48 protein-coding genes and 2 tRNA genes (1 of these 50 running past the window's edge) are annotated in these 57,671 nt (G+C 63.4%); 40 read left to right on the forward strand and 10 right to left on the reverse strand.

All coding sequences use genetic code 11. The annotated features are described in order from the left end of the window. The first annotated feature begins 163 nt into the window (after positions 1-163). Positions 164-1,267 (forward strand): 4-hydroxyphenylpyruvate dioxygenase, encoded by a 1,104-nt coding sequence (gene hppD / locus KGR00_RS14440; protein ID WP_129140492.1) that lies wholly within the window; start codon positions 164-166, stop codon positions 1,265-1,267. Positions 1,268-1,334: 67 nt separating this feature from the next. Here hppD and KGR00_RS14445 read toward each other — a convergent pair whose 3' ends face one another. Together KGR00_RS14445 and KGR00_RS14450 are read right to left on the reverse strand one after the other, a co-directional pair. Beyond that, complete coding sequence (locus KGR00_RS14445; RefSeq protein ID WP_129140493.1) at positions 1,335-1,538, reverse strand: hypothetical protein; 204 nt, start codon at positions 1,536-1,538, stop codon at positions 1,335-1,337. A gap of 64 nt (positions 1,539-1,602) precedes the next feature. Then, on the reverse strand, positions 1,603-2,202 hold the full coding sequence (locus tag KGR00_RS14450) for a helix-turn-helix domain-containing protein (protein ID WP_224419425.1): 600 nt from the start codon (positions 2,200-2,202) through the stop codon (positions 1,603-1,605). A gap of 592 nt (positions 2,203-2,794) precedes the next feature. Here KGR00_RS14450 and KGR00_RS14455 point away from each other — a divergent pair. Further along, the gene (locus KGR00_RS14455) at positions 2,795-3,691 is read left to right on the forward strand and encodes a LysR family transcriptional regulator (RefSeq protein ID WP_129140494.1); all 897 of its coding nucleotides are present in this window, start codon (positions 2,795-2,797) and stop codon (positions 3,689-3,691) included. 28 nt (positions 3,692-3,719) lie between these two features. Here the strand turns inward: KGR00_RS14455 and KGR00_RS14460 are convergent, their stop codons facing one another. Next, complete coding sequence (locus KGR00_RS14460) at positions 3,720-4,460, reverse strand: SDR family NAD(P)-dependent oxidoreductase (protein WP_224419426.1); 741 nt, start codon at positions 4,458-4,460, stop codon at positions 3,720-3,722. A 95-nt stretch (positions 4,461-4,555) separates the two neighbouring features. Between KGR00_RS14460 and gltX the strand changes: the two genes are divergently transcribed. From gltX to KGR00_RS14475, 3 genes are all read left to right on the forward strand, one after another. After that, positions 4,556-6,037: a glutamate--tRNA ligase gene (gene gltX / locus KGR00_RS14465; RefSeq protein ID WP_224419427.1), complete on the forward strand. Its 1,482-nt coding sequence runs from the start codon at positions 4,556-4,558 to the stop codon at positions 6,035-6,037. A 182-nt stretch (positions 6,038-6,219) separates the two neighbouring features. Further along, positions 6,220-6,295 (forward strand) — tRNA-Ala (locus tag KGR00_RS14470). Positions 6,296-6,321: 26 nt separating this feature from the next. Further along, a tRNA-Glu gene (locus KGR00_RS14475) sits at positions 6,322-6,397 on the forward strand. Positions 6,398-6,791: 394 nt separating this feature from the next. Here KGR00_RS14475 and KGR00_RS14480 read toward each other — a convergent pair. Both KGR00_RS14480 and gltA read right to left on the reverse strand, forming a co-directional pair. Further along, entirely contained in the window at positions 6,792-7,673 is an 882-nt protein-coding gene (locus KGR00_RS14480) for an NAD(P)-dependent oxidoreductase (RefSeq protein ID WP_203234859.1), read from the reverse strand. A 120-nt stretch (positions 7,674-7,793) separates the two neighbouring features. After that, positions 7,794-9,083 (reverse strand): citrate synthase, encoded by a 1,290-nt coding sequence (gltA, locus tag KGR00_RS14485; protein ID WP_129140497.1) that lies wholly within the window; start codon positions 9,081-9,083, stop codon positions 7,794-7,796. Positions 9,084-9,493: 410 nt separating this feature from the next. Here gltA and sdhC point away from each other — a divergent pair, with 410 nt between their 5' ends. From sdhC to KGR00_RS14585, 20 genes are all read left to right on the forward strand, one after another. Then, a complete protein-coding gene (sdhC, locus tag KGR00_RS14490; RefSeq protein ID WP_129140498.1) occupies positions 9,494-9,871 on the forward strand; it encodes a succinate dehydrogenase, cytochrome b556 subunit in 378 nt (125 codons plus the stop codon). Continuing rightward, positions 9,865-10,212 (forward strand): succinate dehydrogenase, hydrophobic membrane anchor protein, encoded by a 348-nt coding sequence (gene sdhD / locus KGR00_RS14495; RefSeq protein WP_129140499.1) that lies wholly within the window; start codon positions 9,865-9,867, stop codon positions 10,210-10,212. The genes sdhC and sdhD overlap by 7 nt, the downstream gene beginning before the upstream one ends. 3 nt (positions 10,213-10,215) lie before the next feature. Further along, on the forward strand, positions 10,216-11,988 hold the full coding sequence (gene sdhA / locus KGR00_RS14500; protein ID WP_129140500.1) for a succinate dehydrogenase flavoprotein subunit: 1,773 nt from the start codon (positions 10,216-10,218) through the stop codon (positions 11,986-11,988). Positions 11,989-12,005: 17 nt separating this feature from the next. Continuing rightward, a complete protein-coding gene (locus tag KGR00_RS14505) occupies positions 12,006-12,710 on the forward strand; it encodes a succinate dehydrogenase iron-sulfur subunit (RefSeq protein ID WP_203234860.1) in 705 nt (234 codons plus the stop codon). 256 nt (positions 12,711-12,966) lie between these two features. Beyond that, positions 12,967-15,801: a 2-oxoglutarate dehydrogenase E1 component gene (locus KGR00_RS14510; protein ID WP_129140502.1), complete on the forward strand. Its 2,835-nt coding sequence runs from the start codon at positions 12,967-12,969 to the stop codon at positions 15,799-15,801. A gap of 42 nt (positions 15,802-15,843) precedes the next feature. Beyond that, complete coding sequence (gene odhB, locus KGR00_RS14515) at positions 15,844-17,451, forward strand: 2-oxoglutarate dehydrogenase complex dihydrolipoyllysine-residue succinyltransferase (RefSeq protein ID WP_224419428.1); 1,608 nt, start codon at positions 15,844-15,846, stop codon at positions 17,449-17,451. A gap of 38 nt (positions 17,452-17,489) precedes the next feature. Next, positions 17,490-18,929, forward strand: coding sequence for a dihydrolipoyl dehydrogenase (gene lpdA / locus KGR00_RS14520; protein ID WP_224419429.1), 1,440 nt, complete (start codon positions 17,490-17,492; stop codon positions 18,927-18,929). A 138-nt stretch (positions 18,930-19,067) separates the two neighbouring features. Beyond that, on the forward strand, positions 19,068-20,234 hold the full coding sequence (gene sucC / locus KGR00_RS14525) for an ADP-forming succinate--CoA ligase subunit beta (protein ID WP_224419430.1): 1,167 nt from the start codon (positions 19,068-19,070) through the stop codon (positions 20,232-20,234). After that, positions 20,234-21,106 (forward strand): succinate--CoA ligase subunit alpha, encoded by an 873-nt coding sequence (gene sucD / locus KGR00_RS14530; protein WP_129140506.1) that lies wholly within the window; start codon positions 20,234-20,236, stop codon positions 21,104-21,106. Before sucC ends, sucD begins: the two co-directional genes overlap by 1 nt. A gap of 774 nt (positions 21,107-21,880) precedes the next feature. Beyond that, positions 21,881-22,969 (forward strand): polysaccharide export protein, encoded by a 1,089-nt coding sequence (locus tag KGR00_RS14535; RefSeq protein WP_224419431.1) that lies wholly within the window; start codon positions 21,881-21,883, stop codon positions 22,967-22,969. Beyond that, positions 22,969-23,418 (forward strand): low molecular weight protein-tyrosine-phosphatase, encoded by a 450-nt coding sequence (locus tag KGR00_RS14540; protein WP_129140553.1) that lies wholly within the window; start codon positions 22,969-22,971, stop codon positions 23,416-23,418. The genes KGR00_RS14535 and KGR00_RS14540 overlap by 1 nt, the downstream gene beginning before the upstream one ends. A gap of 42 nt (positions 23,419-23,460) precedes the next feature. Beyond that, positions 23,461-25,722: a polysaccharide biosynthesis tyrosine autokinase gene (locus KGR00_RS14545; protein ID WP_129140508.1), complete on the forward strand. Its 2,262-nt coding sequence runs from the start codon at positions 23,461-23,463 to the stop codon at positions 25,720-25,722. A gap of 44 nt (positions 25,723-25,766) precedes the next feature. Beyond that, positions 25,767-26,684, forward strand: a complete 918-nt coding sequence (locus KGR00_RS14550) for a hypothetical protein (RefSeq protein ID WP_224419432.1) — start codon at positions 25,767-25,769, stop codon at positions 26,682-26,684. A gap of 313 nt (positions 26,685-26,997) precedes the next feature. Continuing rightward, on the forward strand, positions 26,998-28,284 hold the full coding sequence (locus KGR00_RS14555; protein WP_224424446.1) for a glycosyltransferase: 1,287 nt from the start codon (positions 26,998-27,000) through the stop codon (positions 28,282-28,284). A gap of 29 nt (positions 28,285-28,313) precedes the next feature. Continuing rightward, positions 28,314-29,435 carry a GDP-mannose 4,6-dehydratase gene (gene gmd, locus KGR00_RS14560; RefSeq protein ID WP_224419885.1) on the forward strand — a complete coding sequence of 374 codons (1,122 nt, stop codon included), beginning with the start codon at positions 28,314-28,316 and terminating at the stop codon, positions 29,433-29,435. Between the two features lie 2 nt (positions 29,436-29,437). Next, positions 29,438-30,403, forward strand: coding sequence for a GDP-L-fucose synthase (locus KGR00_RS14565; protein ID WP_129140511.1), 966 nt, complete (start codon positions 29,438-29,440; stop codon positions 30,401-30,403). A 28-nt stretch (positions 30,404-30,431) separates the two neighbouring features. After that, the gene (locus KGR00_RS14570) at positions 30,432-31,841 is read left to right on the forward strand and encodes a mannose-1-phosphate guanylyltransferase/mannose-6-phosphate isomerase (protein WP_224419434.1); all 1,410 of its coding nucleotides are present in this window, start codon (positions 30,432-30,434) and stop codon (positions 31,839-31,841) included. Next, positions 31,838-32,587, forward strand: coding sequence for a glycosyltransferase family 2 protein (locus KGR00_RS14575; protein WP_224419435.1), 750 nt, complete (start codon positions 31,838-31,840; stop codon positions 32,585-32,587). Before KGR00_RS14570 ends, KGR00_RS14575 begins: the two co-directional genes overlap by 4 nt. Positions 32,588-32,712: 125 nt before the next feature. Next, complete coding sequence (locus tag KGR00_RS14580; protein WP_224419436.1) at positions 32,713-33,888, forward strand: DegT/DnrJ/EryC1/StrS aminotransferase family protein; 1,176 nt, start codon at positions 32,713-32,715, stop codon at positions 33,886-33,888. Further along, a complete protein-coding gene (locus KGR00_RS14585) occupies positions 33,846-35,282 on the forward strand; it encodes a hypothetical protein (RefSeq protein WP_224419437.1) in 1,437 nt (478 codons plus the stop codon). Before KGR00_RS14580 ends, KGR00_RS14585 begins: the two co-directional genes overlap by 43 nt. Before the next feature lie 273 nt (positions 35,283-35,555). Here the strand turns inward: KGR00_RS14585 and KGR00_RS14590 are convergent, their stop codons facing one another. Beyond that, positions 35,556-37,694, reverse strand: coding sequence for a hypothetical protein (locus tag KGR00_RS14590; protein ID WP_224419438.1), 2,139 nt, complete (start codon positions 37,692-37,694; stop codon positions 35,556-35,558). A 659-nt stretch (positions 37,695-38,353) separates the two neighbouring features. Here KGR00_RS14590 and KGR00_RS14595 point away from each other — a divergent pair. From KGR00_RS14595 to KGR00_RS14665, 15 genes are all read left to right on the forward strand, one after another. Next, a complete protein-coding gene (locus tag KGR00_RS14595; protein WP_224419439.1) occupies positions 38,354-39,364 on the forward strand; it encodes an NAD-dependent 4,6-dehydratase LegB in 1,011 nt (336 codons plus the stop codon). 30 nt (positions 39,365-39,394) lie between these two features. After that, complete coding sequence (locus KGR00_RS14600) at positions 39,395-40,024, forward strand: NeuD/PglB/VioB family sugar acetyltransferase (protein ID WP_224419440.1); 630 nt, start codon at positions 39,395-39,397, stop codon at positions 40,022-40,024. Next, positions 40,021-41,037 (forward strand): N-acetylneuraminate synthase, encoded by a 1,017-nt coding sequence (neuB, locus tag KGR00_RS14605; RefSeq protein ID WP_224419441.1) that lies wholly within the window; start codon positions 40,021-40,023, stop codon positions 41,035-41,037. The genes KGR00_RS14600 and neuB overlap by 4 nt, the downstream gene beginning before the upstream one ends. After that, a complete protein-coding gene (neuC, locus tag KGR00_RS14610; RefSeq protein WP_224419442.1) occupies positions 41,034-42,254 on the forward strand; it encodes a UDP-N-acetylglucosamine 2-epimerase in 1,221 nt (406 codons plus the stop codon). The genes neuB and neuC overlap by 4 nt, the downstream gene beginning before the upstream one ends. Continuing rightward, positions 42,236-43,297, forward strand: coding sequence for a nucleotidyltransferase family protein (locus KGR00_RS14615; RefSeq protein ID WP_224419443.1), 1,062 nt, complete (start codon positions 42,236-42,238; stop codon positions 43,295-43,297). The genes neuC and KGR00_RS14615 overlap by 19 nt, the downstream gene beginning before the upstream one ends. Positions 43,298-43,346: 49 nt before the next feature. Next, positions 43,347-44,060, forward strand: coding sequence for an acylneuraminate cytidylyltransferase family protein (locus KGR00_RS14620; RefSeq protein ID WP_224419444.1), 714 nt, complete (start codon positions 43,347-43,349; stop codon positions 44,058-44,060). Further along, a complete protein-coding gene (locus KGR00_RS14625; protein WP_224419445.1) occupies positions 44,041-44,838 on the forward strand; it encodes an SDR family oxidoreductase in 798 nt (265 codons plus the stop codon). Before KGR00_RS14620 ends, KGR00_RS14625 begins: the two co-directional genes overlap by 20 nt. A 58-nt stretch (positions 44,839-44,896) precedes the next feature. Continuing rightward, a complete protein-coding gene (locus KGR00_RS14630) occupies positions 44,897-45,832 on the forward strand; it encodes a Gfo/Idh/MocA family oxidoreductase (RefSeq protein WP_224419446.1) in 936 nt (311 codons plus the stop codon). Continuing rightward, the gene (locus tag KGR00_RS14635; RefSeq protein WP_224419447.1) at positions 45,804-46,628 is read left to right on the forward strand and encodes an SDR family oxidoreductase; all 825 of its coding nucleotides are present in this window, start codon (positions 45,804-45,806) and stop codon (positions 46,626-46,628) included. The genes KGR00_RS14630 and KGR00_RS14635 overlap by 29 nt, the downstream gene beginning before the upstream one ends. A gap of 49 nt (positions 46,629-46,677) precedes the next feature. Then, positions 46,678-47,670: a polysaccharide deacetylase family protein gene (locus KGR00_RS14640; protein WP_224419448.1), complete on the forward strand. Its 993-nt coding sequence runs from the start codon at positions 46,678-46,680 to the stop codon at positions 47,668-47,670. 26 nt (positions 47,671-47,696) lie between these two features. Then, entirely contained in the window at positions 47,697-48,980 is a 1,284-nt protein-coding gene (locus KGR00_RS14645; RefSeq protein ID WP_224419449.1) for a DUF4910 domain-containing protein, read from the forward strand. A gap of 180 nt (positions 48,981-49,160) precedes the next feature. Beyond that, positions 49,161-50,540: an exopolysaccharide biosynthesis polyprenyl glycosylphosphotransferase gene (locus KGR00_RS14650; RefSeq protein WP_224419450.1), complete on the forward strand. Its 1,380-nt coding sequence runs from the start codon at positions 49,161-49,163 to the stop codon at positions 50,538-50,540. Positions 50,541-50,575: 35 nt separating this feature from the next. Then, a complete protein-coding gene (locus tag KGR00_RS14655) occupies positions 50,576-52,378 on the forward strand; it encodes an ABC transporter ATP-binding protein (protein WP_224419451.1) in 1,803 nt (600 codons plus the stop codon). Between the two features lie 21 nt (positions 52,379-52,399). Further along, the gene (locus KGR00_RS22515) at positions 52,400-53,737 is read left to right on the forward strand and encodes an O-antigen ligase family protein (RefSeq protein ID WP_224419452.1); all 1,338 of its coding nucleotides are present in this window, start codon (positions 52,400-52,402) and stop codon (positions 53,735-53,737) included. 75 nt (positions 53,738-53,812) lie between these two features. Then, positions 53,813-54,010: a hypothetical protein gene (locus tag KGR00_RS14665; protein ID WP_224419453.1), complete on the forward strand. Its 198-nt coding sequence runs from the start codon at positions 53,813-53,815 to the stop codon at positions 54,008-54,010. 72 nt (positions 54,011-54,082) lie between these two features. On the opposite strand, the gene siaD is transcribed toward KGR00_RS14665, so the two are convergent. The 4 genes in view from siaD to siaA are tightly spaced (at most 10 nt apart) and all read right to left on the reverse strand, a layout consistent with a single transcriptional unit that may run on beyond the window. Beyond that, the gene (gene siaD, locus KGR00_RS14670; protein ID WP_224419454.1) at positions 54,083-54,868 is read right to left on the reverse strand and encodes a biofilm regulation diguanylate cyclase SiaD; all 786 of its coding nucleotides are present in this window, start codon (positions 54,866-54,868) and stop codon (positions 54,083-54,085) included. Beyond that, positions 54,868-55,257, reverse strand: a complete 390-nt coding sequence (gene siaC / locus KGR00_RS14675) for a biofilm regulation phosphoprotein SiaC (protein ID WP_129140531.1) — start codon at positions 55,255-55,257, stop codon at positions 54,868-54,870. The genes siaD and siaC overlap by 1 nt, the downstream gene beginning before the upstream one ends. 8 nt (positions 55,258-55,265) lie before the next feature. Further along, positions 55,266-55,799, reverse strand: a complete 534-nt coding sequence (siaB, locus tag KGR00_RS14680) for a biofilm regulation protein kinase SiaB (RefSeq protein WP_129140532.1) — start codon at positions 55,797-55,799, stop codon at positions 55,266-55,268. A 10-nt stretch (positions 55,800-55,809) separates the two neighbouring features. Continuing rightward, positions 55,810-57,671 carry the 3' portion of a biofilm regulation protein phosphatase SiaA gene (siaA, locus tag KGR00_RS14685; RefSeq protein WP_224419455.1) on the reverse strand. The gene runs 193 nt beyond the window's last position, so only the last 1,862 of its 2,055 coding nucleotides appear in the window; its start codon lies off the right edge, out of view — the gene reads right to left on this strand; it ends in the stop codon at positions 55,810-55,812.

The raw sequence follows: 57,671 nt of genomic DNA on the forward strand, positions 1-57,671 counted from the left end.
CTTTGCGTTACGAGCGGTCCGCGAGAGTCATCGCGCCGGGGGCTCGCGCGGGTCGGTGGCGGGATTCCCGGCGGCGATGGGCGCGCCTAGGCTGAACGCATGCGTCGTCCGACGACGATCGAGACGCCATGGCTCGTCTGCCAACGTTACAAGGAGAATACGCATGACTGCACCGGCCGCCATTTCCGCCAACGACAATCAGACCAATCCGATCGGTACCGACGGCTTCGCGTTCGTCGAATTCACCGCGCCTTCCGCCGAGGAGCGCGACGCGTTGCGTCGGCTCTTTGCCCGGATGGGCTTCACCGAAACCCGCAAGCATCGTTCCAAGGCGGTATCGCTGTTCCAGCAGGAGGGCATCAACTTCGTGCTCAACGGCGAGCCGAACAGTCATGCGGCGGCCTTCGCCGCAAAGCATGGCCCCAGCGCCTGTGCCATGGCCTGGAAGGTGGCCGATGCCCGCCAGGCCTTCGAGCACGCCGTGGCTCGCGGCGCCGAGCCCGTCGACAATCCGGTGGGGCCCGGCGAGGCGGGGATCCCGGCGGTCAAGGGGATCGGCGGCTCGCTGCTCTACTTCGTCGACGACAAGCGCGACGCCGACGGACGCAGTATCTACGAGATCGATTTCGAGCCCATCGCGGGTGCCGAACGCAACGCGCGCAGCGTGGGCCTGAAGGTCCTCGACCACCTGACCCACAACGTCGACCGCGGCCAGATGGATGTCTGGGCCAACTTCTACACCGACATCGCCAATTTTCGCGAGATCCGCTACTTCGACATCGAAGGCAAGATGACCGGGCTGCACTCCCGGGCGATGACGGCGCCCTGCGGCAAGATGCACATCCCCATCAACGAGTCGGCGGACGACCAGTCGCAGATCGCCGAATTCCTGCGCGAGTACAACGGCGAGGGGATCCAGCACCTGGCCCTGGCCACGGACGATATCTACGCCACGGTCAAGGCGCTCAAGGCCAACGGCGTCTCGTTCATGACCACGCCGGCGACCTACTACGAGAAGGTCGATGAACGCGTGCCCAACCACCAGGAGAATCTGGAGGATCTCAAGGCGCTCAACCTGCTGGTCGATGGGGCGCCGCAGGAAGGGGTCCTGTTGCAGATCTTCACCGACACCGTGATCGGGCCGATCTTCTTCGAGATCATTCAGCGCAAGGGCAACAAGGGCTTCGGCGAGGGCAACTTCAAGGCGCTCTTCGAGTCCATCGAGGAGGACCAGATCCGGCGTGGGGTTCTCAAGGGCGACGAATGATCCCCGGTCGCGTGATTGAATCGCATCGCCCCGTCCTGTCGGCGGGGCGATGCTACTTCGGCAGACCCTAAAGGCCGTATTCGTCCGGGTCCTCGCCCTGCTCGCGCAGGAAGGCGGCGACCAGATCCTCGTCGCCGTCGTGGTCGGACCCGTGGCGGTAGGCGAACTCGATCAACTGCTCCTCCTCGAAGCCGTCGTACCAGCTCATGTCCTTGTAATCACTGGTGGCGTACCAGTCACTCGCCGCTTCGTAACTATCGAACAATGGCATCACATCTCTCCTTGCGAACCTGACCTGCAACGTAGATCGGCCCGCGAGACGACGCAATGCAGGATCACTGCTGGATCAGATGCCAGCGGGCCCGGATCTGAGCCAGCAGGCGGAAGGGGAGGGCGCTCAGGGGCACGGTCTCGATCTCGTGATACTCGTCACTGATGCGTACCTGGCCGTCGCTGCGCTTCTCGAGACGCCGGACGACCAGCTGGTCGAAGTGCTCGAGGATGTAAAGACCATCGTCGAGGAATGTCGTCAGCGGGTACACCGCGGCCAGGTCGCCGTTGGCGAGAAAGTCGAAGCTTTCACCGTAGGCGGGCGTCACCAGGTGGCAGTCTGCGGTGACCTGACGCAGGGGCAGGCCGTCGAGCAGCGGCATGAGCCCGGCACCCTGACGAATCCAGGGAGCCGGTTGCCGGGACCGGAGATGCAGGATCCCCGACGAACTCGGGGGCGCTGGCGTGCCTTCCAGAAGGTCGCTGAGCGAACAGTCCAGGGCCTCGGTCAGCGCCACCAGGCGCTCGTGCCCGATCTGCTTGATGGTGCCCGATTCCCAGTAGGAGATCGTGACATCCGAAACGCCCACTCGTCGGGCGAGGGCAGCCTTGCTCAGGTTGGCCTTCAGTCTTAGCGCTTTTATGCGGGAACCCAATGCATCCATCGATTGCATCTCGCCGTAACGTGAACGCCTAGCATAGCCACTCGTCACCGAAGTATGTTTCGGGTTGGATGGCACTCACTTTACTGAGAAAAACAAAGGCTTGTGCTGCCATGACGGGGGACCTCCGGGGCACTTTCACGGGCTGTCATTTCGTGCGCTAACCCTGGCCATACGGGCCGACGATCCATTGGATTGGTTTTTTTCCGACAGGTTTCACGACGGCGAGTCCTTATTGATCCTACATGACGAATCATGGCGGAAGCGAAGCGCGTTGCCCGGTGAGGTCCGGACCTCGGACGACAACCTTGGCGCGCAACGGCGGCAGGCACCGCGCTTGGCGGTAACCCGAGGGAATCATGGGAAAAAAGCGCCGGTTGCTCGAGCGAGCAACCGTCGGCGCACAAGGATGATGCACTGAAGGCTCCATCGGCAAGATAGCGCCGCCGATGGTGCTTCAGGGGGTCCTGTGACCGCCCGAAGTGAGCGCAGTATAGGCAGTCGTACTTTGCGGAATAAGTGGGTACAATCGAAAACTAGTGTTTCTGTATTGGAAACATGGCGCGTTGCAGCGTTTCGGAGGCAGTGACGACTCTTGGCGACCCTGGATGCCCTGAAGGTTTTCGTCGAAGTGGTGCGTGCGGGCAGCTTCACGGCCGCGGCACGGCGGCTGGGCATCTCCAAGTCGCTGGCGTCCAAGCGCCTCGCCGCACTGGAGGAAGAGCTGGGGGTCAGCCTGCTCAACCGCTCGACCCGCTCGCTGCATCTCACCGAGGCGGGCCGGATCTACTACGAACATGGCCTGCGTATTCGCGAGGAACTGGCCGCGGCGGAGGCCCAGGTCCAGTCGGTCACTGCGCGTCCGCGCGGCCAGCTCAAGGTCAGTGCCCAGGTGAGCTTCGGCTTCATGTATCTGGCGCCGCCCACCACGGCCTTCATGCGTCGCTATCCGGATGTGGCGGTCGAGATCCTGCTCGAGGATCAGCGCTTCGAGCCGATCGACGATTCCGTCGACCTGGCGATCCGCATGGGGCCGCTGCCCGCGTCGAGCCTGGTGTCGCGCCCGCTGTGCAAGGTGGTCTACGGCCTCTACGCTGCCCCTGACTATCTGGCCCGCGCCGAGCGGCCCCAGCACCCCCGCGACATCGAGGCGCATGACAGCGTCTTCTACGGCAACTATGACCTCGGCGCGCACTGGCGTTTCTCGCTCAATGGCCAGCCATTGGACATCGAACCCAACTCGCGCCTGGTGATCAACAATCTGCTGGGTGTGGTGGAGGCGGCCAAGGCGGGATTCGGGTTGGCCTACCTGCCCACCTTCGCCGCGCAGTCGGCGGTGGCCGAGGGGGAGCTGGTGCCCTTGCTGCAGCCCTACTGGAACGAGCACGGCAGCATGCTGGTCCTGTTTCGCTCGCGCAAGTATCTGCCGGACAAGACCCGGGCCTACCTGGACTTCATTACCGACTGGTTTCGCGAACGCCTGGTGCTGTAGGGCGGCCGCGACGATCCGGCACGCTCGTCTACCAGGCGATGGGCTCGCCCGCCCAGTCCCAGAAACTGCCGGTCTCCTCGGGCCTGCGCTCGCCCATCACCGCGATCAGCCGCTCGGCGACGAAATCGGTGCTGAACAGCTTGCCTGCGGGCACCCGGGACTGGAAGGGAGCGGAAAGTGCCGTATCGGTGGTTCCCGGATGCAGGCACAGCACGATCGCCCGGCGGTTGTAGCGGGCCAGTTCGATGGCGGCGGTGCGCAGCAGCATGTTGTGGGCCGCCTTGCTCGCCCGATAGGCATACCAGCCGCCCATTCGGTTGTCGCCGATCGACCCTACCCGGGCCGAGAGACTGGCGACGATCGCCGAATGCTGACCCTTGAGACAGGGGGCCAGGGTCTGGACGAGCAGCACCGGCGTGGTGGCGTTGACATGGAAGAGTCTCGCGAGCGTGTCGGCATCGAGATCTTCGAGCCGTTTCTCGGGATGAATCCCTCCCGGCTCGTCGTGCAGCATCCCGATGGCGTTGAACAGCAGATGCACCGTCTCGCCCGCGAGTCGCTCGGCCAGGGCTTGGCGCCCCGAGGGTGTGGTGACATCGGCGACCAGGCTTTCCAGGCGGGCGTCGTCGAGGTCGGGGGGCGTGCGCGATACGGCCAGCACACGGCCGGGCCTGGGGCTGGCCAGCAAATGGCGCACCACGGCGCGGCCGATACCGCCGCCGGCACCGGTCACCACGGCGGTGAAATCGTCGGGAAGCGGCTCGAGCATGGGGTCTCCTCGTGGGTGGCGGTCGACCGACGGCTGATGGGCCGAGGCGAGGTGCGTATAATGCCGGCATTCATTGAACCAACGGAATGCCTGTCATGACCACCGTACGAACACGCATCGCGCCGTCGCCGACCGGCGATCCGCACGTGGGTACCGCGTATATCGCCCTGTTCAACCTGTGTTTTGCCCGCCAGCACGGCGGCCAGTTCATCCTGCGTATCGAGGATACCGATCGTCAGCGTTCCACCGACGAGTCCGAGCGCATGATCCTCGATTCGCTGCGCTGGCTGGGGCTCGAATGGGACGAAGGTCCGGATGTCGGTGGTCCGCACGGCCCCTATCGCCAGAGTGAGCGCGGCGACATCTACGCCGAATACGCCCGCCAGCTGCTCGAGGCCGGCCACGCCTTCAAGTGCTATCGCACCAGCGAGGAACTCGACGAGCTGCGCGAGCGACGCAAGGCCGAGGGGCTCCATCTGGCGCTCAAGCCGGCCGATCTGGCGCTGCCGGCCGACGAGCAGCGCCGCCGCGAGGCCGAGGGCTGGCCCTACGTGGTGCGCATGAACGTACCGGGCGAGGGCACCTGCGTGGTGGAGGACATGCTGCGTGGCGAGATCGAAGTGGAGTGGGCCCAGGTCGATGCCCAGATCCTGCTCAAGTCCGACGGCATGCCGACCTATCATCTGGCCAACGTGGTCGACGATCACCTGATGGGGATCACCCATGTGCTGCGCGGCGAGGAGTGGATCAACTCGGCGCCCAAGCACAAGCTGCTCTATGAGTACTTCGGCTGGGAGATGCCTGCGCTCTGCCACATGCCGCTGCTGCGCAATCCCGACAAGTCGAAGCTCTCCAAGCGCAAGAACCCGACCTCGATCAACTACTATCGGCGCATGGGCTTTCTGCCGCAGGCCGTGACCAACTACCTCGGCCGCATGGGCTGGTCGATGCCCGACGATCGCGAGAAGTTCACGCTCGACGAGATGATGGCCCACTTCGACATCCAGCGGGTGTCGCTGGGCGGCCCGGTCTTCGATCTACAGAAGTTGACCTGGCTCAACGGCGTCTACATCCGCGAGGATCTCGACGATGCGGCGCTGCTGGCGGCGCTGCGCGACTGGGCCTTCAACGAGGCCTATGTCGGCCAGATCCTGCCCCAGGTGCGCCCGCGTATCGAAACCCTGGCCGACGTCACGCCGCTGGCGGGGCATTTCTTCTCGGGGCTGCCGCGTCTCGACGAGCAGAGCTTCGCCGACGTCAAGCTCGAACGCGAGAGTCTGGTCAAGCTGCTGCAGTTCCTGGTCTGGCGCTTCGAGGGTGTCACGCGCTGGGAGAAGGAAAGCCTGCTCGCCGAGGTCAAGCGACTCTGCGAGTACTTCGATCTCAAAATGAAGGCCCTGCTGGCGCCGGTGTTCATCGCCATCACCGGCTCGGCGAGCTCGACCTCGGTGATGGACGCCATGGCGATTCTCGGCTCCGACGTTACCCGGGCCCGGTTGCGTCACGCCATCGACGTGCTGGGCGGGGTTTCCAAGAAGCAGGCCAAGCGCTTCGAGAAGGAATACCGGGAGCTGTAAGACGCGGCTGCGCCGCTTGAAGAGGGAAGAACGGCGCTTCGCGCCTGGAAGAGGGCTGACAAGGGCAGGACAACGCCAATGCCTTCTTCCTTCTTCCTTCTTCCTTCTTCCTTGGGAAGGGTTGACGAATTCGGGGCTAATCAGTATCATACGCCCCGTTCTCGCGAAAGACGCCGACGTTCGGGGCCTTAGCTCAGCTGGGAGAGCGCGACACTGGCAGTGTCGAGGTCACCGGTTCGATCCCGGTAGGCTCCACCAACATCGGCTTCGCGACATCTTCTTGCGTCCCATTCGTCTAGTGGTCCAGGACACCGCCCTTTCACGGCGGTAACAGGGGTTCGAACCCCCTATGGGACGCCACTTCCTGCTGTTCTCTCAAGACCGCTGCGAGCGTCGCCGACCAGACGCTGTCAAGACGCGTTTTTTCAGTCCGGTGCCGGGTTTTTACCCGTCAGGCGCTTGACTTCTCACGTCAGTTTTCCCCACGTTACGCTTTTCTTTCCTCTCTTGTGCATAATCACTCCGCCAGGCCCGTGGTTGGGCATGCTTTCTTGAAATGTATTTAAAATCAGTATCTTACGGTTGATCAAAAAATAGCCGATTTGTAGGCAGGCCGCTTGTCATGGCGATCGTGCGACCTTTTCGAGAGCTTATGAACAAGGTTATCCACAGAATGTGTGGAAAAGCGCCGGGGTGCGGGAAATACGAAAAATCCGAGTCCTTTCGCCGCTCCCCGGTGTGGAAAATCGAACCGTCAATCGCGCTCCAGGCGCTTGAGCAGCGACGACGTATCCCAGCGGCCGCCGCCCATGGCCTGAACGTCGCCATAGAACTGGTCGATCAGGGCGGCGACCGGCAGGCGCGCGTCGATGCGTCGAGCCTCGGCCAGGCAGATGGCCAGATCCTTGCGCATCCAGTCGACGGCGAAGCCGTGGTCGTACTCGCCGTCGATCATGGTCTTGTGGCGGTTTTCCATCTGCCAGGAGCCGGCCGCCCCCTGGGCGATGACCTCGACGACCCGTTCACGGTCGAGCCCCGCCTTGCCCGCGAAGTGCAGGCCCTCGGCCAGGCCCTGGACCAGGCCGGCGATGCAGATCTGGTTGACCATCTTGGTCATCTGCCCGGCGCCGGCGTCGCCGAGGCGCGTCACGGCGCGGCCGTAGTGGGCGAGTAGCGGGCGAACCTCGTCGAAGGTGGCCTCGTCGCCGCCGCACATGACCGTCAGGGTGCCGTTCTCGGCACCCTGCTGGCCGCCTGACACGGGGGCGTCGATGAAGCGGGCGTCGCGCTCCCGACACGCCTGTTCGAGTTCCCGGGCGAGATCCGCCGAGGCGGTGGTGTGATCGACCAGCACCGCGCCGGGCCGCATGCCGGTCAGCGCGCCTTGGGGGCCGGTGGTGACGGCGCGAACGTCATCGTCGTTGCCGACGCAGACCAGGACCAGGTCTGCGCCCTGGGCGGCTTGCTCGGGGGTGTCGTGGCGGCTGCCGCCATGGGTGTCGACCCACTGCCTGGCCTTGTCCGGGCTGCGGTTGTAGACACGCATCTCGAGGCCGGCGCGGGCCAGGTGGCCGGCCATGGGGAAGCCCATCACGCCGAGGCCGATGAAGGCGGCCGTACGAATCGTCTGGCTCATGGAGAGATACCTCGCGGTAAGTGTGTGGCGCATGCCGACATCAGCGTAGGCGAGGGGAGGGCCGGTCGGCAGGGCCTGACGAAAAAGGCCGCCTTGCGGCGGCCTTGGAGAGAAACCCGGTTACTTCTGGGTCGGGTAATCGCGCTTGGCGTAGCCGGTGTAGAGCTGACGCGGGCGACCGATGCGGTAGCCGTTGCTGATCATCTCGTTCCAGTGCGAGATCCAGCCGATGGTCCGCGAGACGGCGAAGATCACCGTGAACATGTTGGTGGGGATGCCGATCGCCTTGAGGATGATCCCGGAGTAGAAGTCGACATTGGGATAGAGCTTGCGCTCGATGAAGTAGTCGTCTTCCAGGGCGATCTCCTCGAGCCGCTTGGCGATCTTGAGCTTGGGATCGTCGGCCATGCCCAGTTCGCTGAGTACCTCGTCGCAGGTCTCCTTCATGACCTTGGCGCGCGGGTCGAAATTGCGATAGACGCGGTGGCCGAAGCCCATCAGGCGGAAGGGGTCGTCCTTGTCCTTGGCGCGATCGATGTAGCGCTGGATGTTTTCTTCCGACTCGTCACCGATCTCGTCGAGCATGTTGAGCACGGCTTCGTTGGCCCCGCCGTGGGCCGGCCCCCACAGGGCGGCGATGCCGGCGCTGATGCAGGCGAACGGGTTGGCGCCGGTGGAACCCGCCAGGCGCACGGTGGACGTCGAGGCGTTCTGCTCGTGGTCGGCGTGGAGCATGAAGATGCGATCCATGGCCTTGGCGAACACCGGATTGATCTGGTACTCCTCGCAGGGATTGCCGAACATCATGTAGAGGAAGTTCTCGGCGTAGCTGAGGTCGTTGCGAGGATAGTTAAAGGGCTGGCCGATGTTGTACTTGTAGCACATGGCGGCCAGCGTGGGCATCTTGGCGATCAGGCGGACGGCGCTGACCCGACGCTCCTCTTCCTTGGTGATGTCCAGGTTGTCGTGGTAGAAGGCCGCCAGGCCGCCGACCACGCCGCAGAGGATGGCCATGGGGTGGGCGTCGCGACGGAAGCCCTTGAAGAAGTTGGCCAGCTGTTCATGGACCATCGTGTGGTTGCGGATGGTCTTCTCGAAATTGGTGTACTCGTCCTCGCTGGGCAGCTCGCCGAAGAGCAGCAGGTAGGAGAGTTCGACGAAGTTGGAGTTGTCGGCCAGCTGGTCGATCGGGTAGCCGCGGTGCAGCAACATGCCCTGGGCGCCGTCGATATAGGTGATGCCGGACTCGGTGGCGGCGGTGGCGACGAAGCCGGGGTCGTAGGTAAAGAGGCCTTCGGCGGTGAGGCCGCGTACGTCGACGACGTCGGGCCCGACAGTGCCTGAATAGACCGGCAACTCGAGGGTCTTGTCCAGCCCTTCCACTGTCAACTGCGCTTTCCTGTCAGCCATGATGGCCTCCTCTTGTCTCGATACTTGACGTAACTCGTTGTCCTGCCTGCTTACGGGCAAAAAAGGTTCGCCTACTATAGAAATGTCCCGAGTATTGTCAATTCACCCATAGTGGTTGGTGCGGCGGTGCAGCAAGCCATACGGGCGATGACGGACACTGCTGCAGGGGATCGGTTTGCTGCTTGGCAGCAAGAATACCTGTTACCAAGGGTAACACCAAGGTGGCGTTACCGCGGTAACGATTTGTCATGCCACGGCCCAGTCCCTATAATCGTAACCCGCGCGACTGGCGGGAAGGCGGTGATCGATGCCACCTGGACTGGCCAACCATCGCTCTTCCTCAAACCACCGCCCGCTCTAACCGTGCCCGACCGGAAGCATGAGCGGGCCAAGAGAGTGTGTAGAGAGCCGTGAATAGCAAAAGACCCGTAAACCTAGACCTTTCCACGATAAATTTCCCACTTCCTGCGTTAACCTCCATTGCTCACCGTATCACCGGCATCATCCTGTTCATTGGCCTGATCTTCGGCTTCTGGGCGCTGGATGCCTCGCTGTCCTCTCCGGAAGGCTTCGAAGCCGTCCGTGACGTGCTCGCCCACAACTTCCTGGCCAAGCTGGTCGCCTGGGGGCTGCTGTCGGCACTGGCCTTCCATTTCGTCGCCGGCATCAAGCATCTGCTGATGGACGCCGGCTATGGCGTCGACCTCGAAGGCGGCTACAAGAAGGCTCAAATCACCGTGGTGGCAAGCGCGGTTCTCGTGGTACTGGCAGGAGTCTGGGTATGGTAACCAACATCACGAATCTCGGTCGCAGCGGTCTTTCCGACTGGCTGATACAGCGGGTTTCGGCCGTCGTCCTGGCGCTTTACGCCGTCTTCATGGTCGGCTACCTGCTCTTCCATCCCGACCTCGACTACGCGACCTGGCACGGTCTCTTCTCGCAGACCTGGATGCGCATCTTCTCCCTGCTGGCCTTCGTGTCGCTGGCGGCCCACGCCTGGATCGGGCTGTGGACGGTGGTCACCGACTACATCAAGCCGACCGGCATCCGTTTCATCGTGCAAATCGCCATCATCATCGCCATCTTCATCTTCCTGGTGTGGGGCGTACAAGTTCTGTGGGGAGCCTGATCCATGTCTACCATGCGTAGCCTGACATTCGACGCAATCACCATCGGCGGGGGCGGCTCCGGCCTGCGTGCGGCGCTGGAGCTGGCCAAGTCCGGCAAGAAGACCGCGGTCATCTCGAAGGTCTTCCCGACCCGTTCGCACACGGTGTCGGCCCAGGGCGGCATCACCTGCGCCATTGCCTCCGCCGACCCCAACGACGACTGGCGCTGGCACATGTACGACACCGTCAAGGGCGGTGACTACATCACCGACCAGGACGCCGCCGAATACATGTGCTCCGAAGGCCCCAAGGCGGTCTTCGAGCTCGAACACATGGGGCTGCCGTTCTCGCGCTTCGACAACGGTCGCATCTATCAGCGTCCGTTCGGCGGCCAGTCCAAGGATTTCGGCAAGGGCGGCCAGGCGGCCCGTACCTGCGCCGCGGCCGACCGTACCGGCCATGCGCTGCTGCACACGCTGTATCAGAACAACCTGAAGAACAACACCGTGTTCCTCAACGAGTGGTACGCGGTGGATCTGGTCAAGAACGCCAACGGCGACGTGGTCGGCTGCATCGCGCTGTGCATCGAGACCGGTGAAGTGGTGCACATCAAGTCCAAGGCCACCGTGCTGGCGACCGGCGGCTCCGGGCGTATCTACTCCTCGACCACCAACGCCCTGATCAACACCGGTGACGGCATCGGCATGGCGCTGCGCGCCGGCCTGCCGGTCCAGGACATGGAGATGTGGCAGTTCCACCCCACCGGCATCCACGGTGCCGGGGTGCTGGTGACCGAGGGCTGCCGCGGCGAGGGCGGCTACCTGATCAACAAGGATGGCGAGCGCTTCATGGAGCGTTACGCGCCCAATGCCAAGGACCTGGCCGGTCGCGACGTGGTCGCCCGCTCCATGGTCATGGAGATCCTCGAGGGGCGTGGTTGCGGCGAGAACGGCGATCACGTGCTGCTCAAGCTCGACCACCTGGGCGAGGAAGTCCTCGGCAAGCGCCTGCCGGGCATCGTCGAGCTGGCCAAGACCTTCGCCCATGTCGATCCGGTCAAGGAACCGATTCCCGTGGTGCCGACCTGTCACTACATGATGGGCGGGCTGGCGACCAACGTGCACGGTCAGGTGATCTCCCGCGATGGCGACGGCAACGATCAGATCGTCAACGGTCTGTTCGCCTGCGGCGAGGCGGCCTGCGTCTCGGTCCACGGCGCCAACCGTCTGGGCGGCAACTCGCTGCTCGACCTGGTGGTCTTCGGTCGCGCCGCCGGCATGTTCATCGAGAGCGCGCTCAACGAAGGCGTCGACTACCTCGACGCGGCCCAGTCCGACGTCGACCAGGCGCTGTCGCGCATGAACCGCTGGAACGAGTCGAGCGGCGGCGAGTCGGTGCCTGCGCTGCGTACCGAGCTGCAGGAAACCATGCAGAAATCCTTCGGCGTGTTCCGCCAGGAAGACCACATGGAAGAGGGCGTCAAGAAGGTGGCCGAGCTGCGCGAGCGCATCGCCAACGCCCACCTGGGCGACAAGTCCCACGCCTTCAACACCGCGCGCGTCGAGGCGCTGGAACTCGACAATCTGCTGGAGGTCGCCGAGGCGACTGCCATCTCTGCCCTGGAGCGTAAGGAAAGCCGCGGGGCGCATTCCCGTTACGACTATCCGGACCGTGACGACGTCAACTGGCTGAAGCACTCCATCTATACCCCGGCGGACAAGAAGCTGGGCAAGCGTGACGTGAACTTCCAGCCGAAGACCGTCGACACCTTCGAGCCGAAAGTCCGGACTTATTAAGGGGGCAACCGATGTCCATGCTTCAGGTATCCGTCTATCGCTACAACCCGGAGACCGACTCCGCGCCGTACATGCAGGAGTTCCAGGTGGACACCCAGGGCCGTGACCTGATGGTCCTGAACGTCCTCGAGATCATCAAGCAGCAGGACAGCTCGATGGCCTACCGCCGCAGCTGCCGCGAGGGCGTGTGCGGCTCCGACGGGATGAACATGAACGGCACCAATGGTCTGGCCTGCGTCACCGCCCTGTCGGACGTGGTCAAGAACGACAAGCTGGTGCTGCGCCCGCTGCCGGGCCTGCCGGTGATTCGCGACCTGGTGGTCGACATGGGGATCTTCTACAAGCAGTACGAGCGCATCCAGCCGTACCTGCAGAACGATGAGAACCCGCCGGCGATCGAGCGCCTGCAGTCGCCGGAGGAGCGCGACAAGCTCGACGGCCTCTACGAGTGCATCCTGTGCGCCTGCTGTTCGACCTCCTGCCCGTCGTTCTGGTGGAACCCGGACAAGTTCGTCGGTCCGGCCGGCCTGCTTCAAGCCTATCGCTTCCTGGCCGATAGTCGTGATACGGCGACGCGCGAGCGGCTCTCCGAGCTCGAGGATCCGTTCAGCGTGTTCCGCTGCCGCGGCATCATGAACTGCGTGGCGGTCTGCCCCAAGGGGCTCAACCCGACCCGCGCGATCGGCAAGATCCGCGAGCTGCTGCTGGCGAATGCCACTTAAACCGTGGCTCGCGGCTTGTTATCATTGGTCCCCGTTCCTGGCTGCGGTCGAGTGTCGCAGCCGGGGGCGGTCCAAGCGTGGAGAGCCGGTGCCCTGGTGCACCGGCTCTTGACGATCATTGCCGCCGAAACTCGTCGACGACGCCCGTTCGCACAGAGCCGGTCGAGTCGGTGCAAGTGCCAGTAAAGAGTGACGTCGGAGTCTCAAGCGCAACTCCGGCGCCGACACCACCCCATCAGTGCAGGGTGACCGAAACATGCAAGAAGGCATAATGGAGTTGATGTGGCGCACCTCCCATATGAGCGGCGGCAACGCTCACTATGTGGAAGCGCTGTATGAGCAGTATCTCGTCGATCCCAACGCCGTGCCGGACGAATGGCGTAACTACTTCGACAAGTTACCCCGCCCGGAAGGCGCCCCCTCTCACGACGTACCTCTCAGCCCGATTCGCGAGCAGTTCTACCAACTGGCCCAGCAGCGCCGCAACGGTGCTGTCGCTCCTGCGACCGACAGCGGCGAGAGCAAGAAACAGGTCAAGGTCCTGCAGCTGATCAACGCCTACCGCTTCCGGGGCCATCAGAAGGCCGACATCGATCCGCTCGACCTGCGCAACCCGGTGCCGGTACCCGACCTCGACCTGTCCTTCCACCAGCTGTCCAAGTCCGACCTGGACACCGAGTTCCAGACCGGCTCGCTGTTTCTGGGCAAGGACAAGGCGCCGCTCAAGGAGATCGTCGACGCGCTGGAGAAGACCTACTGTCGCTCGATCGGCTGCGAGTTCATGCACATCGTCGACACCGAGGAGAAACGCTGGCTGCAGCAGCGCTTCGAGTCGGTGCGCAGCGCGCCCAAGTACAGCGATGACGTGCGCATGCACGTCCTGGAGCGTCTGACCGCGGCGGAAGGCCTGGAGAGCTACCTGGCCTCCAAGTATCCGGGCACCAAGCGCTTCGGCCTGGAAGGCGGCGAGACTTTCATTCCGATGATGGACGAGATCATCCAGCGTGCCGGCGGCTACGGGACCAAGGAAGTGGTCATCGGCATGGCCCACCGTGGCCGTCTCAACCTGCTGGTCAACATCCTCGGCAAGAGTCCCTCCGAGCTGATCGACGAGTTCGACGGCAAGAAGGTGATCGAGAAGGGCTCGGGCGACGTCAAGTACCACCAGGGCTTCAGTTCCAACGTGATGACGCCGGGCGGCGAAGTCCACCTGGCGCTGGCCTTCAACCCGTCGCACCTCGAGATCGTCTCGCCGGTGGTCGAAGGCTCCGTGCGTGCCCGTCAGGATCGCCGCGACGATGCCGAGGGCGACAAGGTACTGCCGATCAACGTCCACGGCGACGCGGCCTTCGCCGGCCAGGGCGTGGTCATGGAGACCTTCCAGATGTCGCAGACCCGCGGTTACAGGACCGGCGGCACGCTGCACATCGTGATCAACAACCAGGTCGGCTTCACCACCTCGAATCCGCAGGACACGCGCTCGACCGAGTACTGCACCGACATCGCCAAGATGGTTCAGGCGCCGATCTTCCACGTCAACGGCGACGACGCCGACGCGGTGATCCATGCCACCCAGGTGGCGCTCGACTACCGTCAGCAGTTCCACAAGGACGTCGTCATCGACCTGGTCTGCTATCGTCGGCGCGGCCACAACGAGGCCGACGAGCCCTCCGGCACCCAGCCGATGATGTACAGCAAGATCAAGTCGCACAAGACGTCGCGCGCGCTGTACGCCGAGCGTCTGATCGAGGCCGGGCTGCTCAGCGAGGAGCAGGCCAAGGACCTGACCGAGAAGTACCGCGAGGATCTGCTGGCCGGCAACCACGTGGCCAACGCCCTGGTCAAGGAGCCCAATACCGAGCTGTTCGTCGACTGGACGCCCTACCTGGGTCATGAGTGGACCGGCGACGCCGATACCGCCATCGACATGAAGCGCATGCAGCATCTCGCCGCGAAGATGTGCGAAGTGCCCGACGGCGTGCAGATGCAGCGCCAGGTCAGCAAGATCTACGAGGACCGCCGCAAGATGCTCGCCGGCGGCATGGCGCTGAACTGGGGCTTCGCCGAGACGCTGGCCTACGCCACGCTGCTCGACCAGGGGCACCCGGTACGCCTGACCGGCCAGGATTCCGGCCGCGGCACCTTCTCGCATCGCCACGCGGTGGTGCACAACCAGAAGGACGGCAGCACCTTCGTGCCGCTCGAGCATATCCGCGACGGCCAACCGCGCTTCACCATTCACGACTCCTTCCTCTCCGAGGAGGCCGTGCTGGCGTTCGAGTACGGCTACGCCACGACCATGCCCACCGCCCTGATCATCTGGGAGGCGCAGTTCGGGGACTTCTTCAACGGCGCTCAGGTGGTGGTCGATCAGTTCATCTCCTCCGGCGAATCCAAGTGGGGCCGGCTGTGCGGGTTGACCCTGCTGCTGCCGCACGGGTACGAGGGCCAGGGGCCGGAGCACTCCTCGGCGCGACTCGAGCGCTTCCTGCAGTTGTGCGCCGAGCACAACATGCAGGTCTGCGTGCCGACCACCCCGGCGCAGATCTTCCATCTGCTGCGTCGCCAGGTGATCCGCCCGCTGCGCAAGCCGCTGGTGGTCATGTCGCCCAAGAGCCTGCTGCGCCACAAGGAAGCCACCTCGACCCTCGAGGAACTGGCCAACGGTCGCTTCAACATGGTGCTCGCCGATCAGGGCAACCTGGACGCCGAGGCGGTCAAGCGCGTCGTCCTGTGCGCCGGCAAGGTCTATTACGACCTGGCCGCCTATCGGGCCGAGAACGAGCGCGAGGACACGGCGATCGTGCGTGTCGAACAGCTCTACCCCTTCCCCAAGGAGGAGCTCTTCGATGCCCTCAAGGGCTTCACCAACCTCGAGCAGGTGGTGTGGTGTCAGGAGGAACCGCTCAACCAGGGTGCCTGGTACCAGAGCCAGCATCATATGCGCGTGGTCGCCGACATGCTGGCGGATGGCCTGGGTCGCGAACTCAAGTTCGCCGGTCGCCCGGCATCGGCCGCCCCCGCCGCGGGCTACATGTCCGTTCATGTGGAACAACAGCGCCAACTGGTGGACGACGCCTTCAACGCCTGAGGCGTCCAACCGGGACGAGAGAGAACTCACTAAGGAAACGAAATGGCTACCGAGATCAAAGCGCCCAGTTTTCCGGAATCCGTCGCCGAAGGCACGGTTGCCGCCTGGCACAAGAAGGCCGGCGACAGCGTCGAACGCGACGAGCTGATCGTCGAGATCGAGACCGACAAGGTCGTCCTCGAGGTGGTGGCACCGGAAGCGGGCACGCTGTCTGAGATCAAGGTCGAGGAAGGCGAAACCTGCGAATCCGAGCAGGTCCTGGGGATGCTCGGCGAGGCTCAGGAAAAGGCCGACGAGGCCCCGGCCGAGGACGAGAAGCAGGCCGACGACGCCGAGAAGAGCGACAAGAACGACAAGAACGAGAAGAAGAGCGAGAAGAAGGCCGACAAGCCGGCGGCGTCGGGCAAGAGCCATGACGTCAAGGCGCCGTCCTTCCCCGAGTCCGTCCAGGAAGGCACCGTGGCCACCTGGCACAAGAAGGTCGGTGAGTCCGTCAAGCGTGACGAGGTGCTGGCCGACATCGAGACCGACAAGGTGGTCCTCGAGGTCGTGGCGCCCGCCGACGGTGCGCTGACCGAGATCAAGGTCGAGGAGGGCGAGCAGGTCGAATCCGAGGCGCTGCTGGCGGTCTTTGCCGAGGGCGCCGGCGGTGACGATTCGGCGAGCGGCGAGGAATCGGTCGACGAGGGCGACGAGGCGTCAGCCGAGAAGGACGAGAAGGTCGGCGACAAGATCCTCGCCCCGGCGGCGCGCAAACTGGTCGCCGAGCACGATCTCGATGCCAGCAAGATCGAGGGCACCGGCAAGGGCGGCCGTGTTCTCAAGGAAGACGTGCAGAAGGCGATCAAGGACGGCTCGGCGAAGAAGGCGGCCAAGTCGTCAGCCGACAAGCCGGCCTCGGGCGGCACCACCAAGGCTGCGGCAGCCGCGGCACCGGCGGTGGAGGGCGAACGCCCCGAGAAGCGCGTGCCGATGAGCCGCCTGCGTCAGACCATCGCCAAGCGGCTGGTCCAGGCCCAGCAGACGGCGGCCATGCTCACCACCTACAACGAGGTGGACATGAGCGCGGTGATGGCCCTGCGCGCCCAGTACAAGGACACCTTCCTGAAGGCCCACGACACCAAGCTGGGCTTCATGGGCTTCTTCGTCAAGGCGGCCACCGAGGCGCTCAAGCGCTTCCCGGACGTCAACGCCTCCATCGACGGCACCGATATCGTCTACCATGGCTACCAGGACATCGGGGTGGCCGTCTCCACCGACCGCGGTCTGGTGGTACCGGTATTGCGCGATACCGACAGCATGAAGCTGGCGGACGTCGAGAAGACCATCGTCGACTTCGGCAAGCGTGCCCGCGACGGCAAGCTTGGCATCGACGAGATGCAGGGCGGCACCTTCACCATCACCAATGGCGGCATCTTTGGCTCGCTGATGTCGACGCCGATCCTCAATCCGCCGCAGACCGCGATCCTGGGCATGCACAAGATCCAGGAGCGTCCCATGGCGGTCAACGGCAAGGTCGAGATCCGTCCGATGATGTACCTGGCCGTGTCCTACGATCACCGCATGATCGACGGCAAGGATGCGGTCCAGTTCCTGGTCACGATCAAGGAACTGCTCGAGGATCCGGCGCGCCTGCTGCTGGATGTGTGATGCGTCGCCAAGCCAACCAGATCGAACAGGAATGATTCATGGCCGATAAATACGATGTGATCGTCATTGGCGCGGGCCCCGGCGGCTACGTCGCCGCCATCCGTGCCGCCCAGCTGGGCCTGAAGACCGCGTGTGTCGAGAAATGGGTCAACAAGGAAGGCAAGACCGTACACGGCGGCACCTGCCTCAACGTCGGGTGCATTCCGTCCAAGGCCCTGCTGGAGGCCTCGCACAAGTTCGTCGAGGCCCAGCACGACTTCGGCGACATCGGCATCGAGACCGGCGACGTCAAGATGGACGTCAAGAAGATGATGGCGCGCAAGGAAAAGATCGTCGCCAACCTGACCGGCGGGATCTCCGGCCTGTTCAAGGCCAATGGCGTCACGCCGCTGGAAGGCACCGGCAAGGTGCTGTCCAACAGCAAGGTCGAGGTCACCGGCAACGACGGCGACAAGGCGACCTATGAAGCGGACAACATCGTCATCGCCTCCGGCTCCGTACCGGTCGAGATCCCGCCCGCGCCGCTCACCGAAGGGCTGATCGTCGATTCCACCGGCGCCCTGGAGTTCGAGGAAGCGCCCAAGCGCCTGGGTGTGATCGGCGCCGGCGTCATCGGCCTGGAACTGGGCAGCGTGTGGAACCGCCTGGGCAGCGAAGTGACCATGCTCGAGGCGATGGATTCCTTCCTGCCGATGGTCGACCAGACCGTCGCCAAGGAGACCCAGAAGCTGCTCACCAAGCAGGGCCTGGACATCAAGCTCGGCGCCCGGGTGACCGGTACCGAGGTCAAGGGCAAGGAAGTCCTGGTCAAGTACACTGACAGCAAGGGCGACCAGGAGCAGACCTTCGACAAGATCATCGTCTGCGTGGGACGCCGTCCTTATACCCAGGGCGTGCTCGACGATGACGCCGGCGTCAAGCTCGACGAACGCGGCTTCATCTTCGTCGACGACCATTGCCGGACCAGCGTGCCCAATGTCTACGCCATCGGCGATGCGGTGCGTGGCCAGATGCTGGCCCACAAGGCCTCGGAAGAGGGCATCATGGTTGCCGACATCATCGCCGGCCACAAGGCCGAGGTGAACTACGACGCGATTCCGTGCGTCATCTACACCTCGCCCGAGGTCGCCTGGGTGGGCATGAACGAGCAGCAGGCCAAGGCCGAGGGCATCGAGGTCAAGACCGGGACCTTCCCGTTCGCGGCCAGCGGCCGTGCGATGGCCAACAACGCCACCGAAGGCTCGGCCAAGATCATCGCCGACGCCGAGACCGACCGTATCCTGGGCGTGCACATCGTCGGCCAGCATGCCGGCGAGATGATCGCCCAGGGCGTGATCGCCATGGAGTTCGGCTCCAGTGCCGAGGATCTGGCGCTGACCTGCTATGCGCACCCCACCATGTCCGAGGCCGTGCACGAGGCGGCACTGGCCGTGGAAGGTCACGCCATCCACGTGGCCAACCGCAAGAAGCGCAAATAACAATCACCGCTGTAAACCCACGCCCCCGCCCGGGGGCGTGTCGTCCGCTCATGGGCGAACGGGGGTGGCCCGAACCGAAGCCTGGCAAGGGCGTTCGCGGCCATCGTTCGAGTCACATGCAACCAATGGCATGACACGATGAACCTTCATGAATATCAGGGCAAACAACTGTTTGCCGACTATGGTCTGCCGGTGTCCAAGGGCTTTGCCGTGGACACTCCCGAAGAAGCTGCCGACGCCTGCAAGAAGATCGGCGGCGACAAGTGGGTCGTCAAGGCCCAGGTTCACGCCGGTGGTCGCGGCAAGGCCGGTGGCGTCAAGCTGGTCGAGAGCGCTGACGAGGCCAAGGCCTTCGCCGAGCAGTGGCTGGGCAAGAACCTGGTGACCTTCCAGACCGACGAGAAAGGCCAGCCGGTCGCCAAGATCCTGGTCGAGAACTGCACCGATATCGCCAACGAGCTGTATCTGGGCGCGGTCGTCGATCGCGGTACCCGTCGGGTGGTCTTCATGGCGTCCACCGAGGGTGGCGTGGAAATCGAGAAGGTCGCCGAGGAAACCCCCGAGAAGATCCTCAAGGCCGAGATCGATCCGCTGGTCGGGGCGCAGCCGTACCAGGCGCGTGAACTGGCCTTCGCGCTGGGCCTCAAGGGCGACCATATCAAGCAGTTCACCAAGATCTTCCTGGGCCTGTCCAAGCTGTTTCACGACAAGGACCTGGCACTGCTCGAGATCAACCCGCTGGTGATCACCGACGAAGGCAACCTGCACTGCCTCGACGCCAAGATCAACCTCGATGGCAACGCCCTGTACCGGCATCCCGACCTGCAGGCGATGCGTGACCCCTCCCAGGAGGACGAGCGCGAAGCCCACGCCCAGGAATGGGAACTCAACTACGTGGCGCTCGACGGCAACATCGGCTGCATGGTCAACGGCGCCGGCCTGGCCATGGGCACCATGGACATCATCAAGCTCAACGGCGGCCAGCCGGCGAACTTCCTGGACGTCGGCGGCGGCGCCACCAAGGAGCGTGTTGCCGAAGCCTTCAAGATCATCCTCTCCGATGACTCCGTGAAGGCCGTGCTGGTCAACATCTTCGGCGGTATCGTGCGCTGCGACATGATCGCCGAAGGCATCATCGGTGCCGTCGAGCAGGTCGGTGTCAACGTGCCGGTGGTGGTCCGCCTCGAGGGCAACAACGCCGAGCTGGGTGCCGAGAAGCTGGCGTCCAGCGGACTCAACATCATCGCTGCTACCAGCCTGACTGACGCGGCACAGCAGGTCGTCAAAGCAGCGGAGGGCAAGTAATGAGTATCCTGATCGACAAGAACACCAAGGTCATCTGCCAGGGCTTTACCGGTGGCCAGGGGACCTTCCACTCCGAACAGGCGATCGCCTACGGCACCCAGATGGTCGGCGGCGTGACGCCGGGCAAGGGCGGCCAGGAGCATCTGGGTCTGCCGGTGTTCAACACCGTCAAGGAAGCGGTCAAGGAGACCGGCGCCGAAGCCTCGGTCATCTACGTGCCGGCACCGTTCTGCAAGGATTCCATCCTCGAAGCCGCCAATGCCGGTATCAAGCTGATCGTCTGCATCACCGAGGGTATTCCCACCCTCGACATGCTCGACGTCAAGGTCAAGTGCGACGAGCTGGGCGTGCGCCTGATCGGCCCGAACTGCCCGGGCGTGATCACGCCGGGCGAGACCAAGATCGGCATCATGCCGGGCCACATCCACAAGCCGGGCAAGGTGGGCATCGTCTCTCGCTCCGGCACCCTGACCTATGAAGCGGTCAAGCAGACCACCGATCACGGCTTCGGTCAGTCCAGCTGCGTGGGCATCGGTGGCGACCCGATCCCGGGTTCCAACTTCATCGACATCCTCGAGCTGTTCGAGAAGGATCCGCAGACCGAAGCGATCGTGATGATCGGCGAGATCGGCGGTACCGCCGAAGAGGAAGCGGCTGCCTATATCAAGGAGCACGTCAGCAAGCCGGTGGTGGCCTACATCGCCGGCGTCACGGCGCCTCCGGGCAAGCGCATGGGCCATGCCGGTGCCATCATCGCCGGTGGCAAGGGCACGGCGGACGAGAAGTTCGCTGCCCTCGAGGCAGCCGGCGTCAAGACCGTACGCTCGCTGGCCGAGATCGGTGATGCGCTGAAGGAAGCGACCGGCTGGTAATCGCGCCTTCCGCATTGTCGTCAGGCCCGGCCTGACCGAAAAGGGCACCTCCGGGTGCCCTTTTTACATTCTGACAGGGATATGATCGCCTTCCGCCTTCCGCCTTCCGCCTTCCGCCTTCCGCCTTCCGCCTTCCGCCTTCCGCCTTCCGCCTTCCGCCTTCCGCCTCCCGCCTTCCGCCTCCCGCCTCCCGCCTTCCAAACGTATCACTGCCGTTGCATCGCTTGCCTGCCGTCTTCGCCGTCATTGTTTTTGAGTTTTCTAATACTTTTTCTCAACAGTCCCGTTAACAACAGGATTAGTCGTCCATTAATGGTGCTGTTTTTGCGGTATTAGGGGATTGAAGAAAGGTGGTTATTGCAAAAAATAACCCTTTTTTTTCCATGAAAAGACTCTAGCATGACCTAAAGTGGAGACAGACAGATACATACATATACCTTTCGATTACAAAGTAATCGAAAGGGCGTTTTCCTGAAAAAATAGAGAAATCAATCATTAATGGCGCTGGGGAAAGCCGATCAACCGCCGGGGCGGTAGCGTGGCCGGGGATCACCGTCTCGATGGCCTCAGGGCATGGTGCAATAAGGATGTCCGCGAAGCAGGGAAGTGATGGTCGTTATTTCGCGGAATTAATGACGGTGAGCGTGGCGCATTAACGGCTCGCGCATGAAAGACAAGACAGGGGCTCAATGTGAATTGCATGGGGACAGGATCATGGCTTCTAGGTTGAACAACATCAAATCACGGTGGGGCTTGCCGGTCATGGGAGTGGCCATGATCGTCTGGCTTTCCGCTTGTGCGGCGGCCCCCGGGGCGCGCGTTCCCTATGACACGGGCGTGGAGCCCCTCGCTGCCAACGTCGAGGTCGAACCGATTACCATTGATCTGGTCAACGCCATGCGGGCCGCGCCCCGGCCGGAAGCGATCGATCACGTCGGCAGCGAGGACTCGGGCCAGACAACCTTTACCAGGGTGCCCGAGGATTACGACTATCGGATCGGGCGCGGCGATGTCCTCAATGTCATCGTCTATGACCACCCGGAACTCACCATTCCTGCGGGCAGCGAACGCAGTGCGGAGGAATCGGGCAACGTGGTGCATGCCGACGGCAGCATCTTTTATCCGTACGTGGGTCAGATCAAGGTAGCCGGGCGCACGGTCCGCGAGGTCAGGTCGGAGATTCAGCGGCGCCTGTCCGGTTTCATCGCGGAGCCCCAGGTTGACGTCAAGGTCGCCAGCTACAACGCGCAGAAGGTCTACGTGACGGGACAGGTCAAGGATCCGGGTGTCTTCTCGGTGACCAACGTGCCGGTCCACGTGCTCGACGCCATCAGCGATGCTGGTGGCCTGACGGAAACGGCCAACTGGCACGACGTGGTACTCAGCCGTGATGGGCAGGACCTGCATCTGTCCCTCTATGACATGCTGGTCAACGGCGATCTCGAGCAGAACCTGCGCCTCAAGGATGGCGATGTCGTTCATGTCCTGGACGTGGGCAACCAGCAGATCTATGTGATGGGCGAGGTCAACGAGCCCGCCGCCCTGCCGATGGGAAACAGCGCGTTCTCGTTGACCACCGCCATTGCCCAGGCCAGGGGAATCCGCGAAGAAAGTGCGGACGCCTCCGGGATTTTCGTCATCCGCCGCAATCCGGAGCCCAGCAAGGCCTACGCCACCGTCTATCAGTTGAATGCCAAGAATGCGGCGGCCTTCGTCCTCGGCTCGCAGTTCATGCTTCAGCCGGCAGACGTGGTCTATGTCACGGCGGCACCGGTGTCGTTGTGGAACCGTGTCCTGAATCAGATCCTGCCGTCGCTGACGACGATCTATCAGGCCACCGAAATCCACCAGAACCTCAAGTGATGCAATTCTCCCGGGTGCTCGTCCTCTGCACGGGCAATACCTGCCGGAGCCCGGTAGCCGAGGCCCTGTTGAGGGCTCGGTTACCCCATCTGACGATCCAATCGGCGGGGCTCGGCGCCCTGGTCGACCATCCCGTGGAGGCTCAGGCCAGGCATCTCGTCGAAGGCATGGAAGGGCTCGATCTGAGCCGGCACCGGGCACGTCAGGTGACCCAGGAGATGATCCAGCAGGCCGATCTGATTCTGGTCATGACCGAGCGACAACGACTGGCCGTGGCCAAGATGCATCCTTCCATCATGGGAAAAGTGCTGCTGTTCGGTCGCTGGCTGGACAACGACGGCAAGGGCAAGGAGATATTAGACCCCCACGGAAAGAGCCATGAGGTCTTCGAATACATTCATGGGCAGCTCGTACAAGCCGCCGATAGCTGGGCGCGCAAGCTCGCCTAGCGCCTGATCGTCATATTCTACATTACTTGTTTCGGGGGTCGCATGGCTCAGAGTAACAATGAAATTCGCTCATCGTCGGACAATGATGAGCTGGATATCGGACGGCTCTATGGCGCGCTGAAGGACAATGTCTGGACCATTGCAGCCATCACCCTGATGTTTGCCATGGCGGGAATCATCTATGCATTCCTGGCGACACCGATATATCGTGCCGATGCCCTCGTGCAAATTGAAAAGGCAACACCCAAGAATCCACTCTCGGAGGTCACCAGCTTGCTGGGCGAGGAACCCCCTTCGGAGTCGGAAATAGAGATCATACGCTCGCGCATGGTGCTGGGGCGTGCAGTCGACATACTCAACCTCGACCTGTTGGTGGAGCCCGTACAGGTCCCGGTCATAGGCGGGTTCTTGCATAGGGTCGGGATGACTCGACCGGATTCTTTCATCGAAAATGTGCTGAATGATATCGGCGTCGATGGCAAGGCGTTCATGAAGAGTTTCGATTATGCCTGGGCGGGTGAGTCTATCGACGTCGCGAGTTTTTCGGTATCCGACAAGTTTCTCAATGAGAATTTCGTGGTGCGTGTGGAGAATGGCTCGCGCTATGAACTCTTGCATGACGGCACCGTGATTGGTTCGGGTGTCGTTGGCCAGCAAGAGGAGTTCGACAAGGGTGAAATCGGCATCAATGTGAGCGCCATCAATGCGTCTCCGGGAGCGGGATTCATCGTCAGGAAAATACCGCGATTGATGGCGATCAGTGATCTTCGCAAGCATCTCAGTATCAATGAACAAGGTGAAAAGACGGGTATTCTGAACTGGGGGCTCACGGATGCCAATCCGGTACTGGCGGAACGTGCCCTGGGTACCATCGCCGATATCTATGTGACACAAAACATACAGCGGCAGTCTGAAGAGGCACGCAAGAGTCTGGAGTTCCTGCATGGCCAGCTTCCCCATGTCAGGGATGAGTTGGGCACTGCCGAGGATCGTCTCAATAAATATCGTACCGACAGTGATAGTGTGGATCTGTCCCTGGAAACCCAGTCGATCCTGGAACGACTGGTCAATCTCGAATCCCAGTTGAATGAGCTCGCGTTTTCCGAGGCGGAAATATCGCGGCGCTTTACGCCCAGCCACCCAACGTATGCAGCGCTGCTCGAAAAGAAAAGACAGTTGAAGAAAGAACAGGCGAACCTGGAAAGTAAGATAAATGGCCTGCCGAAGACCCAGCAGGAGATCTTGCGCCTCCAGAGAGATGTGTCGGTCAATCAGGCAATCTATGTACAACTACGCAACAAGGTTCAGGAGATGCAGATTGCCGAAGCGAGTACCGTCGGTAATGTGCGCATGCTGGACGATGCCAAGGTATCGCCGATACCGGTCGAGCCCAACAAGAAACTCATCGTCGCTCTGGCAACATTGCTTGGGGGCATGACGGGCGTGGGCATCATCCTACTGCGAGTCGCCCTGAGCCAAGGCGTCGAGACACCCGACCAGTTGGAACAGCTTGGACTTCCCGTCTATGCAACCGTTCCTCTTTCGACCGAGCAGGCCAAACTCAACAAGCGAGTCAGAAGAACGGGGGGCGAAGGTTACAGCATCAATACTGGTGTGCTAGCCGAAAAGAATCCTACCGATATCTCCGTCGAGGCATTGCGTGGCCTGAGAACGAGCCTCTATTTCGCAATGCTGGAAGGGGCCGACAATCGGCTGATGATTACCGGGCCAAGCCCCGCCAATGGCAAAAGCTTCGTTGCCATCAACCTGGCGGCCGTTTGTGCTCAGGCAGGCAAGAATGTCCTGATAATCGATGGCGACATGCGCAAGGGGCATATACATAGCGTATTCGGCGAGCATGCGGAGGGCGGCTTGAGCGAGGTGCTCGCCGGTCGTCAGAAAGTGCAGGACGTGATTCGTGCGGTAGATGGTATTGATAATTTACATTACCTGTCACGTGGCATCGCGCCACCCAACCCTTCGGAATTGCTGGTGACGACCGGGTTTAGTGAACTGCTGGATGTCGTCAGTGATTATTATGACCTGGTGATCATTGACTCCCCCCCGGTGCTTGCCGTGACGGATGCCGCAATCATTGGCAAGAATGTCGGTACCACATTGATGATTGCCCGTTTCCAGGTGAACTCGCCGCGGGAAATAAAGCTTGCACTCAGGCGTCTCGATGTGGGCGGGGTAACCGTCAAGGGGGCCGTTTTGAATGCCGTCGAACAAAAGTCTGCCCTGGCCTACGGTTACGGATATTACAATTACGTATATACCAATGTTGGCAGCAGTGCATCTTGATCGTTTTGCAAGTTTTCAAGAATATAATCTATCAGGATGTTTTCATGTCACCTCGAGAATCGATCGTCTTCATCGTTACCAAGCCACTGCAGATCATGATGGCGATGGTGATCAGGGATTCCTTTAAATCCGGCACCAGCTGTCATCTTTACATAGTCAATGATTTCTTCAATGTGACTGAGGTTTCGCAGCGATTGACGAATCATGATCTTCAGTGGCGCTCAGTGACGAATTTTCCGACACGGCAGGCGGCGATAGATCATCTCCAATATCGGAGTGTGGATAATGTATTCATCGATTCGGATGTCGGGATAAGGCTTTACTTGAGCCTGCGGGCGGCCAAGCGGCGCTCGAAAGGACTCAAGATATCCGTGTATGAGGAAGGCTGCGGGACCTATCAGGATGATTATTACCCACCTCTCAAGGCCGGCTTCTTGAGATTGCTGGGGGTCGGGGACAGGTTGGGAGGATGCCATCTCACCGATGAGATCTGGCTATACGAAAAAAATGAATATCTGGACATATTCCCCGCAACGAAAACGCTGGTGCGCGAGATAAGACAACCTTTGCATGATTTTTTGAAAGCCAATATGGGGTTGTTGAAGAAGATATTCGTCGGCAACGATGAAGTCATTCCGAGTGGTTCTGAGTCGAATGGGGATGCCTGCATTATCTATCTTTCCAGTTGGCGGGTTTATGAAGAGGTCGTCAGTGATCTCCAGCAGGAAAAGAAGGACCTTTACATAAAACTTCATCCTCACATCAAGAATTACGATTCGCGTTGGATCAGTGGGCATTGTCGGATGTTGCCTTCTGCCGTACCCGCGGAAATAGCCATCATGGATCTGGCAAAACATTATCTCGATATCCTCGTGTACCATCATGACAGCAGCGTAGCGCGTTATGTGTCATTAGAGAATCTACGCTTCGTCAATCTCGGGGACAGTGATCCGTTACCTTAGAACGCATTTCCAAACTCTCGGATGATGGGCACCGGTGGCAGGGCAAAGCGAGGGTCCTTTGCCATGGCCGGAAAATGCTCCTTTCCATTCCGGCATTACCGCCATCCATGGCGGTCAGATAGCAAAGGTAGCGCCCAGGGAGGGGTTTACAGCGCCCTCGCGACGCCCTGCCGCCGGAGAAGCCCACTTCGTCTACCGGTTGTGAAAGGCGTTCTTAATGACGCGGGCTCTTGGCCCTCACATTACCGAATTCCCGGACTGCTTGTTCTCGCTGCTGTTCCGTTGACGTTGCTCTTCTCCATTCATGGTGTCGATGATGCGTAAGCTGTATGCCTTTTCCTTCTCCTTCGAGCGTGGAGGAGCCGCGATAGCCGCCAGGAAATTTTCCAGACTCGCTGCCGAGTTTTCCGAGGTCACCTGCGTGTCGGTCGACGCGGTGAACCATCTGGCACGCGATGCGGTGAGTGAAGCCCGGACCGCCCGGCTCTCCCGGGGCATTCATTTCTTGAAAAGGGTCATTTCTTATATTCTGGTCAAAGGTATGAGAGACGGCAATATATCCAAGCATTCGCTGAACCTGTTCTCATCTTCCGTTTTTTTGAAAAATATGCGCAAGGCGGCCCAGGAGCGCGCAATCTGCCATTTTCACTGGATCAACAATGATTGTTTGAGTCTTTTCGATTTCAAGAAAATCCCTCCGAAGTCGATCATCACCTTGCATGATGAGTGGCTTTATTGCGGCACCGAGCACTATCACGACCTGCTGGGACAGGAAGTATTCGTTTCCGGTTACCCCTTTACATGCCGAACGACCAAAGGCCCGAACTGGAACTGGTTTGCCTGGAAGATGAAGTGTCTGAAGTTGTCGGGGCGCACGGACCTGCTGATAACCGTACCATCACATTGGATGCATGAGCGTGCCAGGCGCAGCCATCTATTGTGCCAGCATACCGTGAAATTGCTGCCCAATCCGATAGAGACGCAAGATTTTCATCCGTCGACTAGCCTGGAAAGACAGCGCTCCAGAATTTCCCGAGGGATTCTCGATTCACAGCTCGTCATCGTGACCGGCGCGGTGGATGGCAAGAAGAATCCGGTAAAAGGATTTGATCTTCTCGAAAAGGCGCTCGAGATCGTTTCCCGGGAGGTCTCTGACGACGTCTTGCGGAAAGTGGTTCTCGTGTCGTTCGGCGGTAGCGAGGTTGGCAGGGGAGAGTTTGGCGGTATTGAAGTCATTCATCTGGGCAAGATCAGGGAAATAGAAACGTTGAGACGCGTTTATGCCATGGCGGATTTCGCGGTCGTGCCTTCGCTTGTCGAATCGTTCGGCCAGGTGGCGGCCGAAGCGCTGGCGTGTGGAACGCCGGTCGTCGCTTTCCGTTGCTCAGGCTTGCAGGATATCGTCATTCATCAAGTCACGGGTCTGTTGGCGGACCCCTACGAACCTCGTTCGTTGGCCGAAAGGATCATCGAGCTGATTCACTGCGCTCCGGAAGTAAGACAGCACTTGGGACATAACGGCAGGGAGCACGTGGTGAACAATTTCTCGTCAGAAGTCATTGCCAGGCAATATAAGGAAATCGTCAGCTCTTTGTGCTGACCGTCAATAACGATGAGGTAGTTGTCGCCATGCTAAAAAAAGCGTTGGTTACCGGGGTTACGGGTCAAGATGGATCCTATCTCGTGGAATACTTGCTGGCCAAGGGCTATGAAGTCCATGGGATCAAGCGCCGTGCGTCCTTGTTCAATACGCAAAGGATCGATCATGTCTATCAGGATCCGCATGACAAGCATCAGCGCTTTGTGCTGCACTATGGGGATCTGACGGATTCGTCCAATCTCATTCGTCTGGTGCAGCATATCCAGCCGGACGAGGTATACAATCTTGCCGCTCAGTCCCATGTGGCCGTGAGTTTCGAGTCACCCGAATATACCGCGGACGTCGATGCCCTGGGCACATTGCGGCTCCTGGAGGCGATAAGGCTGCTGGGAATGGAAGGCAAGACGCGCTTCTATCAGGCCTCGACGTCAGAGTTGTACGGGGCCGTACAGGAAATACCGCAAAGAGAGACTACCCCCTTTTATCCCCGGTCACCCTATGCCGTGGCCAAGCTGTATGCCTACTGGATTACGGTCAATTATCGCGAATCCTACGGCATGTATGCGTGCAATGGCATTCTCTTCAACCATGAGTCACCGCGGCGTGGAGAGACTTTCGTGACACGCAAGATCACCCGTGGCCTGGCGAATATCGCACAGGGGCTCGAGAACTGCCTGTTCCTGGGTAACCTCGACTCGTTGCGTGACTGGGGGCATGCCAAGGACTATGTGCAGATGCAGTGGCTCATGCTGCAGCAGGAGAAGCCGGAAGATTTCGTCATCGCGACTGGCAAGCAGATGTCGGTGCGCGATTTCATCCGTCTGAGTGCCGCCGAGCTGGGCATCGGGCTGATATTCCTCGGCAAGGGTGTCGATGAGTATGCGGTCGTCGACACCGTCGTCGGTAACAAGGCCCCGGCGGTGGTACCCGGCGATGTACTCGTTCGCGTCGATCCTCGCTATTTCCGGCCGGCCGAAGTGGAGACGCTACTCGGTGACCCCTCGAAGGCCCGGCGCAAGCTGGGCTGGGAGCCTAGCATCGGCGTACAGGAAATGTGTCGGGAGATGGTGGCCGAGGACCTCAGGTCGGCCCGGCGTTTTGCACTGCTCAAGGAACACGGGTACGAACTGCCCGTGGCGATGGAGGGCTGAACATGCACAGGGAAAGAATCTTCGTTGCCGGGCATCGAGGCATGGTCGGCTCGGCGCTGGTGCGGTCTCTCGAGGCGCGGGACAGGCTCGAAATCGTCACCGCCGAGCATGCGCAGCTCGACCTCACACGGCAGCAGGACGTCGAGGCCTTTCTGGGGGATCTTCGCGTCGACCAGATCTATCTGGCGGCGGCCCGGGTCGGCGGCATCCATGCCAACTCCACGTATCCCGCGGATTTCATCTACGACAATCTGATGATCGAGGCGAACGTGATCGCTGCCGCGCATGCAGCCGACGTCAAGAAGCTGCTGTTTCTGGGGTCGTCGTGCATCTATCCACGGCTCGCGTCACAGCCGATGGCCGAGGAGGCCCTGCTCACGGGCCCCCTCGAGCCCACGAACGAACCCTATGCGGTGGCCAAGATCGCCGGGATCAAACTCTGCGAGAGCTACAATCGGCAGTATGGGCGAGACTACCGTAGCGTCATGCCCACGAGTCTTTACGGCCCCAACGACAATTTCCACCCCGAGAACTCCCATGTGATCCCCGCCCTGATGCGACGCCTTCACGAAGCCCGGCAGAGCGACGCGGGCGAGGTGGTCATCTGGGGCAGCGGGACGCCCCGGCGCGAGTTTCTGCACGTCGACGACATGGCCAGTGCCTGCGTGCACCTGATGAACCTGGATACGGCGACCCAGGCGCGTCTCACCCGGCCGATGCTCTCGCATATCAACATCGGCAGCGGCATCGAATGCACCATCCGCGACCTGGCCGAGACCATCGCCCGGGTGGTCGGCTTCGAGGGGCGATTGACCTTCGATGCCGACAAGCCCGACGGCGCCCCGCGCAAGCTGCTCGACATCTCGCGGCTGCAGGCCACGGGGTGGCGCCCGAGCGTGCTGCTGGAAGACGGGCTGCGCATGACCTATCAGTGGTTTCTGGAGAATCAGTACCGCTTCCGCGGTTGAACCCTCGACGGACACGAAAGGTGACACGATGATAACGCCCGTGATTCTGGCCGGGGGCAGCGGTTCCCGGCTATGGCCCTTGTCCCGCCAGTTGCGGCCCAAGCAGTTCCTGTCGCTGTTCGGTGAGGCGAGCCTGCTGCAGGAGACGCTGGGCCGACTGTCGGCGCTCCCGCACCGGCCGCCCGTGGTGATCTGCAACGAGGACCATCGTTTCCTGGTTGCCGAGCAACTGCTTCAGTCGCAAAACCCGGACGCCTGTATTCTCCTCGAGCCGGACGGACGCAATACGGCGCCGGCCATCGCCCTGGCGGCCCTGCGTGTCCAGGCGGAAAACCCCGAGGCCCTGTTGCTGGTGCTGGCGGCGGATCATGTCATCGACGACGTGGAGGCCTTTCACGGCAGCATCGAAGGGGCAAGGCAACTGGCCGTCCAGGGGGACCTGGTGACCTTCGGTATCGTCCCCCAGCACGCCGAGAGCGGCTATGGCTACATCCAGCGCGGCGATCCTCGCGGCGATCACGGCTTCGCGGTCAAGCGCTTCGTGGAAAAGCCCGACCGGGCCACCGCCGAGGACTATCTCTCGACCGGGGACTACTACTGGAACAGCGGCATGTTCCTGTTCCAGGCCGGACGCTACCTGGAAGAACTGGAGGCCCACGCACCGGAGATCGTTCATGCCTGCCGGCAGGCCATGCAGGGCGCCCATCGCGATCTGGATTTCACGCGACTCGATGCCGAGGCCTTTCGGCGTTGCCCGTCCGACTCGATCGACTATGCGGTCATGGAGCGGACCCAGCGTGCCAGTGTCGTGCCGCTGGATGCCGGCTGGAGCGATGTCGGGAGCTGGTCGACGCTCTGGGAAATCGGCGAGCAGGACGCGAACCGCAACGTCACCCGCGGCGACGTGGTCTGCCACGACGCGCACGATCTGCTGGTCCAGGCCGATCATCGGCTGGTGGCGGCGGTGGGGATCGAGAACCTGGTCATCGTGGAAACCAAGGATGCGGTGCTCGTCGCGCACAAGGACCGCGTCCAGGAGGTCAAGCGCATCGTCGAACGCCTCAAGCGGGAAGGGCGCGGCGAGTACCTCGATCATCGCGAGGTCTATCGGCCCTGGGGCGTCTACGATTCGATCGACCGGGGCGGGCGCTATCAGGTCAAGCACATCACCGTGAAGCCGGGCGCCCGGCTCTCGGTCCAGATGCACCATCACCGCAGCGAGCACTGGGTGGTGGTCTCGGGGAGCGCGAAAGTCACGGTGGGAGACAAGACCTACCTGGTCGCCGAAAACGAGTCGACCTATATCCCCATCGGCGAGATCCATGCCCTCGAGAACCCCGGCAAGATCCCCCTGGAACTGATCGAGGTGCAATCGGGTTCCTATCTGGGGGAGGACGACATCGTGCGCTTCGACGACCGCTATGGACGCTGCCAATGACCACACCGACGTTTTCCATCATCACCGCCTGCTTCAACAGCGAGAAAACCATCGCCGATGCCATCGCCAGCCTCAAGTGCCAGACCTGGCCCGGGGTCGAGCACGTGGTGATCGACGGCGCCTCCCGCGACGCGACCGTCACCATTGCCCGCGAGCGACTCTCAGCTGCCGACGTGCTCGTCTCCGAGCCCGACCAGGGGATCTTCGATGCGCTCAACAAGGGCCTGGCGCGTGCCACCGGGGACGTGATCGGCTTTTTGAACTCGGACGACCTGCTGGCCGATGAACAGGTCCTGGCCAGGGTCGCCGCCAGCTTCGAGTCCGATGCGGTGGGGGCCGTCTACGGTGACCTGCAGTACGTCAGCGCCAGCGACCCGGATCATGTCATTCGCCACTGGCGTTCCGGCGACTTCCAGCGCCCCAAGCTGCGACGTGGCTGGATGCCGCCGCACCCCACCTTCTTCATGCGCCGTGAGCTGTACCGGACGCTGGGCGGCTTCGATGCCAGTTTCCGTATCGCCGGCGACTACGAAGCGCTGCTGCGCTACCTGAGCCATGAGGCGCTGACCATCCGCTACATTCCCGAGGTGCTGGTCAGGATGCGCCTGGGAGGCGCCAGCAACGGCAGTCTCAAGGCGATTTTCAACAAGTCCCGCGAGGATGTCCGCGCGATGCGCAAGAACGGCATCAACCCGCTGCTGGCGTTGCCCTGGAAGAACCTCTCCAAGCTACCGCAGTTCTTCTGAACGCCGTCACTCCCCCCCCTAACGACTCACCCCGCATCGTCCGAGCGCCCGCGTGTCATCGCCGTGGTGACGCCGCGCTCGGCCCTGCTCATTGTCACTTACCTCCTGGTCGAAGGAGCTGCTCGATGCTGAACACGCCGTTTTCCCCCTGGCCCTGCTTCACCGAGGAAGAGGCCGACGCGGTGAGGCGCGTCCTGCTCTCCAACCGCGTCAATTACTGGACGGGCGACGAGACCCGGGCCTTCGAGCGGGAATTTGCCGAGGCCACGGGCTGCGAGTTCGCGATCGCCGTGTCGAACGGCACCACCGCACTTGATCTGGCGTTCAAGGGGCTGGGCATCGGCGCGGGCGACGAGGTGCTGGTGACCTCGCGGACCTTCCTCGCCTCGGTATCGAGCATCGTCACCGCCGGGGCGATACCGGTCTTCGTCGATGTCGATCGCGAGACGCAGAACATCGCGCCCGAGGCCGTACGAGAGGCGATCACGTCACGCACGCGGGCGATCGTCGCCGTGCATCTGGCCGGCTGGCCGTGCGACATGGCGGCCTTGATGGCGATCGCCGAACGCCATGGGCTGTGGGTGATCGAGGACTGTGCCCAGGCGCATGGTGCGCGCTATCGGGGGCGCAGTGTCGGGAGCATCGGGCATGTGGGCTGCTGGTCGTTCTGCCAGGACAAGATCATCACCACCGGGGGGGAGGGGGGCATGGTCACCACCCATGATGAAGCGCTGTGGCGACGCATGTGGGCCTACAAGGATCACGGCAAGAGCTGGCAGGCCGTCTACGAGCGCGAGCATCCCCCCGGCTTCCGCTGGCTGCACGAAAGTTTCGGGACCAACTGGCGGATGACCGAGATGCAGGCGGCCATCGGACGCATTCAACTCACGCGCCTGGACGAGTGGCAGGCGATTCGCCGCCGCAATGCCGAACGAATATGGCGAGCCGCGGCGGAGTGCCGGGGGCTGCGAGTGGCCGGCGTGCCCGACGACATACGGCACGCCGCCTATAAATGCTACGTGTTCGTCGACCCCGGCGCGCTCAAGGAGACCTGGAGTCGCGATCGTATCCTGGAAGAACTGACGCGACTGGGCGTGCCCTGCTTTTCAGGATCCTGCTCGGAAGTCTATCTCGAGAAAGCCTTCGACAACACGGGCTGGAGGCCCGGCCGAGCGTTGCCGGTCGCCAAGGAGCTGGGCGAAACCAGCCTGATGTTCCTGGTTCATCCGACACTGACATCGCAAGAAATCGAAAAAACATGCGCGGCGCTGTCCGCCATCATGTCGCAGGCCGCCGCTTGATCCCCGAAAATTCGGCCGCGATGACGTGTCACTCGCCAGGGGCCACCGGAATGTCGATAAAGAAAGTCGATGTCATGATCTTCGTGGCACTGTGTTCTTTCATTTTCATCAACTCTTTCTTCATACATCGAGTGAGTTTCGTCGATTCGGTCGCGTTTTTCCTGGTATGCACGAGTTCGGCCGCGGTCATATTCCTGTATCGCCAGAAAGGGGCCACGCTGCTGAAACTGTTCTTTCTGTTCAGCTTCCTGTTCTTTGGCTTCGTCCCGCCGCTGGAACTCTATTATGGGGAAGTCTATTGGGGAGGCAGGCCCTTCAGTGCCGGTGATTATGGTTATGCGGCGCTGCTGGTACTGTTCTTCAATGTCGTGGTTTTCGTGAGCTATCTGTTGACCAGCCGGTCGGGGTACCTGTCCTCCGAGACCGATGCGCGTCTCCCCGAGCAAGATCGGGTGCGCCTGGAGTTCATTCAGGTCCTGCTCCTCGTTGGCGTGTCCGCCATGGCCTGCCTGTTGATTCTCTACATGAATGATTTTAATGTGTATTCCCTCGTCTTCCGAGGTGGAGAGCTGGTCCAGAGAAAAAGCCTGGATAGCGTGTCCTCGTCACTGCTGTATGGCTTTTTCATTCGGTTCATACCGATCAGCACGGCCATCGTCATGTTGTTCATGGTACGCGGCATGTGGTTTCTCAAGGCGCTACTGCTCGTCATCGGTGTCGTCTCGGCGTTCCCCACCGGACTGGCCAGGCTTTCGGTGCCGACCTATTACTTCCCGCTGCTGTTTTTCTTTTTCCCGAGGTTGCTGAAAAACAATCGGGTGCCGTTGCTGGTTTCCCTGGGGATCGTCTTCGTCTTCCCGTTTCTGGAAGGATTCAGGCGCTATTCGTCGGAAAGCGGGTTGAGTTACTCCCTGGACTACAAGTTCTTGTTGGCGGGGCATTTCGATGCCTTCCAGAATTTCACGCGTATCATAACGGACGACTTCGTCTCCTATGGATATCAGCTGCTGGGGGTGGTCTTCTTCTACGTGCCCAGAAGCTTCTGGTCTTCCAAGCCGGTGGGTACCGGACATGCGCTGGCCGAACAGGAAAATTACAACCTGGCCAACATCTCGGCGACCTGGTATGCGGAAGGCTGGGCCAATTTCGGTTTTCTGGGCGCCTTGCTGTTTTCCGTGCTGATCGGCGTTGTCATGGCCAAGCTGGACAGGAAGTACTGGCTGGGGCATTCACGACCCTTTTTCAGGATCATGTATCTGGTGCTGCTGGGCTATGTGTTCTTCCTGCTCAGAGGCGATCTGATGTCGGGGATGGCTTTCCTGATCGGGACCATGATGGCCATTGCCGTTCCCTATTTGATCATCAGTCGGGTCAGGCTGCACCGATTCCTCTAGAAGTGATGCCCTTTGATGGCGACTATCTTCGCGGACTCAAGACGACGATGGCGTCAGGGCTGGTGATCCGTAACGTTCGGGATGGCAGGCCATCGCTGAACGTCGTTGTCGACAAGGGCCATAGCACCGTCCCGGTCAGAAGCTGCAGGAAGGTTCGACGAGTCATCAGGAGCGCGTCGGGGTCGTCGGCTCGATCGATTGCCTTTTGAGGGTGTGTCTTCATGCGATGGTTGGCCCGGGTGGTAGGTGCCGATGACGAGCCCGCCGAGCGTTTCATAGGTACTTGATCCCCACCCAGCCGACGAAGCCCGAGCCGGTGGTTTCGACATAGAGTCTTCCTTCCCGCCAGCCGTCGCTGCCTGCCTGAAATTGGTGCCCGAAGTCGTGGCTGGTCAGCCTCACGCACGCCTCGTAATAGCCCGCACCGGGGGGCGCCTCGATTTCCGCGATCAGCCGGGCATCGCTATCGGCGTCGAAGGTGGCGTCCTGCCACCTGTCGCGGTCCTTGACGGCGTACAGGCGATGGGTGGTGGCCTGCCAGGCTTCCGGCTGCTTGAACGCCCAGAACTTGGTGGGCCGCGCATGCGTCGGCAGTTTCATCTTCAGGCGGTGCCTTTCCATGACGGCTTCAGCGACGCCGAACGTCACGGTCTTTTCTTCCACCCCGAGCGACAGACCGGCTCCCAGTTCGGCACAGGCGGGGTTGCGGGGGTAGAAAAAACCCTCGCCGTCAATGGTGTAGGCGCCGCCGGTCTCGATATGGGGTGAGGAAATGGAGACGACGCCCGTCAAGTTCTCGTCATGGGTGCCGGCGTAGGGCGTCGAGCGGGCGCGCTGGTAATGGATGCCGGCGCTGTGGGTCACGTAGACGGACGACATGCCGCCGCGGGTCGCACTGCCCGAGAGGTTGGAAGTCGGGTGTTGGCGAATGATCCCGCGTCCATAGCTGAAGACCACATTCTCGATCCGGGCGTTGAGCTTTCCGGCGTAATGGAGCAGGTCGATATCCTTGCCGTCGGCGTTGATCTGCACATCGGACAGGTTGAGGGTCAACATCCTGCTGCGGTCCCCCTGTGTCGCATGATCCTCCTGGCACAGGGCCCTTTCCCCGGGCGCGCTTCTGGCCTCCCAGCGGCTCGACAAGAACGAGACCTTGCCGGAATACCACAGGTTCCTGGCGGCGTCAGGGTATATCCACGAGTAGAAGGTACCGCGGCCGATGAAACTGCCGCCAATCACCTTGATCTCTCCTCCCGCCTCATCGCGTATCAGGGTGTACCGCTCGGCGCTGTCGTCATTTTCCATGTCCGTATCGATGAAGGTCGTGTTGACGGCCTGCAGGTTGTTGTTCAGGAAAGACGTCCGGCAGTTTCTGAATTTGCAATTGAAGAACAGGGTTTCAGACGCCCACCCGTGGGTACTGCCATCGAACGGATTCTGCGTCGTCGTCATGGCGCCTATGGCGAAATCCCTCAACTCGACTCTGTCGAAGCGGTTTTTCCAATTCGGGATGCCGGCTGACAGCGAGGAGGAAATCGCGATGCCGACGGACGTCCCGGCCGTCTCGGCCACTAGCTGAATGTTTCTCAGCAGACTGCCGCTGGAGGTCTCCGAATAATGGAAGGCCTGTTTCGCGGAGGAGCCGGTTGCCGATTGGCTCCGGAAGATGATGGTCGTTCCGCGCTGTGACGATAAACCCTCTATCCAGCTGGTGGACCGACTGTCGATGACGCACGTTCGGGAGATGACGATACGGATATCGCCAAGATAGAGGGGAAGATGATATTTCTCGGCCGCTCTTTTTGCCGAGAAGAATTTCTCGGTCTGGTCTTCGGTCACGCTGTCGATCAGATCGAACCAGTCCGAATAGATGGCCCCTGCGGGAAGACGGATGAACCTTCCGGGCCGTGCCTTCGTGCCAAAGACCGTTCCGCCATCCACGGCTTGCGTACTGTTGGCCGACCAATAGAACTGGCCGCCCCCGCCTTCTCGATTCTGCCGAAAACGCTTGATGTAAAGCGTCTGGCCATCCAGCAATCGCCGTGTGTCCAGTTCCTGCAGTGCGTTCACGCATTCCACATAGAGTGTCCTGCGATCCAGTGCCTCGACCAGTTGCTGTGACCCGGAGGAGGTCGAAACGCTCAATGAATTGGCATCGTCGATGTCGAAGAACTGAACCTTCAGCGTTTTTTCCAGGTTTCCCTTCCGGATATGAATGTCGTACTTGCCGTTAGGCGCCGAGAATTGCAGGAGACCCTCGTGGTCCGATTTGAGCGGGTTCGTGAGGGGGATATCGGCTGGTCCCTTGAGATCGTCCACCAGGCGAGTGGTGTCAGCATGATAGACATGCGCGGTGGCATCGGCGAGTAACGCGCCATCGTCACTCTGTATGAATAGGGTCTTCAGCTCCATGGCGCGGTTTCGTCTCCCATCTTCTATCTCCCATCATCCGTCTCCCGTCTCGATAGCTAGGGTAGAGGGTTTTCAGGCGATTTTCCGCGATGCCCGACCATGCTCGGGGGCTGGCCCCGGGCACGCTCTAGGCTCGGGTTCAGCGGGCCATTCTGGCGCGCCGTCACAAGCCTGACGAACCTTGGCCGTATCGCCCCTAGCGTCGGGCTTCACCTCATGCGGCAAGGATGAATCATCTCAGTATCCGACCATCCCGAGCGATGAAAAAACACATCGAGTGAATGGTTGTAGTGTGAGGATAAACAACGCCGCGGATGGCTTAAAAAACCCTGCTTATTAGTCATTTAATTGGGCCTGTGAAATCCGGATTTGTCTGTAACAATATGTAGTCAGCGATTTGTATCCGATCGATATTTGTTCGAAAAATCCGTCAGTTGCAGAGGGGTTGTGACCCTTCGGGGCGGTAGCGTGGTTTTCGGGAAGCGATAAAACGGTACATGCCTGCAGTGCTGCAACAAGAATGATCGCCAGTGATTTGGGGTAATGACTGTCGAGTTGGCAATGAGTCGCCGGTTCATCGATGGGGCCGACTTCCGGAACAGTGAAGTGGCTCGTTCTCGATGTTTCTTTTTCACGGTTCGTCGACGCGAGAAAAACTCATGGAGCTGCAGGGCAAGCGGATACTGGTCACGGGCGCGGACGGTTTCATCGGTTCCCATCTCACCGAGCGACTGGTCGAGACCGGTCACGACGTGCGGGCCTTCGTGATGTACAACTCCTTCAACAGCTGGGGATGGCTCGACAGCGCGCCGCTCGAGGTGCGACGCAATCTGGACGTGGTGGCCGGCGACATTCGCGATCCCTACGGCGTGCGGCGGGCCGTCGAGGGGTGTGACGTCATCCTCCACCTCGCCGCGCTGATCGCGATTCCGTATTCCTATCACTCGCCCGACACCTATGTGGACACCAACGTCAAGGGCACGCTGAACATCGTTCAGGCGGCGCGCGACCTGGGCATCGAAAAGGTGGTGCATACCTCGACCAGCGAGGTCTACGGCACCGCCCGTCAGGTACCGATCACCGAAGCACATCCCTTGTGCGGGCAGTCGCCCTATTCCGCCTCCAAGATCGGCGCCGACCAGATCGCGCTGTCGTTCCAGCGCTCCTTCGCGACACCGGTCGCGGTGATCCGGCCGTTCAATACCTACGGGCCGCGTCAGTCGGCGCGAGCGGTCATCCCCACGATCATCTCCCAGCTCATCGCCGGGCAACGGGAGATCCACCTGGGGTCGCTGCATCCCACCCGGGACTTCAGTTACGTCGACGATACGGTGAGCGGCTTCATCCGGGTCGCCGAGAGCGAGGCGGCGATCGGCGAGGTGGTCAACGTGGGCAGCGGTTTCGAGATCAGCATCGGCGACACCGTGGGCATGATCGCCGACCTGGCGGGCCGCGAGATCACCATCACCACCGATGAACAGCGCCTGCGCCCCGCCGGCAGCGAAGTCGAACGCCTCTGGGCGAGTACCGACAAGGCCGTCCGTCTGCTCGGCCATCAGCCGGCCTTCGGCGGCCTCGACGGCTTGCGGCGCGGCCTGGCGAGGACCATCGAGTGGTTCAGCGATCCCGCCAACCTGGCCCGTTACAAGGCCCATCTCTACAACATCTAGCGCAATGGATGCGCCCGGAGCGGTGACGGGATGGCGGACTATTACGTATTGGGGGGCGGGGGCCATGCGAGAGTCCTGGTGCATTGCCTCGTGGCCCTGGGCCACCGGGCACGCGGCTACACGGCGCCGCAGGCCTCGCAGGGCATGCCCGGCGTGGCCTACCTGGGCACGGACCGCGACATCCTGGCCCGGGATCTGCCCCCCGGCGAGCGCCTGGCGGTGATCGGGGTGGGCAAGGTGGACGCTCACGCCGACCGCCTCGGGCTGCTGTTCCGTTACCAGGCACGAGGCTTCCACTTTCCGGCCCTGGTGTCGCATGCCGCCATCGTGCACGCCGATGTCGTCTGCGGTGACGGCAGCGTGGTGCTCGACGGCGCCGTGGTGGTCACCGGCGCGCGGCTGGGGCGGGCCTGCATCGTCAATACCCGCGCCGGCGTCGACCATGACTGCTGGCTGGGCGACGACGTCCACATCGCGCCGGGCGCCACCCTGAGCGGCGGGGTCCACATCGGTGACCACTGCCAGATCGGTACCGGCGCCAACCTGATCCATTCGGTCTCGGTCTGCTCGGGCGTGGTGGTGGGCGCGGGGGCCACGGTGGTCGGCGACATCAACGAACCCGGCGTCTACGTCGGGACCCCGGCAAGGAGAATCGCATGAAGGAACCGCTTTGTACCTACGTGATCGCCGAGGCGGGGGTCAATCACGACGGCTCCCTCGAACAGGCCTTCCGCCTGGTCGAGCAGGCCGTGACCTGCGGGGCCGATGCCATCAAGTTCCAGGCCTTCAGCGCCGACCGGCTGGTGACGCGGGCGGCCGCGACGGCGACCTATCAGCGCCGCACGGCGGCGGTGGCGTCGCAGTACGAGCTGCTCAAGGCGCTCGAACTCGACGCCGAGGCGTTCCAGCGCCTGCAGGCCCATTGCCGGGCGCTGGGTATCGAATTCCTGGCCAGTCCCTTCGACGAGGAGAGCGTCGACTTCCTCGCCGACCTGGGCGTGCGCTCGTTCAAGATTCCCTCCGGCGAGATCACCAATACGCCGCTGCTCGAGCGCATCGCCGCTCATGGCAAGCCGGTGATCCTCTCCACCGGCATGTGCTGGCTGGCGGAGGTCGATACCGCGATCCGCACCCTCGATGCCGCCGGCGCGGGCGAGATCACCCTGCTGCATTGCGTGACCGAGTATCCGGCACCCTTCGAGCAGATCAATCTCTCGGCGATGCACACCCTGGCCAGTGCCTTCGGCCGCCCGGTGGGCTATTCGGACCATACCGCGGGCATCGACATGGCGATCGCCGCCGTCGCCATGGGTGCCCGGGTGATCGAGAAGCATTTCACGCTGGATACCACGCTGCCCGGGCCCGACCACGCCGCCTCGCTGGCGCTCGGCGACTTTCGCGCCATGGTCGAGGCGATTCGCCACGTCGAACTGGCGCGCGGCGACGGCATCAAGCGGCCGGCGCCCTGCGAGCTCGACAACATGCGGGTGGTGCGCAAGAGCATCGCCGTGGGGCGCGACATCGCCGCTGGGGAGATCCTGTCGCGGGCCGATCTGACCCTCAAGCGGCCCGGTTCGGGGATGCCGCCGTCGCTGCTCGAGACGGTGGTGGGGCGCCAGGCCGCCCGCGCGATTCGCAGCGACGACCTGCTCGACTGGCGGGACCTGGCATGAGCCGGCGACTCTGGGTCCTGACCACCACCCGGGCCGACTATGGGCTGCTCTACTGGCTGCTGCGCGAGATCGACGACGATCCGGCCCTGGAACTGATGCTGGCGGTGACCGGCAGCCACCTGTCCCGCGAATTCGGTCACACCGTCGACGACATCGAGCGCGACGGCTTCGCCATCCACCGACGCCTGGAGATCCTGCTCGCCTCGGATACCCGTACGGCGGTGACCAAGGCGATGGGGCTGGCCATGCTCGCCTGTGGCGATGCCCTGGCCGAGGACCGGCCCGATGCGGTGGTGGTGCTCGGCGATCGGTTCGAGATCGTCCCGGTGGCGCTGGCGGCCGTGGTCCAGGGGATCCCCGTCGTGCATCTGCACGGCGGCGAGATCACCCGGGGCGCCCTCGACGACTACTTCCGCCATGCGGTGACCAAGCTCGCCTCGCTGCATTTCCCGGCCACCGAGACCTATCGCCGCAACTTGCTGCAACTGGGCGAGGCACCGGAGGCGATCTTCAATCACGGTGCCCCCGGGCTCGATCACCTGCACCGCAGCGAGCGGCTCGACCGCGAGACGCTGGCGCAGGCCCTGGGGCTGGCGTTGACGCGCCCCACGGCCCTGGTGACCTGCCACCCGGTGACGGCCGAGAGCGACGCCGATTCCCTGGCGACGGTACGGGCCCTGCTCGAGGCGCTGGAAGCCATCGACGGACTGGATCTGGTGATCACCAAGGCCAACGCCGACAGCCAGGGGCGACAGATCAACGCCTGCCTGAGCGCGTGGTGCGCGCGCCACGCCGACCGCGCCCGGCTCTTCGACAACCTGGGGCCACGGCGCTACCACGCCTGCCTGGCCCACCTGGATCTGATGATCGGCAATTCGTCGAGCGGGCTGATCGAGGCGCCGTCGTTCCGCCTGCCGGTGGTCAACATCGGCAGCCGTCAGGCAGGGCGGCTGACGGCGGCCAACGTGATCACGGTGGCCGCCGAGCGCGAGGCGATCCGCGCGGCCATCGAGCGCGCCTCGAGCGACGACTTCCGGCGCTCGCTGGCCGGTCTCGAGAATCCCTACGACCGTCATGGCGACGGCAGGACGTCCTGGCGGATCAAGGAAACCCTCAAGACGTTTCCCCTGGACCCACACCCCAAGAAGCGGTTCGTCGGTGCGCCCTTCGGCGTCGCGAGTGCCTGCGAGGAGGCAGAATGTTCGAGAAGCTATTGACCCCGCCGCAACGCAACGTGCTGGAAGCCCTCCACCAGTTGGAGGAGACCCGGCGCAAGGTCCTGTTCGTGGTCGATGACAGCTCGCGACTGCTGGGCACGCTCACCGACGGCGACGTGCGCCGCTGGATCCTGGGCGGCGGCGATCTGGCCGGCCAGGTGGGGGCGGTCTGCAACACCGCGCCGTTCACGGCGCGGGAAAACGACGACCTCGCCGAGGTCGGCCGGACGATGCGCCGGCTGCAGATCACCGCGGTACCGGTGGTCGACGACGGCGGGCGCGTGGTCGATGCGCATTTCTGGGAGTCGCTCTGCCAGGAGGGCGGGGAGCGCTCGCCGCGCCATCATCTGAACCTGCCGGTGGTGGTCATGGCGGGGGGCAAGGGCACGCGCCTGGCGCCGTTCACCGACGTCCTGCCCAAGCCGTTGATTCCGGTCGGCGACAAGACCGCCATCGAGATCATCCTCGATTCCTTCGTCGACTACGGCGTGGACGACTTCTACCTCTCGGTGAACTACAAGTCGCGGATGATCCAGGCCTACTTCGAGGAGCGGGAGCCGGCCTACCGTCTCCAGTACCTCTACGAGGAGAAACCGCTGGGCACGGGCGGCAGCCTCAGCGCGCTCAGCGGCAAGCTCGACGGCGACCTGATCGTGACCAACTGCGACGTGATCGTGCGGGCGGACTACCACGCCATGGTCGAGCACCACCGTCGCGAGAACAACGACATCACGGTGGTCGTGTCGATGCGTTCCTACGACATTCCCTACGGCATCTGCGACATCGTCGACAACGGTCAGCTGTGCGCCATGCGCGAGAAGCCGCACTACGACTTCATGGTCAATACCGGCCTCTACATCCTGCGCGCCTCGACCCTCGATCTGGTCCCGCCCAATGCCTTCTACCACCTGACCGACCTGATCGACGACGTCAGGGCGCGCGGCGGGCGGGTGGGGGTCTACCCGATCAGCGAGAAGGCCTGGCTGGATACCGGCGAATGGCGTCAGTACTGCGAGACCCTCTCGCAGATCAAGTCGGCATGACCTCTCTGCTCTGTGCCTTTTGGCGCCACTTCGACAATCGGGTGAATTCATGATCGGTGACAAAAGAGTCGTGGCCATCGTGCCGGCCCGCGGCGGCAGCAAGTCGGTGCCCGGCAAGAACATACGTGATCTGGGCGGACGCCCGCTGATCGACTGGACGTTGCGCATGGCGCTCGACAGCGACGCCATCGATCGCGTCATCGTCTCCACCGACGACCGCGCCATCGCTGAGGTTGCCGAACGCTGCGGTGCGGAAGTCATGTGGCGTCCCGCGGCGCTCGCCACCGATACGTCCCGGGTTCTCGATACGGTCGTCGACCTTGCCGAGCGCCTCAGGGGCGAGGGGGAGCGTGCCCCCTATGGCCTGCTTCTCGAACCGACGAGCCCGTTTCGCAGGCCCGAAGTCATCCAGCAGTGTCTGGCGCGCCTCGAGGAGGGGCTGGACTCCGCGGCGACGTTCAAGCCCGCCGAGCTCAATCCCCATCGGGCCTGGAGACTGGCGGACGGGAAGCTCGAGACGTTCATTGACGGGGCCATCCCCTGGCTGCCCCGGCAGGCGTTGCCGGAGGCCTACCAGCTCAGCGGCGACGTCTACGCCTTCCGGCTAGACCGGCTGCGCACCGACTGCCAGGCGTTGCTCTTCGGGCGCATGGGCGCAGTGGTGATCGACGGCAGCCGCTCGCTGGATATAGACACCCTCGAAGACTTCATGATTGCCGAATACCTGGTGAAAGGAATCGACCATGAACCGATCATTGCATGACTTGTTCGATCTCTCCGGCCGTACGGCGCTGATCAGCGGCGGCGCGGGCTATCTCGGCCTGGCCATGGGCGAGGCCCTGGCCGAGCTGGGGGCCAGCGTGGTGGTGGCTAGCCGTGACGGAGAGGTCTGCGCAGAAGCCGCACGGCATCTACGTGAACACTTCCCCGGGGGAGAGCATCGTGGCATGGCGCTGGACGTTACCGATGCCGACTCGGTCACGGACTGCGTCGAACGCCTCGACGGCGAGGCCGGTGGCCTCGACATTCTGGTCAACAACGCCTGGTCGGGACGCAAGAACAGCTGGCAGAGCATCGACGAGGAGGACTGGTATTACGACGTGGATATCAGCCTCAATTCCGTGTTCCGCATGGTTAAGCACTTCCACCCGCTGATTCGGGAACGGCATGGATGCATCGTCAACATCGCTTCCATGTACGGCCACGTAGCGCCCGACTATCGACTGTATGTCGGAACCGACCATGCCAATCCGCCCAGTTACGGGGCCGCCAAGGCCGGTGTACTGCAGTTCACCCGTTACCTTGCCAGCTTCCTGTCTCCCGACGCGATCCGTGTCAACGCGATCAGCCCGGGTGCCTTCCCGCATGCCGTGACCCGTGACAACGAGAGCTTCATGCAGCGTCTCCGGGACAAGGCCCCTCTGGGGCGCCTGGGCCAACCGGAAGAACTGAAGGGGGCGATCGCGCTTCTGGCAAGTGACGCCGGCAGCTACATGACCGGCCAGAATCTGTGCGTCGACGGCGGATGGGCTGTCTGGTGAGGGCCCTGATGATGGCTTCACCAGCCAAGCGCGGGTCGATTTTCTCGTGGGAGGCAGCATGACGACGAACGTGGGCATCATCGGCCACAGCCCCGGCAATGGCCACCCCTTTTCCTATTCGGCGATCCTCAACGGCTATGACGATACCGGGCTGCGCGAGGCCGGCTGGCCGGTGATCCACGGCTACGTGCGCCGCCGCCATGCCTCGGAGTTCGGCGTCGGCGATCTGCGGGTCAGCCACGCCTGGACGCAGGACCCGGCGGTCACCGAGGCGCTGTGTCGGGCGGCGAACATCGCCAACGCCGTGGCCGCTCCCGGCGCGATGCTCGGCGAGGTCGATGCGGTGATCATCGCCCGCGACGATGCGGCCTCGCACCGCCAGCTCGCCGCGCCCTTCCTCGAGGCCGGGGTGCCGGTGCTGATCGACAAGCCGCTGACCCTCGATGCCGCCGAGCTCGACTATTTCGCGCCGTTTCTGGCCGCCGGCACGCTGATGTCCTGCTCGGCCATGCGTTACGCCCGCGAGCTCGACGACGTGCGCGCCGAACTCGCCGACTACGGCCGCCTGAGCCTGGTCCGCGGCACCATCGTCCAGGAGTGGGCGCGCTACGGCGTGCACCTGCTGGATGCCATCGTTCCGCTGCTGCAGGCGCGGCCGGTCACGATCCGGGCCCTGCCGTGCGACCACGATGCCCTGGCGATCACCCTGGACGACGGCGCGCTGATCACCATCGATACGTTGCCCGACTCGCCGCCGGTGTTTCGCGTCGACGTCTACGGCAGCCGCCGGCGCAGCCATCACGACATCACCGACAACTTCTCGATGTTCCGGCGTCTGCTCGGCGAATTCGCGACGATGGTCGAGACCTCCCGCCCCGGCGAATCCGCGGCGGCCACGCCCACCGTCATCCGCACGCTGATCGCCGGTCAGCAGGCTCTCCAGACCCGCAGCGAGGTAGCGATCGATGACGCCAAGCTACAGGCGGTTGTTTGAACTCGACGGCCGGGTGGCCGTCGTCACCGGCGGCCTGGGGATCCTCGGGCAACACTTCTGTCGCGCCCTGGCCGAGTTCGGTGCTCACGTGGTGGTGGCCGACGTCGACGGCGAGGCCGCCGAAGCGCTGGCGACGCAGCTTGCCGCGGCGTATCGCGTCGACTGCCTGGGGCTGGCCTGCGACGTCAGCGAGGAAGCCTCGGTGGAAGCCTTGGTGGCGCGCGTCGTCGAGCGTTTCGGGCGGATCGACGTCCTGCACAACAATGCCGCCAGCAAGTCCCCGGATCTCGCGGCCTTCTTCGCCCCGGCGGAGGAGTACGCCCTCGAGGAGTGGCGACGCATCATGGCGGTGAACCTGGACGGGGTGTTCCTCGTCGCCCGCACCGTGGGCCGGCAGATGATCGCTCAGGGCCACGGCGGCAGCATCATCCATACCGGCTCGATCTACGGCCATCTGGGCAGCGATCCCGCCATCTACGAAGGGTCGGAATACCTGGGCGTGGCGATCAACACGCCGCCCGTCTATGCCGCCTCGAAGGCCGGGGTGGCGGGGCTCGCCCGCTATCTCGCCACGCTCTGGGCAGGGCACGGCATTCGCGTCAACACCCTGGTGCCCGGCGGTGTGGCGAGCGGCCAGAACGCCGAATTCCAGCGTCGCTACGCCGCGCGGATTCCCATGAAGCGCATGGGCGAGGCCGAGGAACTCACCGGGGCGCTGATCTATCTGGCGTCCGACGCCTCGCGCTACGTGACCGGGCAGACCCTGTTCGTCGATGGCGGTCTCAGCGCCTGGTGATGAACGACGAGCCATGAATCGACAGCAGGGACAAGGAGGCAAGACAACCATGAGCGATGCGTTGACGATCGTGATGTACCACTATGTCCGGCCCATGCCCCGGTCGGCCTTCCTGACGGTCAAGGGGAGGGCGCTCGATGAGTTCCAGGGGCAACTGGATTTTCTCGCACGCCACTATCGGGTCGTGCGCGTCGAGGAGGTGATCGCCGCCATGCGCGGCGAGGCGACGCTGCCCGACAACGCGGCGCTGCTGACCTTCGATGACGGCTATACCGATCACCATCGCTACGTGCTGCCCGAGCTGGTGGCGCGCGGCATGCAGGGCAGTTTCTTCCCGCCCGCCTGTTCGGTGCTCGACGGCCGCGTGCTCGACGTCAACAAGATTCATTTCGTGCTCGCCAGCGGCGTCGCGCCGTCGCGTCTGGTCAGCGAGATATTCGCCGCCCTGGACGAGCTGCGCGATGCCCATGACCTGAAATCGAACGCCGAGTACTACCAGGCCCATTCGCAGGAGAGTCGCTACGACACACCCGAGGTGACCTTCATCAAGCGTCTCTTGCAGAAGGGACTGCCGTTGGCGTTGCGCAGCGAGATCGTCGACCGGCTGTTCCGGCGCTACGTGACCCGCGACGAGCGGGATTTCGCCGCCATGCTCTACATGGACCGCGAGCAGTTGCGCGACTTGCGCGAGGCCGGCATGTGTCTGGGCAGTCATGGCGACCAGCATCGCTGGCTCAACACCCTCGACGCCGACGAGCAACGTCGCGAGATCGACCGCAGCCTGGCCTTCCTCGGCGAGCTGGGGGTGCCCGAACGGGACTGGGTGATGTGCTACCCCTACGGTGGCTATGACGATTCGCTGCTGACACTCCTGCGCGAGAAGCGCTGTGCCCTGGGGCTCACCGTCGAGGTGGGCGTGGCCGATATCGTCCGCAACGATCCGCTGCGGCTGCCGCGGCTCGACACCAACGACGTACCGGTCGATGCGAGCGTGCCGCTCGAGACGTTCGGCTGGGCCGGCGTCTCGCCGGTCGGCGCCTGAGAGTCGGGGGCACCACGATGTACGACATGATGAAACTGCTGGCCGATCTCACGCCGCTCAACCGGGTGATCTGTTCCAGCGACTACGATGCCACCATCGATTACATGAAGGCGGTGCTGCCGTTTCGCGAGCTGTGCTATCCCGATAGCGACGACTACAACGGCTGGGTGATCCCGCCCAAGTGGGACGTGACGCAAGCCTGCATCGAGTACCGCGGCGAGACGATCTACGACGGGCGGCATCACCCGCTGGCGGTGATGGCGCTGTCCGCGCCGTTCTCCGGCAGCGTGTCGCGCGAGGAGCTGCGCCGGCACCTGCACTACGATCATCGTTATCCCGAGGCGATTCCCTTTCATTTCCGGCAGCTGTTCCGCAGTTGGGATCGCGACTGGGGTTTCTGCGTCCCGCGGACCTTCTTCGATTCGCTCGCACCGGGGGAGTACCGGGTCACCATCGAGACCCGCGAGGCGCCCGGCACCCTGCGGGTGCTCGACTACACCCTGGAAGGGCGCTCGCCGGAAACCATCGTCTTCGGTGCCAACCTGGATCACCCCGGCGTGGCCAACGACGGGCTGTCCGGCGTGGCGGTGGGGGTGGCGCTGTTCGAGGCCCTGCGTCGGCGCGGTCGGCAGCTCAACTTCAGCTATCGGCTGGTGCTGGCGCCGGGGATCATGGGCAACGAGTACTACCTGGGACGTCTGCCCGCGGCGGAGCGCGACACCCTGCTCGAGGGGGTGATGCTGGAAATGCTCGGCTCGCCCACCGAGCTGGCCCTGCAGTTCTCCCGCCACGAGCAGGCCAACGTCGAGATCGCCCTCGCCGATGCCCTCGAGCAGCTCGAATTCCGCCACCACACCGGCGCCTTCGAGAGCGCGCTGCTCAACGACGAATATATCTGGGAGGCCTACGGCATTCCCATGGCGTCGTTGTCCCGCTATCCCTACCCCGAGTACCACACCGATCGCGACAGCATCGAGCTGATGGATCCGGGGTGCCTGGAGGAAGCGGTGACGGCGTTGCTGGCGGCGATCGATGCCCTGGAAGCCAGCGCGGTGGTACGCAAGCGCTTTTCCGGCAACATCTGCCTGTCGCATCCGCGCTACGACCTCTACGTCGACCCCGGCCAGGTCGCCTTCGGTGACGGGCCGGACGAGCAGCGCCGTCGACTGCGCCTGTTGATGGACACCGTCCCCACGCTGACCCGACCCACCAGCATGACGCTGCTGGCGCGCCGGGTCGGCCTGCCGTTGCCCATCGTCGAGGCCTATCTCGATCGCTGGGCACACCATGGGCTCGTCGAGATTTCCTGAGACACCGACCGGTTCCACCCCTGACGTCGTCGCCGCCCTTCGCCGGGCGGCACCCGTTCCGATTCCGTTCAAGGTGGCGTCCGCCATGACAACAACCCGCCGGCACCCCGACGTGCCGGACGGACGCCGGGCCTTGGTCTTTTCCCCGTTGTCGAAGGCTCCAACAAGCAGGGAGGCCTCATGCTGGCTAACGTCAAGAAGCATCTGAACGATTCGTCGACACAATGGCAGGCGTCGGCCCTGGCGGGCGGTGAGCACGTCTTGCCCGCCGATGGACTCGATACCCAATGGCTCGATCGCAAGCGGCGTCATTCACGACCCTGGGAGCGGCTGCTGGTCAATCCGGCGACCCACCTGCTGACCGGCTGGTTGATGGCCATCGCTGCGCCGGCGCTGATGATGTGGGGGGCGGGCTTCTGGGAGGGCATCGCCGCCGAGCGGCATATCGCCCTGCTGTTGGGGACGCTGAGTTATCTGCTGGCGTTTTGGGTCGTGCAGCGGCTGTCGCGGCTGCCGGGCGTCAAGGCGCCGGTCTGGATCGTGCCCTGTCTGGCGGCCGGTTACGGAGCCTCGGCGCTGGGGCTGCACCTTGTCGAACTGCCGTTCGACAGCGCCTATCTGCTGGCCAGTTTCGCCACCGCCTGCGTGACCGGCTTGCTGTCGTTCTTCCTGCTCGCCGGGGCCTGGCGGCCGCTGCTGGCCATCGTGCCCTTCGGGCGCGCCGCCGCCCTGTGCCAGGACCCCGGGGTGGGCTGGTGTCCGCTCGATGCGCCCAGCCTCGAGCGGGTGCGCGTCAACGCCGTGGTCGCCGACCCCCGCGCGGAACTCGGCGACAGCTGGCAGCGTTTCCTGGCCGAATGCACCATCCACCGGATTCCGGTCTATACAGAGAGTCGGGCGCTGGAGTTGCTTTACGGCCGCATCCCGCTCGACCAGCTTCCCGAGGAGGTTCGCCACGGCAGCCTGTCACCCCATGAGGGCTACGAGATCGTCAAGCGTGGTCTGGACCTGTTCGGCGTGCTCTGCCTGCTGCCGCTGGCGCTGCCGGTGATGGCGGTCACCGCGCTGGCGATCCGCCTGGACAGCCCGGGGCCGGCGTTCTTCACCCAGCGGCGCATGGGGCTGTGCTGTCGTCAGTTCACGCTCTACAAGTTTCGCAGTATGTACAGCGACCGTGCCGGTGGCGGATTCACCGCCGCCGGCGAGGATCCGCGGGTGACCCGCGTGGGGCGGGTGATCCGCAAGTATCGCCTCGACGAGCTGCCGCAGCTGTTCAACGTGCTCAAGGGCGACATGAGCCTGATCGGCCCGCGGCCGGAATCGATGGCGCTGACCGAATGGTACGGTCGGGAAGTGCCGTACTTTCACTATCGCCACGTGGTTCGCCCGGGCATCTCCGGCTGGGCCCAGGTCATGCAGGGATACGCCGCCGAGGTCGACGGCATGGTCGGCAAGCTGGAATACGACTTCTACTACATCAAGAACGTGTCCTTCTGGCTCGATGCCCTGATCGTGCTGCGTACCCTCAAGACACTCCTGACCGGTTTCGGCGCGCGATGAGCGCGCGTCACCGGCCGCCTTCACGGTGACCCGACATGCTCAAGAGTCTCGCTGAACTCTATACGTTGCTGACCGCCGAGCAGCGCCGCAAGCTCCTGCGCCTGCAAGGGCTGGTCATCCTCATGGCCTTCGCCGAGATCGCCGGCGTGGTCTCCATCGGGCCCTTCATGGCGCTGGTCGGCGACATGAGTCAGCTGCAGGGCGACGGCATGGTGGCCGAACTCTACCGCGCCAGCGGGGCCGGCTCGCCCACCCGGTTCCTGGTCTGGGTGGGCATCGGTGTGCTGATCGCCCTGACCCTGGCGGCGATGATCTCGATGTTCACCATCTGGCGACTGTCGCTGTACGGCGCGCGGGTCGGGGTCGAGCTGGGCAACCGCCTGTTCCGCCATTACATGCACCAGCCCTGGATCTTCCATGCCAGCGGCAACAGCGGTCATCTGATCAACCAGATCACCCAGGAGTGCCAGCGCATCACGGTCAAGGTCATCAACCCGCTGATGCAGATGAACGCCAAGCTGGTGATGGCGCTGTTCATGCTGGTCGCGGTGTTCGTCTACAACCCGCTGGTGGCGGTGGCCGGCCTGCTGGTGTTCGTCAGCGCCTACCTGCTGCTCTACGTGACCGTGCGTCGCCGGCTGATCGGCAACGGCCGGGCGATCTCCGAGGCCCAGACCCAGCGCTATCGGCTGATGGCCGAAGGCTTCGGCGGCATCAAGGACGTGCTGGTGCTGGGGCGTCAACGCATCTTCACCGGCCGCTTCGGCGAGGCCAGCCGGCGCTACGCCGACGCCGAGGGCGTCAACCAGGCCCTGAGTCAGGTCCCGCGCTACGCCATGGAGCTGGTCGCCTTCGGTAGCGTGATCTTCCTGGTGCTCTATCTGCTCGCCGCCTATCAGGGCAATGTCGGCAGCATTCTGCCGGTGCTCTCGGTGTACGCCCTGGCCGGTTTCAAGCTGCTGCCGGCCTTCCAGCAGGTCTATTTCAGCATCTCGCAGATCCGTGGTGACCTGGCCGCCTTCGACGCCCTGCGCGAGGATCTCCTGGGCAGCGTCCGGGAAAGCGGCGACGACGTCATCGACCCCGAGGCTGCCGGTCGTTGGGTGCCGCGCCAGGCGGTCAGCCTGCGCGACGTGGTGTTCCGTTACCCGGGCAAGGCGGAGGCCGCCCTCGACGGGCTGACCCTGGAAATCCCCGCCAACCGGGTGGTGGGGCTGGTGGGGGCCTCGGGCTCCGGCAAGTCGACCACCATCGATCTGCTGCTGGGCTTGATCGAGCCGCAGTCGGGGGCATTGCTGATCGACGGCCGGTCGCTGGATTCGGGCGACAGGCGGGCCTGGCAGAATGCCCTGGGCTTCGTGCCCCAGAGCATCTTCCTGACCGATGCGACGATTCGCGAGAACATCGCCTTCGGCCTGCCGCCCGAGGCGATCGACGATCTGCAGGTGCGTCGCGCCGCCTCGATGGCACATCTCGACGATCTGCTCGCCGAGCTGCCCCACGGTCTCGACACGCGTGTCGGCGAGCGCGGCGTCCAGCTTTCCGGGGGGCAGCGCCAGCGCATCGGCATCGCCCGGGCGCTGTACAGCGATGCCGAGGTGATGGTGCTCGACGAGGCGACCAGCGCCCTGGACGGCATCACGGAGAAGCGGGTGATGGATGCGGTGCACGAGTTCTCGGGCAAGAAGACCACCATCATCATCGCCCACCGCCTGGCCACGGTCCGTCAGTGCGACTGCATCTACCTGATCGACCGCGGACGCGTCATCGACGCCGGTCGTTACGAGGAATTGCTGCAGCGCAACGAGATGTTCAAGCGCATGGCCGCCCATGCCTGACGCATGCCGGGAGACGAGGGCGTGACATCGCGAATCGCGGGGACCGGCGTAGGCGACGCCGCTGCCGGGCGGGTCTCGCCGTGCCCGGAGGCACGGCGTGGGATCTGGGGGGTGTTGAACACCGCCTTGGTGAGCGGCTTTCTCGCCACGCTGGTGGTCTGGCCGCGGGGCTATGCGCTCTTTCCGCTGGCGGCGGCGCTGATGGCCGTGGCGGCAGGAGTCGCTTCGCCGGGTCGCTGGCGCGTCAGCCTGGACGCCGAGGATCTGCTGTGGCTGGTGGCGCTGGTGGCCTTTTCGGGCAGCTGGCTCGCTGATGTCTGGCGCAGCGACGCCTGGCCGCGTTCGCTGAGTGGTGAAGGCAGGTTGTTGCCCCTGTGGCCGCTGCTCGCCGCGTTGCTGATGATCTGGCTGCGGGCACAGCCCCCCCGACTGCGAGGCTGGTTGTCGGGGCTCGCGCTAGGCGCCTCGGGGGCGCTCGCCGTCGCGCTCCATGAACGGGTCTGGCTGGGGCTGCCGCGCATCTATGAGATCATGAACGCGATCCCCTTCGGCAATCTGGCGCTGTTGCTGGGTATGCTGGCGTTGGTGTCGCTGCTGGGGCGTCGCGATGACGGCCAGCCGTGGCGACGAGGTTCGACATTGCTGCTGGCGCTGGCCTCGCTGGCGGGATTGGCTGCCTCGCTGCTGTCGGGAACTCGTGGCGGCTGGTTGATGCTGCCGTTGCTCGTCTTGCTGATCGTCATCCATTATCGGCCGTTGCCGGCCGGGCGTGGCGTTTGTCGCACCCTGCTCCTGCTCGGGATACCGGTCGTGGTCGGCGCGAGCCTGCCCCAGACGGGGGTCGTCGAGCGCCTGCAACTGGCGGTGAACGACCTGCAGGGCTATTTCGCGACCGGCGACGCCAACTCGTCGCTGGGCCTGCGCCTGGGCATGTGGCGTGGCGGACTGGCGCTGTTCGCCCAACACCCCGGGTGGGGCTGGGGGGAAGCGGGCCTGGAGCCCGCCCTGAGAGGCTGGATCGCGGCGACCGGGCGCTATCCCGAGATCGCCGCCTACGGCCAGTTGCACAGCGACATCGTCGACACCGCGGCGCGGCGCGGGCTGGTCGGACTGACCGGCCTGGGGCTGGTCTACGGCGTGCCGCTGGTGTTGTTCGGCCGCCACCTGCGACGGGCCGTACGGCCTCGTGAGCGCCTGCTGGCCCTGTCGGGGCTGGTGGTGATCCTGGCCTTCGTCATCTTCGGGCTGAGTCAGTCGATGCTGCGCGACGCCCGGGGTCTGAGCGGCTTTCTCACGCTCGCCGTGGTCTGCTGGGCGCTGCTCAAGGCGGACATGCCGCGACGTCGCCCGCCAATGTGAACAGTCGTCAGCGTGCCGGCGGTTGCACGTCGCCGCTCGTTGTCATCGCTCGGACCAGAAGGGGAGGAGCGCTTCGTGCTGCAATGTCCCAATTGCACCAGTTACGGTGTCCACCCGATCAGGCGTCGCTGGTGGCAGCGTGTGCTGCACCGTCCCCGCCGTTATCGGTGTCAGGACTGCGGATTGGACTACCGTCTCGAGCAGTTGATCCGGGGGCCGGCGGTGGCGATCAACGACGCCGCCGCGCGCGACGACCTTGCCGAGCCGCAATGACGATGTCGCCCGGCGCGGATCCGCAAAAGGGTACCTTCGGGTGCCCTTTTGCGTGATGGCGTCGTCGCCGCCTCACTCGGCGAGCCGGTAGCGGTCGCGGCCGCCGCGCTTGGCCGCCAGCAGCGCCCGATCGGCGCGATTGACGGTGTCCTGCTCGTTTTCCGTTGGCCGAAACTGCGCAATGCCGGCGCTCACCGTCACCGTGACCTGGGTATCGCCTGCCGTCACCCGCAACTGGCGCAACCGCGAGAAGAGCCGCTCGACGAGGGCCTGGGCCTGATCGAGGGTGCAGTCGTTCAACAGCAGCAGGAACTCCTCGCCGCCCCAGCGGCCGCAGAGGTCACCGGCCCGCAGCGTCTGACCCATGAGCGAAGCCATCTCGACCAGGATCCGGTCGCCCACCTCGTGGCCGTGGCGGTCGTTGATGTGCTTGAAGTGATCGACGTCGAGCATCGCCACGCTGAAGGCGAGGCCTTCGCGGCGAGAACGCTGGCCGGCCAGCTTGAGCCGGTCGGCGAGCATGCGACGGTTGGCCAGTCCGGTGAGGGGGTCGTGGGTCGAGGCCGTATGCAGCTCGCGGTTGTTGTCGCGCATCAGTTCCTGATAGCGGTCCGAGATCCGCGACAGCTTGCGTTCCCGTTGCAACTGGCGCGCGTATTGCTGCTGGGTCTCGAGCATCTCGTCGCGGCTGAACTGCTGGTAGCCGTCGGCGATCGACAGCAACCGCTCTAGCCGCTTCTGTTGTCCCTGATGGTGACGATAGAGCTGTTCGAGCACAGGGTAGAGCGGGTGGTCGCGGTACTCGTCGATGGCGAGCAGCGCTTCGACGTGGCCGAGCAGATCGCTGTCGTCCGCCATCACGTGGGGGCCTGTGTCGGGGCGATCACGAAGGGGAAGCTGCAATCCTCGCGGAACTCCTCGGCGAGTTCGGCGATGCGCTCGTTGCGCGGGTCGTAGCGCCAGTCCACGGCGACGTCCTGCCCGCGTTCATGGGCGTCCTCGAGCAGATCGAAGATATCCATCATCGCCTTGACCGAGCTGGTGTTGAGATAGACCAGCGTCAGGTCCAGGCGCAGCGGTGCGGGACCGTCGGCGAGATAGGCATCGACCCAGTCGATGACCTGGCCGAAGAGCTCATAGGAGTTTTCCGGGTAGGAATCGCCCTGCATGGCCAGCCGGCCGGCCGACCAGTCGCTCTGGATGGCGGGCGTCGATTGAGTACCGGCGATGTTCAGGTCACTGTGCATGGGCTGTCTCATACGGTGGCTGTCAGGCTGAAGAATCCACGGCCGTCGGGCAAGCGCTCGAGTGACGTCTGGAGCGGACGGCTGGACTTGCGGGCCATGTCGAGGATGCCGAGACCGGCGCCACTGCTGGCTTCGGCCTCGCGCGGCTGGCGCAATTGCTGCTTGTAGGCGCGCTTGAGCTCGGCCTTGTCGAGTCCGGCGAGCGCCTCGATGCTCTCGACCAGGCGTTCGCCGTCGGCCCACTCGACCAGGTTGCCGGCCGAAATCAGGTAATGGGCCCCGTCGTCCCTGGCCACGGCAATGGTGGCGGTGGCCTGGGTCTCGTCGTAACCCTGCAGGCCGGCGTAATGGCGGATGTTCTGGGTCATCTCGATGTAGATGGCGAAGACGTCCATCGCCGAGGAGAGCGCGGTTTCCTGATTGGCCATGTAATTGCGCAGGGCATTGCCGATCTCCTCGATCAGGCTGCGCGATATCGGGCCGTTGAAGCACAGCATGATGCGCTGCTGCAGATAGCTTTCGCGCATGGCGAGCAGATTCATGGCGTCGTCCTCATGGTGACTCGTCCTGGGGCGGATCTCGTGGGTCCCGGTCGTCGTCGGACGACGGTCGATAGCGGAAACTCAGCACGGTGATGTCGTCGCGCTGCGGCAGGTCGCCGCGATAGGCCTCCAGCTCGGCCTCGAAGGCGGCGATCTGGGCCTCCAGCGGATCCCGGGCCCGCGCCTGGAGCATCGCCTCGAAGCGCTGGTTGCCGAAGCCGAAGCCATGTTCGCCACCGGCCTGGTCGAGGAAACCGTCGCTGCACAGGGTGTAGGTCCAGCCCGGATGCAGCGGCTGATGGGCGTTGGTGTAGGTCATGCGCCGCTTCTGGGCGATCGCCCGCTTGCCGCCGCGCTGGATCTCGAGCTGCTCGCCATCGCTGGCGTACAGCGACATCTTGGCGCCGGCGAAGGTCAGGGTGGCGCGCGCAGCATCGATCCAGACCAGGCCGATGTCCATGTTGGTGGCGATCGAGGCGGGCAGGCAGGCCTGATTGAACGTCTCGCGGGTCTGGCGATCGGTGGCGTTGAGAATCCCGGCGGGATCGGCCTCGCCGGCCTCGAGGATGGCGTGATCGATGATCGCACGGGCGAGCATGGTCATCAGCGCGCCGGGCACGCCGTGGCCGGCGCAGTCGACGACGCCGATCAGGCAGCCGCGCTCGCTTTCGCGGCAGAGGTAGAAATCGCCGCCTACGTGATCGCGGGGGCGCCAGAGTACCGCGTACTGGTGCTCCAGATCGGTGGCGAGCCGGTGGTCGGGCAGGATCGCCCGCTGGATGATGCCGGCATATTCCAGGGAGTCATCGATCTGGCGCCGGGCACGGGCCATTTCCCGATTGGCCTGCTCCAGTTCGTGGGTGCGCTCGCGCACCCGGGACTCGAGTTCCCGGGTATGGCGCTCGACCTGCTCGGCCATCCGGGAGAAGGCGCGCGAGAGTTCGCCGATCTCGTCGTCACGGCGTACCGCGAGTTGCGGCGAGTAGTCGCCGTCGGCGATCGCCCGGGCCGAGTGCTGCAGTCGGCGCAAGGGGCCGAGGATCAGCCGCTCGATGGCGTAGGTGAAGCCGGCCAGCAGCAGCGCCAGCAGCAGTGTCAGCCCGCCGAGCAGCGCCCATAGCCAGCCCGGATCGAGTATCCGGGCGGCCTGGACGTCGAGCGCGGTGATCATCACCCAGTCCAGCTCGGGGATGTAGCCCACCGAGAGCAGCCGCGGCTGGCCCTCGAGGCGGGCCTCGAGGGTGCGTACCTCGCCAGGATGACCCTCGGCGTACTGTATCGCGTCCGACAGCGCCCGGCGCTGGCCCGGATCGGTGATCAGCGACTGGATCCGCTGACCCTGAGCGACGCTCCCCGATGCCTCGGCCCCCGAATTGAAGGCGATGCGCTGGGTGTCCGAGTAGGCCTGAAAGGCGCCGTCGGGGGCGACGATCATCGGCGTCATGCCGTTGGCACCGTCGCGGATGAAGTCGTCGAGGAAACCGCTCAGGTCGAGCCCGCTACCGGCGATCCCCAGCGTTCGCTCTCCATCGCGTATCACCACGTTGATCCAGACCTTGGTCACGCCGAGTCGGTTATTGATATCGACGTTGATGTTGTAGGGCACGCCGCTCTTGAGCGTCTCGACGTACCAGGCATCCTCGGGGTCGTCGGGGTCGATGCGATAGCGTGGCGTGCGCGGGTCGGTCTCGCCGGGGGTATCGAAGTAGTAGTCGCCGCTGGCGTCGACCACGATGAAGAAAGTGTGGTCGGCGAAACTGCGGCGAAAGCCCTCGGCCTCGGTGAAGAAGCGCCGGCGCTTGAGCGGGTCATCCTCGTCGGCCAGCCAGGCACGGGTGGCCTGCGAGTCGGCGAAGCGCTGTGCCAGGGCGA

It is taken from the genome of Modicisalibacter sp. MOD 31.J, from assembly GCF_020147985.1.
Lineage (GTDB): Bacteria > Pseudomonadota > Gammaproteobacteria > Pseudomonadales > Halomonadaceae > Modicisalibacter > Modicisalibacter coralii.

Coding starts and splice junctions, on each gene's coding strand:
- hppD (WP_129140492.1), top strand. CDS start 164: ATGACTGCACCGGCCGCCATTTCCGCCAACGACAATCAGACCAATCCG.
- KGR00_RS14445 (WP_129140493.1), bottom strand. CDS start 1,538: ATGCCATTGTTCGATAGTTACGAAGCGGCGAGTGACTGGTACGCCACC.
- KGR00_RS14450 (WP_224419425.1), bottom strand. CDS start 2,202: ATGGATGCATTGGGTTCCCGCATAAAAGCGCTAAGACTGAAGGCCAAC.
- KGR00_RS14460 (WP_224419426.1), bottom strand. CDS start 4,460: ATGCTCGAGCCGCTTCCCGACGATTTCACCGCCGTGGTGACCGGTGCC.
- gltX (WP_224419427.1), top strand. CDS start 4,556: ATGACCACCGTACGAACACGCATCGCGCCGTCGCCGACCGGCGATCCG.
- KGR00_RS14480 (WP_203234859.1), bottom strand. CDS start 7,673: ATGAGCCAGACGATTCGTACGGCCGCCTTCATCGGCCTCGGCGTGATG.
- gltA (WP_129140497.1), bottom strand. CDS start 9,083: ATGGCTGACAGGAAAGCGCAGTTGACAGTGGAAGGGCTGGACAAGACC.
- sdhD (WP_129140499.1), top strand. CDS start 9,865: ATGGTAACCAACATCACGAATCTCGGTCGCAGCGGTCTTTCCGACTGG.
- sdhA (WP_129140500.1), top strand. CDS start 10,216: ATGTCTACCATGCGTAGCCTGACATTCGACGCAATCACCATCGGCGGG.
- KGR00_RS14505 (WP_203234860.1), top strand. CDS start 12,006: ATGCTTCAGGTATCCGTCTATCGCTACAACCCGGAGACCGACTCCGCG.
- KGR00_RS14510 (WP_129140502.1), top strand. CDS start 12,967: ATGCAAGAAGGCATAATGGAGTTGATGTGGCGCACCTCCCATATGAGC.
- odhB (WP_224419428.1), top strand. CDS start 15,844: ATGGCTACCGAGATCAAAGCGCCCAGTTTTCCGGAATCCGTCGCCGAA.
- lpdA (WP_224419429.1), top strand. CDS start 17,490: ATGGCCGATAAATACGATGTGATCGTCATTGGCGCGGGCCCCGGCGGC.
- sucC (WP_224419430.1), top strand. CDS start 19,068: ATGAACCTTCATGAATATCAGGGCAAACAACTGTTTGCCGACTATGGT.
- sucD (WP_129140506.1), top strand. CDS start 20,234: ATGAGTATCCTGATCGACAAGAACACCAAGGTCATCTGCCAGGGCTTT.
- KGR00_RS14535 (WP_224419431.1), top strand. CDS start 21,881: ATGATCGTCTGGCTTTCCGCTTGTGCGGCGGCCCCCGGGGCGCGCGTT.
- KGR00_RS14540 (WP_129140553.1), top strand. CDS start 22,969: ATGCAATTCTCCCGGGTGCTCGTCCTCTGCACGGGCAATACCTGCCGG.
- KGR00_RS14545 (WP_129140508.1), top strand. CDS start 23,461: ATGGCTCAGAGTAACAATGAAATTCGCTCATCGTCGGACAATGATGAG.
- KGR00_RS14550 (WP_224419432.1), top strand. CDS start 25,767: ATGTCACCTCGAGAATCGATCGTCTTCATCGTTACCAAGCCACTGCAG.
- KGR00_RS14555 (WP_224424446.1), top strand. CDS start 26,998: ATGATGCGTAAGCTGTATGCCTTTTCCTTCTCCTTCGAGCGTGGAGGA.
- gmd (WP_224419885.1), top strand. CDS start 28,314: ATGCTAAAAAAAGCGTTGGTTACCGGGGTTACGGGTCAAGATGGATCC.
- KGR00_RS14565 (WP_129140511.1), top strand. CDS start 29,438: ATGCACAGGGAAAGAATCTTCGTTGCCGGGCATCGAGGCATGGTCGGC.
- KGR00_RS14570 (WP_224419434.1), top strand. CDS start 30,432: ATGATAACGCCCGTGATTCTGGCCGGGGGCAGCGGTTCCCGGCTATGG.
- KGR00_RS14575 (WP_224419435.1), top strand. CDS start 31,838: ATGACCACACCGACGTTTTCCATCATCACCGCCTGCTTCAACAGCGAG.
- KGR00_RS14580 (WP_224419436.1), top strand. CDS start 32,713: ATGCTGAACACGCCGTTTTCCCCCTGGCCCTGCTTCACCGAGGAAGAG.
- KGR00_RS14585 (WP_224419437.1), top strand. CDS start 33,846: ATGCGCGGCGCTGTCCGCCATCATGTCGCAGGCCGCCGCTTGATCCCC.
- KGR00_RS14590 (WP_224419438.1), bottom strand. CDS start 37,694: ATGGAGCTGAAGACCCTATTCATACAGAGTGACGATGGCGCGTTACTC.
- KGR00_RS14595 (WP_224419439.1), top strand. CDS start 38,354: ATGGAGCTGCAGGGCAAGCGGATACTGGTCACGGGCGCGGACGGTTTC.
- KGR00_RS14600 (WP_224419440.1), top strand. CDS start 39,395: ATGGCGGACTATTACGTATTGGGGGGCGGGGGCCATGCGAGAGTCCTG.
- neuB (WP_224419441.1), top strand. CDS start 40,021: ATGAAGGAACCGCTTTGTACCTACGTGATCGCCGAGGCGGGGGTCAAT.
- neuC (WP_224419442.1), top strand. CDS start 41,034: ATGAGCCGGCGACTCTGGGTCCTGACCACCACCCGGGCCGACTATGGG.
- KGR00_RS14615 (WP_224419443.1), top strand. CDS start 42,236: ATGTTCGAGAAGCTATTGACCCCGCCGCAACGCAACGTGCTGGAAGCC.
- KGR00_RS14620 (WP_224419444.1), top strand. CDS start 43,347: ATGATCGGTGACAAAAGAGTCGTGGCCATCGTGCCGGCCCGCGGCGGC.
- KGR00_RS14625 (WP_224419445.1), top strand. CDS start 44,041: ATGAACCGATCATTGCATGACTTGTTCGATCTCTCCGGCCGTACGGCG.
- KGR00_RS14630 (WP_224419446.1), top strand. CDS start 44,897: ATGACGACGAACGTGGGCATCATCGGCCACAGCCCCGGCAATGGCCAC.
- KGR00_RS14635 (WP_224419447.1), top strand. CDS start 45,804: ATGACGCCAAGCTACAGGCGGTTGTTTGAACTCGACGGCCGGGTGGCC.
- KGR00_RS14640 (WP_224419448.1), top strand. CDS start 46,678: ATGAGCGATGCGTTGACGATCGTGATGTACCACTATGTCCGGCCCATG.
- KGR00_RS14645 (WP_224419449.1), top strand. CDS start 47,697: ATGATGAAACTGCTGGCCGATCTCACGCCGCTCAACCGGGTGATCTGT.
- KGR00_RS14650 (WP_224419450.1), top strand. CDS start 49,161: ATGCTGGCTAACGTCAAGAAGCATCTGAACGATTCGTCGACACAATGG.
- KGR00_RS14655 (WP_224419451.1), top strand. CDS start 50,576: ATGCTCAAGAGTCTCGCTGAACTCTATACGTTGCTGACCGCCGAGCAG.
- siaD (WP_224419454.1), bottom strand. CDS start 54,868: ATGGCGGACGACAGCGATCTGCTCGGCCACGTCGAAGCGCTGCTCGCC.
- siaC (WP_129140531.1), bottom strand. CDS start 55,257: ATGCACAGTGACCTGAACATCGCCGGTACTCAATCGACGCCCGCCATC.
- siaB (WP_129140532.1), bottom strand. CDS start 55,799: ATGAATCTGCTCGCCATGCGCGAAAGCTATCTGCAGCAGCGCATCATG.